Raw genomic sequence first — 57671 nt, 5'->3', positions numbered from 1 at the left:
CTCTGAGCTTTCACGCAGGCCAGTAACCGGTTTGCGGAACAAACGCATGGAGTCTTGCACATAACCCTGGCTCTGCAAGAAGTCCCGCCCTATGCGGTATAAGCTGGTACGTATGTCTTCATGCTGGGCAATTTGTATGCTGCCATGCTTCTTGAAGAGTGAAGTCAATGGGCGTACATACAACGGATAGAGAAAAACCTCCGTCGGTTGGAACTGCACCGCTTTTTGTAGAGAGGCCAGCCAGGTTTCCGGCGTTTGTCCTGGAATACCATAAATCAGATCCAGATTAAAGATCGGGAATTGATAGCTGCTTATTTTCTCCAGCAAAGGTTCCATCATGGTTTCAGGCTGCACACGGCCTACAGAACGTGCCTCGGATTCGATGAAGCTTTGTATACCTATACTGAGTCTTTGCACACCGTGTTGCGACAAGAACGTCAGCTTTTCATCATTGATGGTATCAGGTGAAATCTCGAAAGAACCTGGCGTGTTTTGCAAATCTACGCCCAGCGTATTGGTGTAGACAGAGAATAATTGCTCCAGTTGTTTGATATCCAGGTGGCTGGGTGTACCACCACCGATGGCATAACCGGCAAAGTTGAAATCACCCAGGCTATCCCTTACCACTTCAGCTTCCAGCTGGATTTTTTTAAGGTAGAGATTGACCAGGTCTTCCCTGGGATGCGACACCGTAAACAAATTACAGAATGCGCATTTCATGCGGCAAAAAGGAATATGCGTGTAGAGATACAGCGCATGCTTTTTCTCTGTTGCCCAGAGTTCTTTTAAATTCAGCTTTTCTTCAAAAGCCCTGTACGCAGTTTTGTGCGGATAAGAATATAGATAGCTTTGAAAACGATTGCTCTCTTCCAGATAGCGGTGGAATGCGTGTGCGATCTCTGTCATGCCAGGCTCCCGCGCGTCATATGAAAATCAGCATAGGGAATAGTCCAGACCTTTTCATGTCCCAAACGGTGGCCTGTATAACCGTCTTCGCCATAGGTCGTACCATGATCAGAACTGATAATCACGAAGCTATCACCAACTTGATTGAGAGCCTGAAACAAGGGTGGCAACTGGCTATCTATATAACGCAAGGCCGCAGCATGACTATCCAGGCTATCGCCAGCGATGCCCTCGACACCAGGCAGGTAATGACAATTGGGTTGATGTAGTGCAGATAAATTCATAAATAAAAAAACTTTTTGATCCGGTTTTTCTTGCAACAGCCTGATGGCGAATTCGACCTGATGCCGGGTCGATTCAGGATCGGTCACGCCAAACTCTGGCTGCCAGTAACTTTCCTGGAACAGATTGGGCAAGACACAGGACAGAGGGTTTTGTTTTTTAAAAAACCCGACCCCACCTATGCAGATAGTGCGGTAGCCTATGTCAGAAAAACCACTGACAATATCGGGTGTATCAAAGCAATAGCTGGATGTACCCGTGGTTTCACTGCCCGCGAACTTCAATGAAAATAGACGTTCATGCACACCGGGTCTGGCTGGCGTAGGTAAAAAACCAGCAAAAAAAGCGCAATGCGATGCATAGGTAAAAGAGCCAGGCGCATGACGTTCTTCCCACCCGGCTGGCAATAGACTGGCAAGAAAAGGCGTGCGACCTGCGGCTAGCTCCTGTTGTGCAATATCAAAGCGCAGGGTATCCAGAGTAATGAAGAGTATATTGCTCTTGCCAACGATCTGGTTCATATCATGCATGTCAGAACCTCCTCAAGATCATGGATACTGGATAACTCATGGTCTGGCCTGATAGCGAAGTTTTCATTTTCAGGATTGATGAAAACCGTTGTTAATTTCATGACCATGGCTGGCTGCATATCATTGATGTAGTCGTCACCTATCATGACCACACTGTCATGGTGACTATGGCTTAAGGCATGCGAAAACAAACGATGATCAGGTTTGGCATACCCGACTTCAGCAGAAATAAAGATATGTTCAAAATAATCCCTAAGACCTGCTCGTTGCAATTTTCGACGCTGCATATTTGCCGACCCATTGGAAATAATCATGAGTTGATAATCTGCAGATAAGCGCTCCAGCATCTCATTGAGTGCCTGATCTGGCTTCACGAATTCTGGCAATGACATATGATCTTGCCACAAGCTCTCTGCGGTGTAAGGAAGATCAGGGTAACGTTGCAATAGGTCATGACAAAAGAGCTCGCGATCTTTCCTGCCATGGCAGTCCAGCGCCATTATCTCTTCATGAACCACAGACATGTCTTCACCAGAAAATTCTGCCTGATTCCTGCTGATGAAATTTCTTAAGTAAGCATGGAAAGCAGCATCCCTGTTGACCAGGGTATTGTCTATATCAAAAAGCAGGCTGGCTTTCTTTGCACTATGCATGAGCCAGCCTCTGTCTTTCCAGGACTGCATTGATTTCTGCCAGATAGGTATTCTCGCCATTGTGCAACAAATTAGGCAGCAAATCGCCGAAGGCATTGGCTTCCAATAACACGGGTGCTTTACCATTCCGGGGCAAGAGAATATCCAGCCCGGCATACAGGGAGCGTGGAAAAGCCTGCATGGTTTTTTCTACCAGGATATCGATCTCTTGCCAGGTCGATGAGGATAATTCCAGCTCATCCACAGCACAGCGCTGGTTGCCCAGATGCAGATTGGTCATGGGGCCGCGGCTAAGTCTGGCAATGGCGTGTCTGCGCTGACCAGCGATACCGACCACCCGCAAATCATAAGAGCTGTCTTCATGCCTGGCCTTGGGTATCCAACTTTCTACCATTGCACCCTCGGTGAATAAAAAATCCAGGATATTTCGTATAGCCTCGGGCTGGGTATATTTTTTGATTTTCAATGAATTGTAATAACGCGCACCGTCTATACCATGCACCAGTTCTACCGTAGAGTAAGCCTGTTCTTTGCCATTACTTTTATTGTATTCATAGGCGACGATGCCAGAAGCAGAAGAGCTGGAATTCAGTTTGATGAAGAAACGGCTATAGGCCTGCTTTTCTGCATAGGCAAAAAACTCCTCATAACAAGAAAAATTGGGCAAGCTGGGTAGCGTATACGTCTGTAGTATTTGTTTGCACAAAGGCTTGTTGAACATGCTGACAATCTCCTCAGGGTGATTGAACCAGCTCACATTTCCCGCCTGCTGCATTATGGAGTCTATCAATCTGGAAAACCCCTGGAACCATAGCCGCGGGTGATAAATCCTGCCGCATTCATCTGCTAGTTCTTCAGCATTTTCCAGACCGCCGAAGGCGAGTATTTTCTTTTCTACGGCAAAGTTTTCACCAGGCGACTCTACCCTGAGGATATCGCCATCTCCAATTATTTCACTTAGTACGCACTCCCCATGCAAGATACTCAGGTAGGGGATGACCAGGGCAGCATCCTGCCCTGCTTGCTGTAATGCTTCCTGAAAAAAATGTACGCGCCGATTTTCAGGATTGCCTATCAGTACAAAACGAGATTTCTTTTGCATCTGTCTTTATTCTGTCACCGCCGGATAACGCCAGCCCTCTCCATCTTCATCCTCGTCTTCAGCTTCTTGCTGATCCGTGACGTCGACCAGGATAGAGAGTTTTTTGAATTCCTTGATCATCTCATTCGACAGATAGTGATAATGCAGGTCCAGCTTTTTTAGCCCTGCTATCTTGCTGCTATCGAGTAAGGCACGACCGCCTGCATCGGTGAGGGTACCCAGGGACAAGTCCAGGGTCTCCAGTTGTTCCAGTACGGATGCCTGGGCAATCTCAATTGCGATTTCATTGGCGATTTCACTATCGACCAGACCCAGATATTTTAATTTTGGGAACAGGCCTTTTTGCATGAAAGGGCGCAAATCATCAAGCTTGCCATCAAAACCATAATTATCGACACCAATATACAGTCGCAGATATTCGAGATTAGGTAAATGGGCAGTCGCAATTTTTTCTATGGCTGTTTTAGGCAAGCCACCACATTCTATAGTCAAGGCTTTAAGATGCTCATGCTTGATTGGCAGGGCAGACAAGATCAGGTCTTTGGAACCTTTAATATGCAGACGTTCCAGTGTTGGGAAGGCGGCAAACAGTTGGGTGTAATCGGCCTGGGTGATCCAGGATATCTCGCACTCTTCTGAATCCATATCACCGACAAACAATTCTTTCAATTGTGGCAGTTTGCCTGGATTGGCGATAATCAGGTCAAGAGATTCTTGCGGGCTGTTGTCATATGCTTCTTCCCATGCAGCAAACACCAGTGATTCCACTTCAGTTGCCTGTGTCGTTTCCAGGAAAGCTGTGACTTTTTCCAGCAAGGTCTTGCCTTCTTCTGCTTCGTCGTAACTGACGCCGATACGACGCGCTATTTTTTTCGCGCTGGCATCGGTTTTTTCTACATAGCCTTTCTTGGTTTTTTCGTTAATCAGCTTTTCCATTTCCTTTTGTGCTTTTTCTGGAGTATCAAAGCTGCTGACTTTTTCTTGCCCTGCAGTACCTATCTTGCCGTACTTCACATTCAGCGTATTTGCTTCAATTTCTACTTGCCAAAATTTATAAGACTTGGAATCCTGATATTCAAAATAGTGTTTCATTGCCTGGCACCTTCATGTATGCGGTTAATGTAGGACTGCAAAATATCTTGTCTTTAACACTAAATAATCGGGTTCACCTATCCGCTTGTCAAGCAAGAAAATCAATTGTTACATCGGACAGTTTTACTATTTGTTTTCCTATGAAGATGCAGTAATTCATCAGGCGCAATCATCAGTAAATGCAGTTTTTTTGAAACTCAAAAAGCAAAGCAATTAGATACCAGCCTGACACCCGTATGAATAGCGTCTCAAAATATTTTCAAAAAGAATTAGGCACTTTCAAAGTAAACGTGTATATTCCGTCCGGTACTTGCATCAAGTCCTTAATTTGTTGGTCCCAATTCCGCATAGCTTTATCTCTCTGGCTGTTCTGTCTTTTTTCCACTGGTTTTATCACTTGCTTACAAGTCCATTTTGGGCGATTTTGCCTATGGTTTTATCAAAAGGAAAAAACATGAGTACTCAAACAGGTATAGTTAAATGGTTCAACGATGCCAAGGGCTTCGGCTTTATCGCTCCTGATGCAGGTGGTGCAGATTTGTTCGCCCACTTCCAGGACATACAGTCCAGCGGTTTCAAAAGCCTGAGCGAAAACCAGCGTGTGTCTTTCGAGCGCACAGCCGGTCCTAAAGGCGACAAAGCCAGCAACATCCAGATTCTGTCTTAATAAAGTCTCCTTGCAGGGTAAATTCAATTTACCCAGTCGTAGCGCTCTTTGACTAATTCAGTAATACCGGCCAGTGACACCACGCAGATAGCATGGGTTGCTGGGGATTAGTCGGGCGCATGGCGACACCCCTTCATCTGTCAGTGTTTTCGTCTTGTACAAAATGCTGATGCGCAGAATGATACTTACCGGCCCTTGGTACCACGCAGATAGCATGGATCTGGGGAAGATGGTATTGTCATTAGAACTCATATGATACATAGGAGTTCTCTGGATGCCTAGTGCATCCTGTGAACAAGACCGCAGAGTAAGCTCAGCCTACTCCAAAGCGCCTTCATTCTCACCGGCTGGTTTTGCATGTCCATGCGAACCGGGAAATGGTGTAGTGAAGTGTTGAAGGATCTCATTCGTGGTATACCCTGTCATGGACCGAACTATAGCGGACCAACAGGTGCAGGCAAACACCACCACATTACACCGCGCAGATAGCACGGGTAATGCACCAGTCAGTGCCACCATGCAGATAGCATGGGTTGTTGATAGTTTGCCCGAATGAATGGAATGCCCACCCCTGGTGGGCTTTTTGCGTTTACGTCCAACTGTATTTACATTGAGCATTAACGGCTAAAATTTACAGCCAACAGTTACTTCAAAAATTCTTTCACCGCTGCCACCGTCGCTGCCGGATCTTCTTCGTGCGGCACATGGCCCAGCTTATCAAACATCACCAGCTTGCTTCCTGCAATATCTTCATTAAATCGCCTGGCATTTTCTGGTGGTATCAATCTGTCTTGCCCACCCCAGATGATGAGCGTGGGAATGCGTATGCTTTTGATGCTGGCAGCCTGAGCACCTGGATCGGTTTGCTGGAAGCGCTGACCCAGCGCATGGCGATTGCCGGCACGCAGGGTCATGGCGGTATATCGCTCCACCAGTGCAGGCGTGACTTTTTCAGGATCGCCATAAACATTCCTGACGCTGGCTTCCATCATATGATGTGGCAGGGTATGCTCAGTGATCCAGGACAATTGCTGCATGCGGGCAAGACGAAAACCCAGGGGCATGGAAACAGGCTTGAAGGCATAGCCACCAGCATCCACCAGGATCAGGCGCTCCACTCTTTGTGGGGCAGCTACTGCCACTTGCCAGGCCACTTCGCCACCCAGAGAATTGCCGCCTATGATGAAATGCCCGACTTTCATGGTATCAAGCAAATCAAGCATGAACCTGGCATAGGCTGGGCTATGGTAATCCGCATCCGGCCTGGGGCCAGTCAAGCCAAATGCCGGGATATCCATGCTGATGACGCGGTGCTGTGCTTTCAGTGCTGCTACCCAGGCTTCCCAGGTATGCAGGCTGGCGGAGGTGCCATGTATCAGGACTATGGGCGCAGGATCATCGCGCACGCCTTCATCCCGCACATGCACGGATATGCCATCCACTGTGATGAACTGTGAAGGTGCTGGCGCCCAGCGGGCTGTCAATTCGTCCAGCGGTTTATCAGGTGCCCAGAATACCGCCAGGGCCAGGCCTGCCACACAAAGTATGGCCAGGCAGAGGCCAGCCAATAATAGAAATAGTCGCTTTCCTGGATGCGAACGATTTTGCATGCCTTCCCCTTATGAGCGGGGCCACAAGATATTCAGTCAGGGTATGCAAGCTGGAATATCAGGGCCCACCTACATCGATCAACATCGATCAACATCGATCAACTAAGCACAATATGGATTAGCCCAGTTCTTTTGCCACTACTGCGACCGATCCTGCATCCGGCAAATGTGATATCTGCGCCAGCATGTGATCCTTGATGGCTTCATTGATTTCATCAAAACGTGTGGGCGCTAAATTCAAAGCGGCGGCGATATTGCGCACGGCCTGGGTTTCTGCATCGCTGAATGTGCCATCGGCAAAACCTGTCATGACGCTCAAAGCAAGCACCATTTCACGTTCCTGCTCGGTCGCGAAATCGCTTGCAGACAGTGTATAAGCATCGGCAGCGGCCAGTAACTCATCAAAAGAAGGATGGCTGGCAGCACTGATACTGCCCTCATAAAAGCTTTTAATCAAGGTAACTTCTGCAGGATGTATGCCGTCAGTTTTTGCTACCTGCAACATGGTTTTGCTGGCGGCGATGATGGCATTATCACTCAGGGATTGCGGTGCGAAAAATGGAAACATGATTTTCTCCTGGATATAGATAAAATTTAAATTGCATTGCGCAAGATTTGCAATTGCTGCTGCACTTCTTGCGGTGTCATATTCTTGAAGCGGTCCGGCAACATGGAGCGGCGTGAAGTTTCAAACACGGCCAGCATTTCCATGAAGGCGATCATTTGTGTTTCTTGTGGTGGCATGAAGTCGGCCACGGCCATCTCAAAAATCGCCGACGTAATTTCACCATCGCCACGTTTGGCAAACTCCAGCGCCAGCAAGGCTACTGCTTCCAGATCGGCATTTGAATAACCGCGCAAGACATCAAACACCGGCAAGGTATTGGCCCAGTCTATCGAGCACTTGACGTCATAACGACTGAGTATGGCCTTGACGATGTCGGCGCGTTCAGTGGCAGTATCGGCATAGAAGAAAGGGATTTTCCTGTCCAGGCGACCTGGGCGTTTGATGTCGGTATCAAGCTTATCCGGGCGGTTGGTCATGAGGATGAACAAGACCTTGCCGCGGTTCTCGGTATCGGACATGAATTCTTTGAGACGGGCAATCACACGTGAACTGGTGCCGCCGTCAGAGTCATCGCCCTGTTTGCCAAAGCTGCGGTCACCTTCATCAATGACCACGGCGATAGGGCCCATGGCCTTGACTGCGTTCAAGACACGCTCAAGATTGGCCTCGGTAGAACCCACCCATTTCGAGCGAAAGTTTTTCAGACTCACGCCTGACAAACCCGCCTCTTTCAAGAAAGCCTTGATGACAAAAGTCTTGCCCGCACCCATCGCACCCACTGCCAGCAAACCCATGGGTGATCTTGCCTTATCGCCAGATTTAATGGCCTTGGCAATTTCCATGAGTTCTGTCTTGATGTTTTCATTGCCACCGACCGCACTGAGGTCATGCTTGGGTTCAATGAATTCGATGAGGCCAGCGCATTCTTTTTCTATTAGCTCACGTTTGCGCTTGCGTACTATTTCCATCATCTCGGAGTAAGGATCAATATCCACATCCTTCGACAAAGTCTTGCCCGGGTCTATCAGGTGGGCGATTTCTTCCGGTGTCATACCAGCAGTGATGGCCGATAGTTTTGCTGCCCGCTCTTCCGCATTGGCCTGGCCTTGCAAGAGGCTGGCGATGAGTTTGGTGCGCTCAGCTTCACGCAAGCCTTGTGGGCCTTCTGCCGCAACGATGCTGCTCAGTTGTATCACGCGCAAACCCGCAGTTTGCTTGGCCAGCAATTTGACTTGCTGCTCTTCCATCTTGGGTGCGTAATGTCTGACTGCTATTTCACGCTCAGCTTCTTGTGGAATCGGTACTTCTACTGCTGCCACCTTGGGATTGGACATGATGGCTTGATTGATCTCAGCCAATGACTCACACAGCAGGATGACGACATTGTCTTTTTGCGCCAGTGCATCATCGAGTGACCAGCGATGCAGGGTAGTGAAGGCAATGCGGTCTTCCAGCGACATCATTTGTGGGTCGCCATTCGGGAAGATCGTGCCCGCATAGGGGAAAATCACAGCATTCGACGCATGTTCACGCATGCGGCGCTCTACCGATTCAAAGATGCCCGGCAAGCCCTTGTCAGCCAGATAGCCGTACAAGACTTCTTTTTCTTCTGTCGTTGCGCCTTGCAGGAAACGCACACCGCGGTCAAGGCTGATTTCCATGATGCGGTTCTTGTTTTCCTTCAGCAGGACCTGAGACAAAAACTCAGTCATCCCATGGGCGACACCGTCGACGAGATAACGGTCAAATACATTGCCATACAAGACGAAGACAGAAGCTTCGCCCGCCAGATATTTCTGTCTTAGCTGTTCTGCCCAGACGGGCAGCGTGCGCTTGCTAGTGCCAGGTTCGCTCATGGATGTTTGCTCTGTCTCTTTGCTGTAATTATTCACTGGTGACAAGGGATGTTGACAAGCATTATTAAAGCCAATTACATGGTCTTGCCACCGCTGTTAGCTTCAGCCTGGCCAGCCCGGGCTTTTTTCATGTCTTCCAGTTGTTGCTTGGCTGTCACTGCACCACTGCTCTGGCGTAATTTGGCCAGACGTACGTCGAGATCAGAGCTGCGCAATTCCTGACCCAGGTTGGCTTCAGCCACGGTGTTCTTGATATGGTCACGCACATTGCTGAGCGCCTTGACTTCGGCATCGACAGACAAGCCTTCGAGCTGGTTCTGTATCGACACACGTGCTTGTGCACTGTGCATCTGCGCCAGCATGCGGTCTTTTTCTGCCTTGAGTTTATCGATCTCGCCTTTGACTTGCAGCAGAGAATCCTTGGCATCGTCGGCATCGGTCTGGGCGATTTTCATGTCATCTTGCAGAGCTGCGACACTGGCATCGAGGGCGTTTTTCTTTTGTATCAACACCACTGCCAGATCGTCCTGGTTGGTGGCGATAGCACCTTCGAGGTCAGCGGTGATGGATGCCAGTTCTGCTTGCTCAGCTTTCAGGCGCGCTTCTACGTCCTGCCTGCGGCGTATGATGGCAGCAGTCGCGGCCTTGAGCTTGGTGTACTTGCTTATCATGGAATCGATGGAATTCTGGTAGGCGATTTCCGGGTGGCGTTTTTCCACATCGGTAATCCACAATGAGACGAAGCCTGACCAAAGATTGGATAAGCGGGCGATGAAATTACTGTCAGACATGTTGATCCTCTTTTAGGTAAATAACTAAGCGTGAACTGAGCGTGAATTGATCATGAGTTGATCGTTTTATCGAACTATCGCTTCGAAAAAAGTTTTGTGATGCCTGGCAAAAGTCTGGAAGCCATGATCCAGGCTGGCACGCATGGCTGCATGTTCTTTTTTGGGGCTATAAGTAAAGGCCAGTTCGGCACCTTTGGTGGCCCATGCAAAATGGTCAGCCTCGGCTGCGCCGCCATGGCCACTATGTATCTGCAACCATTGGTAGCATGGATGACTTTGACCAGCGATTTCCTGCTTGGCTTTTTTCAAGAAACGGGTAACTTCTTTTTGCTCCTTGCGCAGGTATTCATCTATCATCGAGAACTCACGGTCAGCCAGGATTTCTGAGCCCAGATGGTAGCCTATCGCTGCCATGATGGTATCCCTGCTGTCTTCACTGCCATTGCCATAACCCTGAGCGACCTTGGCATTCAGGGTCTTTAACCAGGCGGGTTCATTGAGCATTTTATTCAGTTCTGCAGTGGATGCGGTATAGCCCTGCTGACGTGCGTAACGCAATAAACCAGCCAGGGTTGCCTGCGCCAGGCAACGATGGGTATCGCGGTATTCCGTATCACGGTCATCGAATTCATCACGCGCAGCATCAAAGAAAAAACTCGCAATAAAGACACTGCGGTCATTGAGCAAGCGCTCTGCCACGGTCTGGTCAACAAACATAGTACGCGAGCGGCCTATCTTGCCGGACAGTGAAGCCACGCCAGAACCGAAAAAACCATTCCAGCTTGTATAGCGGGCAAAGAAGCGCAGCAAGCCCACAGCGCCCTCTTCACCGGCGAGCTTCAACGCATTTTTTACCCTAGCCTGTGCCAGCTCGAAATCTGCCAGTTCCTGCAAATCTTGCTCGGTGATGATGCTGTATTCCATAATATGCCTTCCGGTATTTACTGCGTATTTTTCTGTGCCTGCGGCTGTACTTTTACTCCGGCTGCAATGCGACTTTGCTTGCGGTTTTCCAGTTCTTGCGAAATGACAGGCATGGTATCGCGCAATGCACCCTCCAATTCCGCTTCCAGGTCTTCTTCCAGTCCCAGCTTGGCGATCGATTCTGCCAGCTTGGAATCAACATCGGATGAAGTCGGTGCAGTCATGATGGTTTGGTAAATCTCATCCATCTGGTCGGGCATGGAAATGATGGCTGCCTCTATCGCCGCCTTGCGGCTCAGCATGCGGCGCTGGCGCGTGATGAGGGAAAGATAATCATTGCGCGCTTTTTGCAATTGCAACTGGTCCATGCCCGGTTTGATATCTTGTAAATCCTGATCGATGCGTTCCAGGCGCGTTTCCACTTCTTTCATGTTGACGGAATTGGCGCGCTCTTCTATCACCGTCAGGGCTAGCCACATGCTCAGGTAATCGAGGGTGGCATCATCAAGTTTTTCCACATCATTCATGGACAGGCTGGTGCGGCTATCACTGGCATACTGGTAAAGCGAGGCAACATGCTGCAGCATGCGCTGGTAGGCATCCATGGAGCCAAATACCTTGAAGGCGATGCCTTCGCGCTTGTGGATTTCATCCAGGAAGTGCTGCCTGGAAGCGGCTCTCTCCTGCTCCCGGTATTTCTTGTCGACCGCAGCGCGGAAATTTTCTGAATACGGGATAAACATGGCGGCGATGGTTTCCCCTGCCACCAGGCCTATCAGAGGAAGCAGTGCGGCATTGAAGCCGTAGGGTATGGATATCAAGACGCTGGCGGCGAGCGTACCCAGCACAGCAAACATATTGCCCTGGCTGTACAGCATTTCCTTCACATATGAAACTTGTTTGATCTGCACGTTTTTATTTCAATTCTTTATTTCAATTCTTTATTTCAAATAGTGACTCTGAGCGTACCGCGTCCGGGACTGAGTTTGTGTAGTTGTGTTAGTACACGTTCCTGCATGTTGACTGCTTCGGTAGAACGCTGCCATACGGCAGAGCGCGGGCGGCTCTCGGTAATTTCAAAGTCGTCCGCAATCTTGGCGGGCTGGGTAGAAAGTACAATGACGCGGTCACCCAGCAGCAAAGCCTCAGTCACATCATGCGTGACGAAAACGATCAGGCAGGGGCTGGTTTTGTGCAGGGTAATCAGCAGTTGCTGCATTTCTTCACGTGTCTGTGCATCCAGCGCGCCGAAAGGTTCATCCATGAGCAGGATGCGTGGACGCAACACCAGCGCCCGTGCCAAAGCAACGCGCTGGTTTTGGCCGCCAGATAATTGCGCAGACGACAGATTTTTTTTATCTGTCAGCCCTACTGCTTCGAGCATATCGTCTACCCGTTTTTTCCACTCAGCTTCGGGGAATTTTTTCTTCCACAAACCCAGGCGAAATGGGAATGCAACATTTTCATAGACGGTCAGGTCAGGCCGGTTGGCATAGCGCTGGAACACCATGACAGCATCATCATGCGGACCATCACAGACTTCACCATTGATGTGTACAGAGCCAGATGTCGGTGACTGTACGCCAAAAGGACGCACGCCACCCATCATGTGCAATAAGGTGCTTTTACCGCAGCCTGATGGGCCTAGCAGCATATTGATGGTGGGCTTGTCGAAAGACAGGCTGATACCATCAATCACGCGGGTGACTGGGCCATCTGCATTGACATATTCCTGCACGATTTCATTGAGCTGCAGGCTAATGTCAGTGGTGGTCGTCATTATGCTTGTCGGGCTGCTGTCTGCCATAGTATCCGTCTTGGTATCCGTCTTGGTATCCATACTCACTGCGAAGTTTCCCATGGATAGAGTTTTCTTTTCAACAGGCGCATCGATTGATAAGTCACCAACGCCAGCGCGATGATGACGATGATGCCAGCAAATACCTGGTCCATGGCGCTGAAGCGGCGCGCATTCTGTATCAACTGGCCCAGGCCTTCGCGGGCATTGACGTATTCAGCCACGGTAATATAAGTCCACATGACCGAGATACTGACGACAACGGCATCTGCAATACGCGGCATGGCCATGGGCAGCACGGCTTTTTGTATGCATTCCCAGGGTGTGGCACCCAGGTCACGGGCACTGATGTAATAGCTTTGCGGCACAGCCTGTATGGCATCGCGCACCATGGGCACCAGATAGACTACCGCACCTATGAACAGGAAGGCAATTTTCATGACCTCACCTATGCCCAGCCACATGACGAGTATGGGCAGCAAGGCAACCACCGGCGCAGAACGGAAAGGATCGATCAGCGGCGACAGCAAAGCATTTAAACGCGGAGCTGCGCCCATCATGACACCCACTGGTATGCCTATGGCAATCACCAGCAGGCCAGCCGCCAATACCCGGCCAGCCGACCACAGGGTAGCATTGAACAACATGCTGTTACCCTCATTCCATGACAGGTAGAGCATGGCCTGCGCCACTGCCCAGGGCGATGGTAGCCTGGTGGGGCTGACCATGCCGGATGCCGCAAGCGCAGCCCACAGCACCAGTACCGTGGCCACAGCTGCGACGCCCAACTGGCGTCGCAAGCCAGACGACATGGGTGAGTAGGGATTCCAGAATGTCGTCATGATGCTTAACGTGCAAATACGCCGATGCGGGTAGTACGGTTCAGGCTACGGCAATCTTCCAGCACCAGGCCATCCGCTGCCGGATTGCCTTCATTACACAATGGTTTATCCGGGCCATTACCAACGATTTTGAAACGTGCTTTAGGGAATTCCCATTGCTCATTCAAATACTTCACCACTGCCGCAGCACGGGCTTGCGACAGACGCAGGTTGGAGTCACGTGCACCAACGCCATCGCTGTTACCGCTGACTTCAAAATAAGCGCTGCCATTGTTTTCTATGAAGGGCACCATCTCGGTATCGACGACGCGCTGGGCTTTCTTGGTCAGCTCAGCGCTGCCGGTAGCAAAACCGACGGTGACTGGCTTGGTGACGCTGGCTGTTTGTTGGGTAGCCACTTTTTGTGCAGTTTCAGTAAATTGATATTGTGGCTTGGCAGCTGCCGTTTCCACAGCCGTATTCCTGGCCAGCATGGCCTTGATGAAGCGGTAGTCAAAACTTTCTTGTGGATTGACGACGGGCGATTTTGGATTCGCCAATGCACCCGCCGCACGGTAAATGCCATCAAAACGACGGTATACACGGTCATAGTGATTGGTACCGCCCACCAGACCGAGGATACGGGCATTATCTTCCAGACCTGTCCATACCAGGTTGCTGAACAGGGATTTAATGAAAGGCTTACCTTCCTGCTTGGCCAGCAGTTTAAAGAATTCTTCAGTATTGACCAGGGCATCGACGGCATTGTCAGGTTTTGCTCTTGCCTGTGTTACGCCTTCCATCCAGCCTTCTACAAATTTCTGGACAACCGGAATGTTTTCTTCTTTTGCCAGTACGCGGCTGTCACAAACCATGATGTCAAAAATCAGGTTGGTGGCGGTCTTGGTCGAATACACGACATGGCCACCTTTGACATTGCGCAGTGCCAGCGACAGATCAGGGTCCCACAGGGCGGCGGCATCGACATTGCCGGATTCCAGCGCAGCGCGCACACCCGCCGTGCCTTCATCAGCATTGATGAAGACAAACTTGACGCTTTCTTTCTTGCGCGCAGTCATCGAAGAATTTTCTATCGCATCAATCAGCATGCCATGCGAAGGGGTGAACTGCAGTACCGCGACCGAATGACCAGCCAGGTCTTCAATAGTGCGTATACCACTGTCTTTGGCGATGACAGCATCGGCACCCTGGGTATTATCAACGACCATCACAGCACGCGCATCCAGACCGGCATTGCGTAGATTAGGTTGTTCCTGCGCCCAGGAGTCAGACGTACGCCATGCGCATTGCGCAGCGCCAGACTCAAACACGGTTGCCAGCGCCGGGATGTCATCCTGGATGACGAATTGCATATTCACGCCCTTGGCTGCATACACAGAATTGGGCTGGGTAGTCAGGCTGTTGCCATTGGCAACCAGCGCAGGCGCATAACCATGGAAGCTGACGATGCTGACTTTCAAGGGGTTGCCGCTAGAACCGAGTGGCCCTGTGCCCGACACTACAGCAGGAGCAGGTTTGCCTGACGGCTTCACACCATTGGCTTTGCTCGTTGCCGATGCACTGGCTGTCACTGTCGCACCGGATTTTGCGTCGGCCCGGTTGGCCCACCAGTCCTTGAGTGCCAGATTCCAGGCCGCAGAGCCTGCGGCTCCGAGGATAATCACTGCAATAAGTCCTTTAGCAAGAGGGCTAGCTGTAGCCATGGTCATTCCTTGATGATGTGTTGTTAATCAGTACGAGTTCAGTGTAAGTTCGGTCTGGATTGTTCAGAATTATTCAGAACTCAGTGTGAAAATTGCGCAGGAATTTCGCGCAATCTTTCTACTTCTGCCTGCAAGCGTTTTACTTCACGTTCACAGTTTTCCTGGGCAGCTTTTTGCCCACCTTCCAGATTGGTGATCTGTTCTGCTGTTTTTTGTATTTCGCGCGCCAGCAGTCTTTCCATTTCAGCGATCTGCTTGCGGATTTCTGTAACGGCTCTTTCTTCTGCCGCTTTCAAATCGGCGACTTCGGCAATCACTTGCTGCTGGTTGGCGGTGAGCTGGGATTCCAGTGCTTTTTGATAGTCTTCCAGTGCAGTGATTTTTCTTTGTGCATCAATGATGGAATCATCGATAGTCCAATTATCGTCAGCCGCATCCATGGCATGCACTGCTGCCTTGCGGGTAGCTTCATCCATGGCGCGCAAGCCGTCAAGCAGCCTGAGCAAGCGTTCAGCAGGGAAAGGGGAATCAGGTATCTGGGCGCTTTTAAAGATATCCTCAAAAGACTTGCCGCTGGCAACATCAGCGGCCGCGTATGTTATGGGTGGAGGTAAGGAAGTATCAGCATCGCTTGCGTCTGGCAGGGGTGGCGGATTGGCGCTTGCAGCTTCGCTCTCCAGGCTGGTTTCGACCAGTTCATCGCCCGGCGCGATACCATGCAATTTCATTTTTTCTTCATCAGACAGGTCAACCAGCTTGGCAGCAGCCAGAAACTTCAGGATACCTTTCACGCGACTTACCTCTTCAGAAAAGACTATGTGTGCGACAAGATACAACAGGCTGGCATAAATTGCCACTTTGATTGCATGCGTACATTGCTGGAAAACCCGGTTTTTGTCTCTGGGAGAACACAGTCTTGTCGGCCCAGGGCTCGTGTCACCCCGCATGTGTGGGAGTATCCAGAAAAATCAATAGCCATTTAATAATATACTTTTCCTGTGAATCACCTCATTTCCTCCTGGCAAGTACCTTAAACCAGTTGCTTGCGCATGCGACATAATGGTGTAAACACGCCATCTGGCAAATCCAGATCAAAACGCTCAAATACCGCAAACCCACAGGCCAGATACAGTGGCTCGCCTGGCATGGTGGCGGCCAGTTCCAGTACCGTAAATCCTGCTGCCCGCGCCTGGTTAATGCAATGTTCGAGCAAAAGACGCCCCAGGCCACGGCGCGCTGCCGCTGGCTCGACAAAAAATACCCGTATGCGGGCTGCATCGGTCGCCGGATCAAGCAAATTATCCACGCCCTGCTTGGCCTGGTCACCACCAAACAGAGTCTTGCGCTTGCTCCAGCCACCGCAGGCCAGCAAGCTGCCCTGCTCTTCGATGACAAAATAAGTCTGGTCATGAATAAGCTGGGTATCGACACCAAACACATGCACGAGCAAGGCCTGGGCCTGCTCAGGCGTATAAAAGCCTGCGCTGAGCTGCATTGCCGAACGGGCGATCAGGGCTTGCATGGATGCGATATCCGCTTCCGTGGCGCAGCGTATCCTCAGATTTTTGTTCATCCTCCATCCCTTCCGGCTCAAGTCCGCAAGATTTGTCAAATTCCTTCATGTTAAGGTGAGCACATTGACGACTAGTGCCCCTCTTTATCATGGAAAAACTGGACTTGAAGAAGCAATTTAAATCAGTCTATCAGGCGTCCGCCACTGCGGTGAGGGAAGTGGATGTGCCTGCGTTTCATTTTCTCATGATAGATGGCCAGGGTGATCCAAATTCATCCAGTCATTATGCCGCAGCCGTGGAAGCCTTGTTCACAGTAGCTTACACCCTGAAGTTCATGTTCAAGAAGAGCAGCGCGGCAATTGATTATGCCGTCATGCCCCTGGAAGGTCTGTGGTGGGCTGAGGACATGGCAGCTTTTACCGCAGACCGCAAAAACGAATGGCGTTGGACCATGATGATCATGCAGCCTGACTTTATCACGGCAGACATGGTGGCAACTGCCATCGCTGCAGCAGGCAAGAAAAAAACTCTGTCGGCATTGCAGGAATTACGTTTTGAAATTTTCAATGAAGGACATTGCGCACAAATATTGCACAAAGGCCCTTTCAGCGAAGAAGGACCGACCATAGATCGTCTGCATCAGTTCATCAATGCTCATGGTGCACTGACAGGCAGGCATCATGAGATTTATCTGAGTGATATACGCAAGGCAGCACCAGCAAACTGGAAGACCATCATACGTCAACCCATGCAGAAGTAAAACCCATCATTATTTTCTAGAACAGGATAAAAACCATGCAGACAAAATTCGTAAACATCAGTAATTTCCAGATCAGTGGCTTGCAAGTACGCACCCGCAATGCCGATGAAGCCAATGATACCAAGGGCAAGATAGGTCCTCTATGGGGACAATTCTTTACCAAAAATTTGCCTGAGACCTTGCCTGCCAAAACCGGCGATGGAAAAATCTATGGCGTATATTCCAATTATGAAAGCGACGCCAGCGGTTTGTTTGATGTAACTGCGGGTGTCGCTGTCACAGCAGACTCAGCAGAATTCGCCAACATCACTATCGCTGCGGGTCGCTACATGGTGTTTAACTGCGAAGGTGAAATGCCTGCCGCCATCATCAAAGGCTGGGGTGAGGTCTGGTCTTATTTTGCCAATGCTGGCGAACATGAACGTCGCTACCTGACTGATTTTGAAGAATATCAGGGACCACAACAAGCCGCCATCTACATAGGTATAAAATAAGCGGCAACTACATTTTTTTACAAGGCCAGCATGTCCGCATTGTCTACCAATCCAGCCCTGCAAGTCAGTTATGAACGCCGCCTCTCCCGCGTTACCAACTATCTGCATGCCCATCTTGATGAAGATCTGGATTTGAACAAGCTGGCTGATATCGCCTGCATGTCGCCCTATCACTGGCACCGCATCTATCGCGCCATTCATGGCGAGAGCGTGGTGGCTACAGTCAAGCGCCTGCGCCTGCAAAGAGCAGCTACCCTGCTGTCACGCAGTGACATGACGATAGATAAAATCGCAGAATTTTCTGGCTATCCCAACCTGCAATCGTTCACCCGCATTTTTGCGTCTGTCTATGGACAACCACCTGCACGCTTTCGCAAGGAGGGTAGCCACCAGCAATTCCCGCAACCCGATGAACTCAGTGCTGACCTGCATTTCCCGGTCAGCATCACCAGCATAGACCCTGTGCAATTATTGAGCATAGACAATACCGGCAGTTATATGGGCATCAGCAAGACTTTTGATATTCTGGTTGGCTGTGCCGCCTCGCGGCAATTATTCAGGGAAGATACCCGCTGGCTCGGGATTTACTACGACGATGCAATGACGGTGGATGAAGACAAGCTGCGTTCAAAAGCCTGCATCAGCGCGCCACAACCTTTGCCGGAGCAGGCATTGCAAGAACCTCTGTCTTTAACGGAGCTACGCGGCGGCAAGTATGCGGTGCTAACCTACAAAGGCCCTTACTCGGACATGCAGCCAGTGTATCGCTGGTTTTTTGGTGTATGGCTACCGGCATCCGGGCAAGAAATAGATGATGCACCGCCGTTTGAAGAATATTTGAACAACCCGCGCGATACTGCACCTGCAGACTTATTAAGCAATATCTACATGCCCTTGCGCTAGTTTTTATGTGGCGTGATAGCCGTCAGCAATGAAGATTTGAAGAAATGAAAATGCGCTGATAGCGCGGGCAAACACTGGTACCACACATGTTTGCCCTATGCGACGATGTTGTTGCAAGCCTAGCCTGGCATATCACCCTTGCGTGTCACCTTGCCAGATCCACCTATGGACTTGCTGATTTTTGGGTCACCGTAGTAGCTGACATCGCCGGAGCCACCTATGCTGACATCCAGTTTGTCCTTGGCCCAGACTTGTGCTGTGCCAGAACCACCTATCTTGATTTTGACATTACTGGCTTCCAGTTTGCCAACCTGGATATCACCCGAGCCACCGATAGTGCCACCAAATTCGGTTGCAGTACCAGCTGCCATGAAATTGCCGCTTCCGCCTATGACCACACTCAGGCTATCGGCCTGCAGAGCCTTGATTTGTATATCGCCCGAACCACCTATCTTGGCTTGCAATTCTTTTGTTGCCAGCTTGTCTGTCCAGATTTTGCCAGAACCGCTGACAGCTATCTTGTCGAGATTTTTGCAATAGACAATGATGTTCAGAGTCCTGGTCTTGGGATAAGTATTTTTTTCCGCATTGCGGATTTTCAAATGACCACTCTCGACCACGGTCTCGACCAGTGCCTGCAAATTATCGTCAGTCTCTACTTGCACACCTTCCTTGTCGCCCTGGCGCAGTTCCAGTTTCACAGGCAAAGCCAGGTCAACGCTTGAATATCCTGTGACATTGCGGTCTTGTTTCTGGACATTGCCAGAACCTTCGATACCCTTGCCCTTGAACCAGCCCCAGCCTCCACTCCAGTCGGCAGCAGCAGGTAAACTTGCCAGTGCCAGCAAGCTGGCCAGAACATAGCGGCGGGAATAATGATTTTTCAACATAGTCTCCTGAAGTATTGTGTATCTTCAGACTATAGTGAATAAGGCAAGTTCCCGCAAAGAGAATTTATCGTTAAGGCAATATCGCGCCTGTCATTTATTTGGTCTTGCCGTCAGTATTATTTGGCACACCAGATTTCAGAGGCTTGACCTTCACCACTGTGCTCTTGCCTTTGCATGGCTTGTCCGACCAGGTAACGCGGCCATCAACTTCACATCGAAAGACGGGCGTTTGCGCCTCTGCCAGCAAAGGCAATAACAAGGACACCGTCACAGGCAGCAATAACAGGGATGATTTTTTCATGATATCAATTCAAAAAATGCGTTCACACATCATGCTGCAGGCCAGCAACTGAGTTAGTGTGTGCATGAATGGGAGCCTAGTCTGAGGCTTTACGCTATCCCACGCAAGCATACCAAGGTCGGTAGCACAGTTTTATTTCACTTAAAGGCTTGCACAAAGCTGCAATAGGTGGCCTGTACATCGCCTCTATCCAATAAACCATCATGCTCGCCGCCCGCACTGACAAATAAGCGCTTATTGCCTTGCGGAATCGCAGCATAGACCTTTTGACCCAGCTCCAGCGGCGTTACCTTGTCTTTATCGCCCATCACCAGCAGGCTATTGCCAGTATAGGCAGAGAGGGCTGCGGCATTGTCAATATTCTTTAAAACCGGGCTTAATTCTATGCTGACAAAAGGACGGGCATACCAGGGCATATTTGCGCTAGCCCAGTCGTAGGCATTATTTGCCGTCGATTCCATGACCAGTCCATCAGGCTGGCGTTGCTGGGCGACATAGGCAGCCATGAAGCTGCCCAGCGATTGTCCATGGACGATGAGCTTACCCTGGCTATGCTGGCGCACGTAATCGTAAATCTGCAAGGCATCGCTCTGCATATTGGCTACCCCGGGCTCGCCCGTGCTACGGCCATAACCACGATAATCAAACATAAATAGATTGAGCTTGCATTGACCCAGGGCCGCGGCGATGTGGCCGGCATGGCGGTCAAGATGGAACATATTCCCACCAAAGTACAATACTGTCGCTCCTGCCCCGGCTTGCAGCATGCTGACACCACGCAAAGTCTGGCTATCTGTGGTGGCAATGCGGTGTTCTTGCAGAGTGGCATTGCTTGCCACGCGCTGCAAGGCTGCCTGGTCAAATTGCTCTTGTTGCTTATAGCCTGACTTGCTATCTGGATGTATAAAATTTCTTTCACCGATTTGCATAGTCATGCAGGCACTCAGGTTGAGCACGAGGCAAGCTGGCAAGACCAGGGTCAATATAATTTTTAATACCGGTTTCAATACCTTGTGCATCATCTAACTCCTTTTGGTGATTCGCTCGAACTTCTATTACAATTAAACTATAACAGAAATAAATTATCGCAAAACAGTAATTTATAATTATAGGACAATCATTAATGAAATTAAAAAATCAACCCCGCCTGGTCCGCAGCCTTCTTTTTATTTGCGCACTGGTGCAAGTGCTGTACTTTGTGCTGGCCTGGACTGGCCTGACACCTCATCTGGGCACATGGCATATGCAAGTCAGTGCCAGAGGTATGGGCTGGGAAGAAGCACAGCAATTGTCTGCTGCCCAATGGAGTGCAGGAATAGCCTTGGGCTTGCCAGCATTGCTGTGCATTTTGTTTGGATTGATGAAGCTGAATCGCTTATTGCAAGCCTTGCAATTGCCTGATGCGCAAAAAACCATGTTTTCACTCGGCAATATTGCCTGCCTGCATAGCTTTGCCGGTGCACTGGCGCTATCCACCCTGTTTGGCATTATTGAAGTACCCGTGCGCCACCTGATATTCACGCTATTGCCGGGCGTCTATACGCACCGTTTGTCAGTCTCGGTGAATGCGGAAGAGTTGATGCTCTTGCTGGTCTGCCTGGTGTTTTATCTGGTGACTGGCATGCTGCATGAGGGACGCAGGCTGGCAGAAGAAAATGAGGGCTTTATCTGATGTCCATCGTGATCAATCTCGACGTCATGCTGGCCAGACGCAAAGTCAAATCCAAGGAACTGGCACAGTTTGTTGGCATCACGGAACAAAATCTTTCCCTGCTCAAGTCAGGCAAGGTCAAGGGTATACGTTTTTCCACCCTGGAAAAAATCTGCGAGCGCCTGGACTGTCAGCCCGGCGACATCATGGAATGGGTGAATGATGGCAAAAGCAGCGATGACACGGGGGATGACTGAGTAGCTCAAAAAGATTTATGATGCGCTGCACGATCAAAGCTTGCCATCTGCGTGGAACGTTTATAAGTTCCCGCAGTCATATGTTTTTTCCTTAGGAGAGTCTGCATGAAACAATTTCTGCTCGCCGTAAGCCTGCTCACAGGTATAGGTGCCAGTCAGGTCGCCATGGCTGATGATGCCTTGAAGGCCGCTATTGCAGGGCAACAACGCACGCCTGCCAATGCAGTACGTGATAGCGCCCGTCATCCCTATGAAACCCTGAGTTTTTTTGGTATCAAGCCGAATATGACGGTCGTTGAACTGTCACCCGGCGGTGGCTGGTATACCGAAATCCTGGCACCGTATCTGCGCGACAATGGCAAAATGATAGCAGCCCTGGGAGACCCGGCAACCAGCAAGGGTGCAGCCAGCTTCAAGCAAAAACTGGATGCCACGCCTGCCGTCTATGGTAAGGTACAGATGGGTGTCTTTGCACCACCCGCCAAGCTTGATTACGCAGCCAAGGGCAGCGCCGACATGGTGTTGACGTTCAGGAATATCCATAACTGGATAGGCAATGGCGAACCCGCCATGAAAGCCTTGTTCCAAAGCGCCTATGACACCTTAAAACCAGGTGGTGTGTTTGGCGTGGTAGAGCATCGCCTGCCAGCCAGCAAAGCCCAGGACGACAAAGCCAGCACAGGCTATGTACATGAAAGCTATGTCATCAAACTGGCTGAAAGCGTAGGTTTCAAACTGGCAGGCAAATCTGAAGTCAATGCCAACCCCAAAGACATGAGCGATCATGAAAACGGTGTATGGGCCCTGCCACCTACCTTTGCCAACAAGGATAAAGATAAAGCCAGGTACGAAGCCATAGGTGAAAGTGACAGGATGACGCTGAAGTTCGTCAAACAATAAAAGACGAGTCTCTGGCAAGTCAGGCAGTAACAGCTTATGATGGCTGTTACTGCTTTTTTTATTTTGGAACGGCCATGTTGAAAAAATGCCTGCTGCTGTTATTGTCTGGCGCTTGCCTGACGGCAGCCGCTGCAGATAAATATCTGGTCGACCAGGAGCATACTTTCAGCAGCTTTGAATACAGACACTGGGGTCTGTCACTGCAGCGCGGCCGTTTTGACAAGAATAGCGGCAGCATAGAACTGGACCTGGAAAACAACACTGGCAGTCTGCAAATTAATATCGATGCCGACTCCATCAATACCGGTTCTGACAAGTTCAACCAGGTCTTGCGTTCTGAGAGTTTTTTCTATGCAGAGAAGTATCCAAAAATCTCTTTCCTGTCAAACAAGATGATCTTCAATGAAGACAAGCTGGTACAGGTCGAAGGCGATTTAACCATTAAGAATGTGACGCGCAAAGTGACAGTCGACATCACGCAATTTGAATGCCGCTTCATGATCCTCTACCTCAAGCGCGCCTGCGGTGCCAACGGCAATACCAAAATTCTGCGCAGCGACTATGGCGTAGGCCGCTATGTGCCCTTTGTCAGCGATGAAGTGACTTTGTCTTTCAGTGTAGAAGCGATCAAGGAATAATCTCAGGTATAGCGAATAACAATCGCACCAGCCACCGCCAGCAAAATGGCCGCCAGGCGTCTGGCAGAAATTTTTTCATGCAAGACCCAGGCCGCAATCGCTGTGGCAAACAGGATAGAGGTTTCACGCAGGGCGGCAATGGCCGCCACTGGTGCCAGGGTCATGGCCCATAATGCCAGGCCATACGAGGCAACAGAACCAGTACCACCGGCGATACCCAGCAGATATTTACCTTTGATATAAGCAAAAAATTCCTGCCTGCTCCTGAACATAAGCACCGTCAATAAGACCAGTGCCGTCAGCAAGAATATCCACATGGTATAGGCAGCAGGTGCGCCTGATTTGCGTACACCTATGCCATCCACTACGGTATAAGCAGCAATGAAGCAGGCATTCAGCAGGGCAAAGCCACGGCTGGAGCGACTCGATAAGGCCTGCTTGGTGTCCTCAGTTTTGGTTTGCCCGAACAGGCTTAAACCCAGTATTCCGGCAACCAACATGGCCAAACCCAGCCAGCGCAAGGCGGGTACAGCTTCACCGATAACACTGCCACTGACCAGCGCCACCAACAAAGGGGCCGTGCCACGCATGATGGGATAAGCTTCGCTCATGTCACCATGCCGGTAAGCGGCAGCCAGCAAATAAAAATACACTACCTGCAGAGCGACTGAAGCCAGCATGAACAGCCAGCTATCGACAGCTGGCTGGCGCACAAAAGGCAGGACGATGGCGCAAACCAGACCGGCGCCAGAAGTCACCAGCACTGTATTGAAGTATTTATTAGTACCAACCTTGATCGCTGCATTCCAGGCAGCATGGAGAAAAGCAGCAAACAAGACGATGGCGACAACCAGACCAGACATAGACTAGTCCCGGATTAAATCAGTGAGACGATGCTGATCTTACCGCCATCGGGATTGGTGCTGGCTTTTTCATGACCGGTAAAACTCAACTGACGTGTGCGGACATCCCATTTCATGGCTGCACCATCATAAGGACTACGGAAAACTGCTGCAGCATTATCGACATACGCAGGGATATCGGTTACAGGTATTTTTTTACTCAGGATATCGAACTGTAAAGCGACCAGGCGCAGATAAGCATCCGCGTCTATGCTTCTTTCAAGGAAACTGGAAAATTGATCAGGTATCACTGTTGATGCCAGCATTTTTCCTGCCGGGTTATAGACATAATGGTGGGCAGATAAAATGCCTGTCCCCAAATTTTTTTCCTGCAATTCGATCAATTGCTTTTTCATAGTTACAGTATCCGGCAATTTCTGGCTGGCAGTATTGAGTATGATATCCCAATGCCGGGCAAAGAGATTGGATGTGGCATTGACATGAAAACTATACTTACCTGCCAGCATCTTATACTGCCAGCTGCTCATTTCAGGATCAGACGAGTTTTGTGCTGCCTTGGCATTTTCTGGTAAATCCTGCACGAATCGCATGTTGACCATAACCTCATAAGAAATCGCCGCTACCAGACTACGCTCTACATCTGACATAGGCTTTACCAGCAGATTCAGACGTTCTGCATACTGCACCATCAAAACTGGATAGAGCACGGCCAACTCACTCACTACCCGTACTTGCTTGCATAAGGCCGTCAACAAAACCATTTTAGAAATCAGGCTGCTACTTTTCCCCAGCATCAGCCTGGTATAATGATTATTGCTTTCCAGCTCTTGCAAGCCTGTTTCGAATTTACCGTCGGCCATTTCAAACACAGCCTTTGTGGTCTGCATATCCATGGCACGCATTAACTGGCTGTAAGCCGGAACGCTGGCCATATAAGTCGGCAAGAGCAATTCTTCGTAATTTCCCATCTTTTGCATCATTTGATAACGCTGCAGCAAGAGCTGGTTATCTTTCATCAGTCCTGACAAATTCGTCCGATGTGCCAGTATGTCCTGCACGCAATTAGGCATCTGCTGACATTGTTTTTGATCCCAGGTGAATGTGACTGTCGCTGGCTTTTCTGGGTCTTTCACTGAAGCAGTATAGATGCCGCGGTTTTTCAGAAATTCTGCACGTTCTGCATGCTCTTTATCGACTGCCGTTTTAAAAACATCGGTATCCGCTGGCGCATCCATAGCCTTCAAAATATAGTAAGCATTCTGGGCATCAGCTACCTGCCTGGGCGGTTCGCGCAGTAATAATTTTGCGCGCTCAGACAGTGCTTCATCACTCCAGTTGATAACCACGAACAAACCCAGCAGCACAGTCACTATCACAAACATGGTCAACAGGACTTTGATACTCCGGCGTTTCCAGGTTTTCAGCTTATTGTTATCAAGGGGATCAACAGACTCAGTATTCGCGGCAAGCGTGTTTGACATAAGTGATTTTCATTAGGTTAATGTAGCGTCGCTTCCTACATGATTGGTCGAGCGCATGTAAGTGAAGCAGCAAAGCATTGCAGGGCGAATTATCGATATCACAATGAACTCCGTCTACGGTTAAATTGTAAAATAAATACCGTACACTGATGCATCAAGAATTTGAAACCCACTGATAACTCATGGAACTTTGATAAAAATGCCACCCAATTTACGCCCTGCAAATACTGCAGATTACCCTGTCATCGCCAGCTGGATACCGGATGCCCTGGCCTGTGCCCGCTGGGCAGGCCCGCAATTAGCCTATCCTTTTGCCAGTGCCGACTTGCCTGCCTTGCTGGCTAAACCGCATGCACAAGCCCTGGTCATGGTGAATGCCTATCAGGAAGTCGTGGCATTTGCCCAGTTCTGGCGACGCGATGAGCAACGCGTGCATCTGGGTCGTATCATCGTCTCGCCAGCGGCACGTGGCCTGGGCTATGGCAGGCTGCTATGCGAGCAATTGATACAGCGAGCTATTGCCAGGACTGGCTTGTCTGTCGTCAGCCTGCGTGTCTATAGAGATAATCCCGCAGCACTGCATCTGTATCACCAACTGGGCTTTGTAGAAGTAGAAAGTGATTCCAATGCAGAAGTAGTGGCGATGGAATACTGCCACGACTGAGCCAGCTCATCATGCTGCGGGCCGCTTGTTCGTTAGCAGCACACCAGCCACGACAAAGACAGCGCCCAGCAATTGACAGCTCTCCAGTTGCTGCCCCAGGGCGACGCCGACCAGGCTGGCGAATACCGGCACCAGGTTCATGTAAACACCGGCTTTGGCTGGACCGATCTCTTGCACACTGCGGTTCCACCACAGATAGGGCAGGACAGTGCCAAACAGACCCAGGAATAACATGGCCAGCAGGGTAGGCATAGGCGGCATGACAAAGATATCCGGTGCTTCAGCAAAGGCCAGCAGCATCAGCATGACGGCGGCCATGCTGACAGTCATGCTGCTCAGCAGGGCGCTGGGTACCTGGCTGGCATAACGCCTGGGCAGTACGCAATACACAGACCAGCACAGGCTGGCCAGGGTCACCAGCATATCTCCCTGAGAAATATGCAGATTCAGCAGAGCTTGCAGGGAGCCATGAGCCACCACGATCAGCACACCCAGCAAACCCAATCCCAAACCCAGGGTCTGCAAGCCGCGTATTTTTTCCCGGTTCAGCAAGGCATTCAGTAAAACAATCAGCGCCGGGTTGAAAGCCATAATCAGCGCGGCATTCACCGAACTGGTAGAGCGCAAGCCATAAAACATGAACAGGCTGAAACCCAGCACACCAAACATCGCCAGTATCAACAAAATACCCAGATGAGCACGAATAGCCAGCCAGTGCGTGCGCAAGGCTGGCAGGGTCAGGCCGGTCAGCACCAGACCGGCTATGGCATTGCGCCAGCTGACGACTGCCAGGGGAGAAAACTGCTGCATGGCGAATTTGCCGACATGGAATACTGTTGCCCATAAAAAAGTCGCGCCAAACAGGCGGGCAGTCATCATATTCATTATTTACTTTCTGGCAGAGTTGACTGCATTAGGATTACGTCAGGATTACGCTAGGATTGCGTTACTATAGTCATCCAATTTTGAAAAACATATAGCAAAAAATGGCAAACCATTTTCCAGAAATAGAAAGTCGGGACTTTGACTGGAATGACCTTAAATATGCCCTGGCCGTCGCCAGGCATGGCGGGCTGAGCCAGGCTGCCAAGATATTGGGCAGCAGTGCCTCTACCGTTGCCAGGCATATACAGCAATTGGAAGCAGCACTGGGCCATACGCTTTTCTTGCGCCAGCAAAGCGGTTATCTGCTGACCGACGAAGGCAAGGAAGTTTTGGATCTCATCCTCAATGTCGAAGATGCCTTGCTGGCCCTGGAGCGGCGCGATGCCAGCTCAGGCACTTGCCGTCAGGCCAGTGGCTATGTGCGCCTGGCTTGCGCCGAGATGATGGCCGTGCATTTGATCACACCCAACCTGTCCAAGTTGTATGCACTGCACCCCAACTTGCAAGTGGAACTGGCGGTAGATATCAAGCTGGTTGATCTTAACCGGCGTGAAGCAGATGTTGCTTTACGCCTGACCAATCCTGGTGAAAAACCGGGCGAGCAAGACTACATCGCCCACACCATAGGCACGGTGCAATTTTCTGCCTATCGCAGCAGGCATCATGAGGATAACGGTCAGTATGTGAGCTGGGGCAAGGACTGGGAGCATTTACCCATGGCACAATGGCTGAAACAATATTTCAAAACCCAGCAAGCCAGGCTGCTCAGCAACAACGCCAATGTGCAGTTGCAGGCAGCCAGGGCTGGAGTCGGCCTGGCCGTGCTACCGCGCTTTATTGGAGATGCTGATCCTGACTTGATCGAAGTCAGCATCAGCAAGTCAGAATTGTCACGCAAGCTCTGGCTGGTCTACCACCGGGATTTAAAAGCCAGTACCAGGGTGCTGGCGATCAAGGATTTTTTGAGCAACTGCATACAAGATCATTTGGGAAAGTGATCTTGTTGCCCCTGGCCGACAACTGAATTTTATCCAGCGTAAGTGAAGGCATCCACGCTGGTTGTATAGCTGGAACTGGTGATGGTGCTGACATATACATACTCACCCTTGGCCATTGTGGGCGTGACGGTGATCAGCATATAACCGCGACGGGACGTGTCTATATAGTTGATGTCATCCACCAGTGCCTTGATGGTACCTGCCAGAGTTGCAGGTGGCACCAGGGCGGGCGGGAAGACACTTTCAAAACCCGAAGAAGTCACCGACATACCCGCAAATTCTGCACCGACTTGCGTGCCATCCGGCAGCGTCAGTTTATTGAACCAGGCATTGTGGCTATCACCTGACAAGACCAGGAACTTCTTGCCTGCCGTTTTCAATTTCGCAGCCGAATTGAAAACAGTATCGCGGGCATTTGGATAACCTTCCCAGTTATCGAAGTTATAGGAGATTTTTGGATTCTTGAGTGGATCCAACAAATCTTTTTGTGTCTGCGTTTGTACTGCTGCTGGCGTAGCCTTGGCAGTCAGATAGGCAGTCACGGAATCTGCACTCAGATTGGCTTTCAGCACGGATGCTGGCAATTGCACGCGCCCCATGACAGTCTGGTTGCCCAATACCTGCCAGGTCGCCTTGGAGGAACTCATTTGCGTATCCAGCCAGGCTTGCTGGGTAACACCCAGTAATTGCTTGTTCTTGTTGAAAGCATACGGCAAGAATGCCGGATCAGCCACATCGCGGCCTTGTGCATCAAGCATGCGGTCAGGCGCTTGTTCACGACCTATCATGCGGGTATCGAGCATGTGCAGTGACAACAGGTTACCGAAATCAAAAGAGCGGTAAATCTTCAGCAAATTGCTGGTATCTGGTGAACGTATCGGCATCCACTCATGATAAACCTGGCTGGCCGCTGCCTTGCGCGCGGCCCATGGACCTTGCGTCGCAGGATTATGATTTTCTGCCGCATCCATCCAGGCATTATTGGCAAATTCATGATCGTCCCAGATGGTGATCATGGGCATGCGGGCATGCAGGGCTTTCAGGTAAGGGTCAGCCTTGTGCAGGGCATGGCGGGCGCGGTAATCAGCCACCGTGACGATCTCGTTGGCTGGCGCGGAAACGCGGCCAGCAACTTGCGATGCAACAGGCGGATAAACACCGTCCTTGTACTCATAAATATAATCACCCAGGTGCAGAGCAAATTGTGCACCGGAAGAGATTGCGCTGTCATAGGCATTGAAATAGCCGGCAGGATAATCACTGCATGAGAACACCGCCAGCTTGACCTGATCCACATTGCCGACAGGCAGGGTGCGAGTACGACCGACCGGAGAGATACTATTATTCGGTGCTATAAAGCGATAGTAATATTCAGTGTTGGCAGTCAGACCTGTGGCATCGACCTTGGCAGTAAAACCTGTGGCCGCGCTGGTCGTCACTTTGCCTGAGAACAGTACGCTGGCAAAACTCGCATCCGCCGCCATTTGCCAGGTCAGGTCCACACTGGCATCGGTCGATATCTTGGCATGGGTCCACAAAATAATGCGATCAGCCAAAGGATCACCGCTGGCGACACCATAATTGAAAGCTGCCATCTCACCATTCAAGACTGGGGCTGAGACTGTGGATGAACCACCGCAAGCAGTCAGCACACCACCTGATGCCATGACGGCAGCAACGGAGGACATCTTGATGAAAAAGCCGCGACGGCCAATATTGGCCGACTGCACTTGTTTGTCTTGTTGGTCTTTTTTCTGATCGTTTTGCATCTGGCTACTCCACTGGAAATCACAGATAGTAGGGCCGCCTTGTGTCAGGAATGTGACGCCAATGGCAATTCCGACAGGAAACTCTAGAGGCTTAACTCTAGTGCCGCAACACAGCAAGCCGCACACTCATCAAAAACTGGGCATAATGAGTTTTTGCGATTTTCTAATTCCCCCACACCGCGAGGCTGCCATGATAGAACTCCACCACTTAAAAGAATCACGCTCACGCCGTATCACCTGGTTGCTTGAAGAGCTGGGCCTGGATTACACCGTCATTTCTTATGACCGTGATCCTCAGACCCGCCTGGCGCCGCCCGAGCTGCAAAAGATACACCCGCTGGGCAAGGCCCCTGTGCTGCGTGATAAAGACCAGACGCTGATCGAATCCGGTGCCATCATCGATTACCTGATACGCACTTATGGCAATGGTCGTCTGGCCCCTGCCGTGGGCACTTCCGACTACAACCGCTATGTACAATTCCTGCACTATGCAGAGGGCTCTGCCATGTTGCCACTGCTGCTGAAGTTGTATGTAGGGCGTCTGGGTGAAGCTGGTACACCTTTGCACCCGCGTATCAACGGCGAGGTGGCAAACCATTTTGGTTACCTGAATAGCGAACTCGAGGGCCGTGATTATTTCGTCGGTGACAGCCTGACGGGGGCAGACATACAATTGTCGTTTGCCGTACAGTCCGCCGTGCGTGGCGCTGGCCGCGAGGCATTCCCCAACCTGACCCGCTTTGTTGACATGGTGGAGGCACGTCCTGCCTATCAACAAGCCGTCGCCAAATATAGTGAATAGAACAGGGAAATTACCTACTTGAGATTGACAGCCAGACTTGCATAGCCTATCTTCGCAAGGCGGCGTATCCTGCAAGCTGGCGTTCAAACGCAAGTCCATAACGCCTCTGCGGGGTTACCCCGTGGGATAAATTGACCTGGTATTTCATCGCGTGAGCCGCCCTGCATTCCATGCAGACAGGCTCACACTACACGAGACTGGTTGCAGGCTCTGCGCCGCCCCGCTGTCCCCCAAATATACCTCGATACCTCACAGCCTTATATTCATGGATACACCCAAGCAGGTCGCCTTAGCTATCGCCGATGCCTTACTGGCAGGTGAATGCAGTCATATCGCCCTGATGAAAAACATGAGCTGGGTACTGGGCAGGAAATGGCCATGGATACCAGCGCTATGTCAAAAAATTCATCGCCATGCTGGCCCGCATTTTTATCACTATACACGCCATGAAATCGCTGCATTGATACTGGATGACCACGGCTACTACGATGCCTGGCGCGACGGGGAAAAACCACAAATCAAACAGTATTGTCTGCAGCCTACCATCGCCCCGGAAAAACCGGCATGGCTGCAGGCGCTGGCCCTGCCTGACTTCAGCAACTCGGCTGATCTGGCCAGACACCTGAACCTGACTGTCAATGAACTGGCCTGGTTCGCCGATCAATGGCGGCAGGATGCGCAGGTAGCGCCCCAACTCGGACACTACCATTACCGCTGGCTGGAAAAAGCAACTGGCGGCTGGCGTTTGCTGGAAATACCCAAGTCACGTCTGCGCAATATACAAAGAAAAATTCTGCAACAGATATTGAACCGGGTGCCACCACATGCAGCGGCGCAGGCTTTCCAACAGGGTCGCTCCAGCCTCAGCCATGCGGCACAGCATACGGGCAAGCGCGTTGTAGTCAGGCTGGACTTAAAAGATTTTTTTTGCAGCATCCCTGGTTCACGCCTGCATGCACTATTTAGCAAACTGGCTTATCCGGAAAAAGTAGCCGGTACACTGGCAAGACTATGCAGCAATCGCACGCCTGGCGCTATCTTCAGGAATAAAACTGACAAGCCGCAGGCCTCTATCAGCGCTGCACATCTCTTACGTAGCCCGCATCTGCCACAAGGTGCGCCGACCTCCCCCGCTCTCGCTAATCTATGTGCGTACCGCCTCGATATGCGCCTGCAAGCTTTGGTGGACAGCATGCAAGCCAATTATAGCCGTTATGCAGATGACCTGACGTTTTCTGGTGATGAGCAATTTGAGCAAAGCCTGCAAAGATTTATCCCGCAGGTGGCTGCCATCGTGCTGGAAGAAGGTTTTGTATTGAATTATAAGAAGACCCGCATCATGCGCGCTGCAACCAGACAGCAAGTCACAGGTATCGTCGTCAACAGCCATTGCAATATCAAGCGCGCTGAGTACGATACTTTGAAAGCGATACTGACTAATTGCCTGCGCCACAATCCCGCTTCACAAAACCGCGCAGGACATGCAGATTTTCGCGCCCATCTGGCAGGCAAGCTCGCCTATATGCGTATGATCAACCCGGTACGCACGGCAAAACTGCAAGCTCTGTTTGAGCAGATCAACTGGTCAGGATCGCCAATCACAGCATAGAACCTGTTTACGATCTGTAGCGAGCGAGCGTCAGCGGTGTCAGAGTAACTAAGGGCAGCGCATGAGCATCGATCACGCTCGCGCAGTAAGATCGTAAGCAGGTTCTTAACGGCGGATTGCCGCCCACGTCAGCATCGCCCAGCCGGCCAGGAAGACCACGCCACCTATGGGCGTAATCGCCCCCAATATGCGCACACCAGTGAGTGCCAGTGCATACAGGCTGCCACTGAAAATGATCACCCCTATCAACATCGCCCAGGCCGCCTTGCGCAACAAGGCATTATCCTGTTGCTGCAACATGATGCCCAGCGCCAGCATGCCCAGGCCATGCACCATCTGGTAAGTTACCGCCGTTTGCCAGATCGTCAGCATGTCGGCACTCAATATTTGCTTCAAGCCATGCGCACCAAAGGCACCGGCAGTGACGCCTATGAACATGAGGATGGCGGCTGTAGCGATGAAAGAACGTGCTTGCATGATGGATTCCAGACTAAAAGAGAAACGCTATTTTAAAGCCTTGTGGCTTTATTGCTTAAGCCGATAGTCAGGCATAAAAAAACCGCCATGCAAAACATGGCGGTTTCAGTAGGAGCAATCGATCTGATTATGCAGCTTTTTGCGCAGACTGTGCCGTATTGAATTCAGCAATCAGTGTTGCTTCCTTGGCCTTGGCGGCTTTGAAATGCCTTTCCTTGACATGACCATAACCGCGTATGTCTTCAGGGATGCTGGCAATGGCGACTGCCTTGGACAAATTATCGGCATTCAGCAAAGGCAGCAGTTTGTTCAAAGTTTGCTTGTACTCGACTGGCAAGGCGCGTTCCATTTTGCGTTCTTCGGTATAGCCAAAGATATCAAAGGTGCCGCCGCGCAGGGACTTGAACTTGGCCAGCAAACCAAATGCCTTCATCATCCATGGGCCAAACTGTTGCTTGATCAAATGGCCTTTGTCATCACGCTTGGCCAACAGTGGCGGTGCGAGGTGGAAGTTGATCGCGTAGTCACCTTCAAACATGTCGGCAATTTTCTTTTGGAATTTGCCGTCGGTGTACAGGCGTGCGACTTCATATTCGTCTTTGTACGCCATCAGTTTGAACAGGTATTTGGCTACCGCTTCTGTCAGGCGCAAAGGCTTGTTACCATCGACGAGTTTACTTTCTGCGGCTTTGACTTGCGCCACAAAGTCGCTGTACTGGCTGGCATAAGCCGCATCCTGATAATCCGTCAGGAAAGTCACGCGCTTGTTGATGGTGTCATCCAGTGTCGGTGCGCGTTTCAGTTCTATGACTTGTGCCGGTGTCACCAGGCGTTGCACAGCTGCCAGATCATGCGCAGCCAGACGACCCCAGTTAAATGCCTGCTTGTTGAAGTCGATAGATACGCCATTGAGTTCAATCGCACGCATCAGGGCAACTTCTTCGAGTGGCACCCAGCCCTTTTGCCAGGAATAGCCAAGGATGAACATATTCGTCGCAATATTGTCACCCATCAAGGCCGTGGCTATCGAGGCTGCATCGATCAGATCGACACGGTCGGCACCGCAAGCTTTACGGATATCGCCCTCAGCTGATTCAGCCGGGAATTGCCAGTTAGGATTCTTGATGAAGGTAGAAGTTGGCGAACCATTGGCATTGATGGCGGCATGGGTACGGCCTTCGCCCATACGTGACAGCGCATCCTTGCCTGCCGTCACGATCAGGTCACAGCCTATGACCAGATCAGCCATGCCTGTACCTACACGTGTCGATTGTATGTCATCAGCTTTGTCAGCCAGGCGTACGTGTGACATCACCGCACCGCCTTTTTGCGCCAGGCCTGTCATGTCCAGCACGGAACAGGCTTTGCCTTGCAAATGCGCCGCCATCGCCATGATCTGACCGATGGTGATGACGCCAGTACCACCGACACCGGTCACCAGTACACCGAAAGGTGTCTTGGTATCAGGCAGGGCTGGATAAGGCAGTGCATTCACGTCGAGTGCATTACCTGGTTCAATTTTCGTTTTTGCCGGTTTCTTGAGCTTGCCGCCTTCAACGGTGACAAAGCTGGGGCAAAAACCTGTGACACAGGAAAAATCCTTATTACAGGAAGACTGGTTGATCTGGCGCTTGCGACCGAATTCGGTTTCCAGCGGCTCGACTGACAGGCAGTTGGATTGCACTGAGCAATCGCCACAGCCTTCACACACAGCTTCATTGATGACTGCACGTTTGGCAGGGTCAGGGAAGCCAGGTTTGCCATCCTTGTCGATTTTTTTCCTGCGGCGGCGTTTTTCCGAAGCACAGGTCTGGTCATAGATCATCGCCGAGACGCCCTTGGCCACGCGCAATTCGCGTTGCACGGCATCGAGTTCGCTACGGTGGCGCACGGTGACACCGGCAGCCCAGGGATAGCCTGCACCATATTTTTCTGGCTCGTCAGTAACGACGATGATAGGACCTACGCCTTCAGCGGCGATCTGGCGCGAGATCATGCCAGGGTCCAGCGGGCCATCGAATTCCTGGCCACCGGTCATGGCAACGGCATCATTGAACAGGATTTTGTAGGTGATATTGACTTCACCCGACACCGCAGCACGTATCGCCAGCAAACCCGAGTGATAGTAAGTACCATCACCCAGATTACAGAAGACATGGTTCTCGGTCGTGAACGGTGCCTGGCCTACCCAGGTCACACCTTCAGCACCCATGTGGGTGAAGGTGGAGGTTTCACGGTCCATCCAGGTCACCATGTAATGGCAACCGATACCGGCCAGGGCACGGCTGCCTTCCGGTACTTTGGTGGAAGTGTTGTGCGGGCAGCCGGAACAGAAATGTGGTACACGGTCTTTATTAGGATCAGGCTTGGAGATCACATTCAGCATGGCTTCCTTGGCTTCCAGATAGGCCACGCGCTCTTTCACGCGTTGCTCTACCGGGTGACCAGCGAAGTAGCGGCTGATGCGGGAAGCAATCGCGCGGGCGATCTGTGCCGGGCTCAGCTCATACGTCGCAGGCAGCAGCCATTCACCATGGCCAGAACCATGCAGGTTGCTCCACTCACCACTATCATCAAACTTGCCAACCACGCGTGGGCGGACTTTGTCTTCCCAGTTGTACAGTTCTTCTTTTAAAGCGTATTCAAGGATCTGGCGTTTTTCTTCAACCACCAGGATTTCTTCCAGTCCGGTAGCGAATTCGCGCACGCCTTCAGATTCCAGCGGCCAGGTCAGGCCTATCTTGTACAGACGTATGCCTATGTCCTTGGCGACTTGCTCATCTATGCCCAGGTCGGCCAGTGCCTGACGGGTATCGAGATAAGATTTACCGGCGGTAATGATACCTATCTTGGCAACCGGGCTGTCCCAGATGATTTTATTGAGTTTGTTGGCACGCGCATAGGCCAGCGCCGCATACCATTTGTAGTTATTCATGCGGATTTCTTGCGCCAGCACCGGGTCTGGTGTGCGGATGTTCACGCCATCGGCAGGCAAGACAAAATCTTCAGGAATCACTGGTTTGACGCGATCTGGGTCGATATCAACGACAGCACCGGATTCCACGATGTCCGTTACGCATTTCATCGATACCCACAGGCCGGTATAACGCGACATGGCGATGCCATGCAGACCATAGTCCAGATACTCTTGCACGGTAGATGGGTACAAAACCGGAATACCGCAGGCTTTGAGGATATGTTCACTCTGATGCGCTGCTGTAGAAGACTTGGCAGCATGGTCATCACCAGCCACGACCAGTACACCGCCATGTTTTGATGTACCCGCCAGATTGGCATGTTTGAACACGTCACCGCAACGATCTACACCCGGGCCTTTGCCGTACCACATGGCAAACACACCATCATATTTCGCACCAGGGAACATATTCACCTGTTGCGTACCCCAGACTGTCGTGGCCGCCAAGTCTTCATTGACGCCAGGGTGAAATTTAACATGGTGTTTGGACAGATGTTTTTTCGCCTTGGCAGCAGTCAGATCAACGTTACCCAGAGGTGAACCGCGATAGCCGCTGATATAACCGCCGGTATTCAAGCCCGCTTTTTCATCGGCCTGGCGCTGCAGCATCATCAGGCGTATCAGGGCCTGGGTGCCGGTCATGAAAGCGCGGCCGCGCTCCAGCGTAAATTTATCGTCCAGGGAAATATTGTTGTCGATCAGCGCCTGCTGCTCGGCTTTGAGGGGTGCGTTCATGGGGTCTCCGTGCTTTTTTATCGTGTGGCAATGGTGTGCGCAACAAAACAGAATCACCTTTTGAGTGAATCATATACTTTTTAAGCTAGCTTGAATTGTGAAAGGCGAACTACTTCAATCTACTATTTATGGATCGCACATTAACATGCTGTATTGCCCACCCCAATGGACAGTGCCTCACAAAAAGACCAGTACAGTATGACTGACACTTAACTAAAGTGTACTGGTCGCACTTACTTTATGCTTACTTTATGGATGGAAAATTTGTTTTTTATGCATGTAATTTCTATCGTATCAATAACAATAATCTGGGAGAATAGCTGATATCCAAGAGCAGGCTCCTTATAGGCGGTGATGCATTAAAGCGAGGATTTGTATGTCCGGGAATAAAGTCAGTCTGACCGATAAGATCATGCACCCCTGTACAGTGCTGATGAGCAAACTGAGTTTGCGCAGCAAATTACTGGGTATCTTTATTCTTTTGCTACTGCCTCTGTTGTTTTTTGCCAGCCTGGCGCTCAAGCAGATCCATGCTGAAGCCATAAAAGTGCACGCGGGCTTATTGGGGGTGGAGGCAAATGGCCTGATCATGAAAGTCGTGATACAGACGCAAAAGCACCGCGGTCAGGTCAATCTCAAGCTGTCGGGTCAAAACTTGGATGAAGACTTGCTCAAGACCAGGGCTGAGTTAAAAAGCAGCCTGGATCAATTTGATCTGTTCCTCAATAACAACACCGCCCTGGCTTTGCATGCATCATGGAAAGCCAGCGCCGATGAACTCAGGCAACTTGTGGCAGGCCAGATTGCTGCCAACGTTAAAGACAATGTCGCCCAGCATAGTCGCCTGATCAGGCAAGGTCTGCAGTTTTCTGCCTTGCTCAGTGAAAAGACAGGTTTGCTGACGAATAGTGACAGTGCGAATTTTCTTTTACTGGATATATCCATACGCAAACTACCGGTCTGGATAGAGCATCTGGCCCTACTGCGCGGGCTGGGAGCCAGCTATATCAAAACCGGAGCTATGGAATTTCCGGAAAAAGCAGGCATAGTCTCGCGTCTCGATGCCTTGCAGACAGCCATGAATAGCGTCGCTGATCTGGATGATGCCATGCAGCGCGCTGGTTTGAACCTGGCCGCAGCAGAACAGACAGCCTTTGAGGCATCGCAGGCATTTGCTGCGCTGGCCAGAAAAAACCTGCTGGCAGATAGTATCAACGGCGATGCCAGCGCCTATTTTTCGCAAGGCACGCAAGCCATAGAAAAAGCCCTGGCACTGCAAACCCAGATGCAAGGCAAGCTGAGCGGGATGCTGACAGACAGCAGCAAGCAAATGGATTTGTATCAAAACCTGCTGGGCCTGGGTATAGCGCTTATTGTCATCCTCAGTTGCTATCTGGCGCTGGGCTTTTATCGCGACTTCATTTCCGCCTTGAACCTGGTCGCGCGGGCAGCCCGTGCAGTTGCCGCTGGTGACTTGACCAATCATATACGCATTATAGGTAAGGACGAACTGGCAAAAACCGGCAATTTGCTGGAAGTCATGAATGGCAATTTGTCACGACTGGTCGCCAATGTGCGCAGCAATGCCAGTATGGTGGCGCAACTGGGCGAGGGGCTGGCAAGTAATATCAGCGACCTGACTGTCAGGACCGAACAACAGGCATCCAGCCTGGAGCAGACATCGGCCAGCGTAGACGACCTGGCCGATACTGTCAAAAAGAATGCAGACAGTGCCAGGGCGGTAGACAACCTGGCAGCAAACCTGCGCCTGATTACTGAATCGACAGGTGACGACATGCGCGCCGCCGTCGATTCCATGAATGGCATACATCAGAGTGCACGCAAGGTGCAGGAAATCGTCGGACTCATCGATGGCATTTCTTTCCAGACCGATATTCTGGCCCTGAATGCGGCTGTTGAGGCATCCCGTGCCGGTGAGCACGGGCGTGGTTTTGCCGTCGTTGCCAGTGAAGTGCGCAGTCTGGCACACAGAAGTGCCGATTTGGCGCGCCAGATCAGGCGCTTGATTGATGATTCCGTGCACAGAGTGGATCAGGGTGTACACCAGATCAGCAATGTCAACCAGACCCTGACTGATATCGTCGGCGGCATCCGCGACCTGGCAAATAATATCAATGCCATCTCGGTCGCTTCCAGCGAACAAAGCAATGGTTTGTCGCAAATATCCGAAGCTTTGCGTCATCTCGACGGCATCACGCAAAGCAATGCGCAGATGGCAGAGCAGGCCAAACATGCTTCCATCAGCCTGGAAGACAAGGCCCTGGCCTTGACCAGGGCTGTATCAGCCTTCAAATTACTACAAGGCACTGCGGACGAAGCCTATGCCCTGGTCAAGAAAGCCGTGACTGTTTATCAATCCAAAGGCAGGCCCGCCCTGCATATCATCACCACCAATGCCGACAAACTGTTTGCCGACCGCGACATGTATGTATTTGCCTTTGACCGCAATGGCCAATACCTGGCGTTTGCAGGCAATGCCGCCAAACTCAAGGTCAATCTCTTCCATGTCGATGGCCTGGATGGCCGCAAACTGGTCAGGGAAGCCTTTGAATTGCCAGCAAGCGGCGGTTGGGTCAATTACACGATAGTCAATCCAGTCTCAAAAAAGACCGAGGCGAAAACTTCTTATATAGAAACAGTCGATGACAATCTGGTATTGGGTTGCGGTGTCTATCAGCTCGAGTGATATCAAAACGCCAGAAGCACATGAGCTATGCCGACTGAGGATATAATCACAGCATGAAACTCAAATTCACCAAAATGCATGGTGCAGGCAATGATTTTGTCGTTATCGATGCCATCAACCAGCACATCAATTTCACTCCTGCGCAGTGGAGGCTGATTGCCGACCGCCGTTTTGGCATAGGTGCAGACCAGATCCTGGTGGTAGAACGCCCGGAAAGCCAGGATGTTGACTTCCGCTATCGCATCTATAACGCTGACGGTGGCGAAGTCGAGCAATGCGGCAATGGCTCGCGCGCCTTTGTGCAGTTTGTCATCGAAAAAGGCTTGACCAGCAAATCCAGCATACGGGTAGAAACCATGTCCGGCATCATAGAGCCGCGCATGGGAGATGATGGCAATATCACTGTCAATATGGGCGCGCCTATACTGGCAGCGGCTCAGGTGCCATTCAATGCCGAAGGTCTGGAGTCCAGGGCCGAGGGAAATGATAGCTTGTGGCCGCTGGACATCAATGGCAAGCAGGTCTGGATTTCTGCCGTATCTATGGGTAATCCACATGCGGTGCAGGTCGTGGCTGATGTTGATGACTTCCCGGTTGCCCTTGATGGCCCGCTGATAGAACATCACCCGCGTTTCCCGCGCCGGGTGAACGCCGGTTTCATGGAAATAGTGACACGCCAGCATATACGCCTGCGCGTGTTTGAACGCGGTGCCGGTGAAACCCTGGCTTGCGGCACTGGTGCCTGTGCAGCAGCTGTGGCTGGCATACGCCGTGGCTTGCTCGATAGCCCGGTACGTGTCAGCATGCGTGGCGGTGAACTCTCTATCGCCTGGGCAGGCGAAGGCCAGCCAGTTTTCCTCAGCGGACCCGCTGTCACCGTCTTTGAAGGCGAAATTAATTTAACAGAAACACCATGAATTCTAACGATATCGCCACCTACCTGATACAGCATCCGCATTTTTTTGAAGAACATGCAGAATTGCTGGGTTCCATCAAACTCACCAGCCCGGTCATGGGACGTGCTATCTCGCTACAGGAAAGGCAGATGGAAGTCGTGCGCGAAAAATATCGCGGCCTGGAATTGCGTATGGCAGACTTGCTGCGTATTGCTGAAGAAAACCACGATATCAGCCAAAAATTCCAGCAATGGACCCGCGCTCTTTTGCTGGCGCGCAATGATGTTGATTTGCCGTATGCCCTGACCCAGGGTTTGCAGGATATTTTTGAGCTGCCGCATGCCACCTTGCGCTTATGGAATGTCGCTGAAGACTTTACCCATACCTGGTTTGCCAGTCCCACCAGTGACGATGCGCAATTGTTTGCCAAGGGTTTGAGCACGCCCTACTGTGGCAAGAACCATGATTTTGAAGCAGCAGCCTGGCTGGAAACTGATCAGGTGATTGAATCCCTGGCAATGCTGCCTTTGCGCCTGTCGGCCACAGGTGGGACCTTTGGCTTGCTGGTATTGGGCTCCCCTGATCCAAATCGCTATACCAAAGAGATGGCCACTGATTTCCTCAGCAAGATCGCCGATACCAGCAGTGCGGCACTGAGCTGCATGGTGGATATGTAGTTGCTTCGCCCCTGGAAAGTCTGGCATGAACACGCAAGATCAGTATCTGGCTAATTATCTGGAAGTCTTGCGCAGTCAAAGGCAATTGTCCCGGCACACGCTGGACAGCTACCTGCTGGATTTGCATGAGCTGATCAGGCTTGCCGGGAACACCGAGCTGATTAGCCTGACTACCCATCATATACGGCGCTTCGCGGCCCAAATGCATGCAAGCGGCCAAAATGCCCGTAGCATAGCCCGCAAACTGTCGAGCTGGCGTGGCTTTTACCGCTGGTTGCTGGAAGAGCATGATCTGGCCACCAACCCGGTAGAAGGCGTGCGCGCTCCCAAGAAAGGCAAGCCCCTGCCGAAAGCCCTGGGGGCTGATGATGCAGTGCGCCTGGTCGCCCACAAAGGCGCCGACCAGCCCACGGCACGCGCCAACCGTGCCATGTTTGAACTTCTGTATTCCAGTGGTTTGCGGGTATCTGAACTGGCCAGCCTGGATGTGACGGCGGTCAATGAATCGGGCTATAGCTCGGCAGGCTGGGTTGATACGCAGGAAGGTGAAGTCCATGTCACAGGCAAAGGCGGCAAGCAACGCATAGTGCCTGTAGGCAAACCTGCACTGGCAGCATTGCAAGACTGGCTGGCGATACGGCCTACCCTGGTGAAAGCTGACCCGCACCCACTGTTTTTAAGCGAGCGCGGCACCCGCATTTCTATTCGCCTGATACAGCTGCGCCTGAAGGCGCATGCGCAAACTCTGGACATACCGGCCAATGTGCATCCGCATATGTTGCGCCACTCTTTCGCCTCGCATGTTTTGCAATCTTCCGGCGACTTGCGCGCCGTGCAGGAAATGCTGGGCCACAGCTCTATTGCGGCGACCCAGGTCTATACTTCTCTGGATTTCCAGCATCTGGCCAAGGTATATGACCAGACGCATCCACGTGCAAAAAAGTAAGTCGCTACTGGTTTAGAACCTGTTTACGATCTGTAGCGAGCGTCAGCGGGGTCAGGGTAACAAAAACGCAGCGCAAAAAGCGGAATGTACTTAATTACATGAGCATTTTGAGCAGCATATGAGCCCCGCATGGACTCACGTTGCGCTCGCGCTTAAGATCGTAAGCAGGTTCTCAGCGCAAGACCATTTCCACACGCCTGTTCTTGGAGCGCCCCGCCTCGGCAGCATTGGAAGCGCGCGGTGCCAGTGGACCTACACCCTTGGCGATAAAACGGGCATCGGCAATCCCATAGCCTTTAAGCGCATCGACCACGGCCTGGGCGCGCTTGCCTGACAAAGTCATATTGTAGTCAAGCACGCCCTGGGTATCGGTGTGGCCGACGATATAAACAGCTGCGCTATTGGCTTTCAGGTATTTCGCCATCTCATCAAGCTGTGGCTTGGATTCTGGTTTGATGATGGCTTTATCGGTATCAAAATACAGGCCATAAAAGCTGACAGTACCGTTTGCTGCCAGTTCCTTGCTGATGGCATCGGCATCGACGGTGACGATATTCTGCTCCATGGCTTTTGGTTCCAGCACTTCTACCAGTACCGCAACGTGGTCGCTGAGGCTGTCAGTGATATCGCCCATGGTGCCGCCAGAATTCAAGGCTGCGTACACACCTACATAGGTCGCAGCAGCACCAGCCCCTTTTTGCAGCAAAGCATAACGTATCTCCTTGGCACCATCAAACACGGCGGAAACAAAGCGATTGCGATTGTTATCGTAACCTTCTCCTTGAACATGGGTACGTTTTTCATTCCAGTTGTATTTTAGGCTTTTGAAGGAAGGGCCACAACTATCGTTATCACACTGAAATGCCGGCTTGAAGCCTTTGCTGGACAGGCTGTCAGTGAAATTGCGGAAGACTTCCAGTGAAGAGCGGCCTTTGGGGGCGACATAAACTGTACGCGTCAACGTTCCCTCGGCATGCTGCACTTTGGAAAACTTCTTGTTGCTGCTGTAGTCTGGCTCGGTGGCCGGACCAGTCGGGAAGTTGATCTCGTCAAAGGCTTTTTGTGTCTGTAACAGAATACTGGAACCCTGGTAACGTCCGGTCAGGGGATGATCCTTGGCATTCGGTGCATCCGAGCTCAAGACTTTTTCATAGGCGGGATTACTGGCAGCATGAACAAACTGACTGGCAGCAAGCACCAATCCCAAAAAAAGTGGTTTCAGCATTTTTTGCATGATTTCAGAGACTCCCGGTAAAAGTAAAAATATGTAGATTTTTACAACGACTACTAATGTAGCACAAGCCTAAGCCCCTCTTGCTGATTTTCAGACTTGCCTTCCTTTGCCAATAACGCTGCAATCGCCTTTCGGCGGACTGCCGTCTGTCATTATCGCCCTTGCTTTGGATAGATGGCGTATCCGAACTGGTATGCATTAAAGCAGGGCATCACTGAAGGCGTCATCCTTATGTAACAAAATATAGCTATATTCCTTGCTTTTAATCAAGCAGGATAGCCAACAATGAAACGCCATTATTTCTCCGTTGCTGCGATCAGCGCAGCAATCACCTTGTTAGTTGCAGGATGCAGCAACAATTCAACTACCCCGCTTGATGCACCTCCCGTTGTGGAAGCACCTAAAAATGTTATTTTCTTTTTAGGCGATGGCATGGGCATGACCACCATGACCGCTGCACGCATTTATTCTGTCGGTGAAGATGGTGAGCTGACTATGGATACTTTGCCAGAAACAGCATTCGTCAAAACATTTTCCAATGACGCCCAGGTCACCGATAGTGCCCCCTCCATGTCTGCGTACATGACAGGCGTGAAGATGAATAACGAAGTCATCGCCATGTCATCCGATACCTTGGCAATAGACCCGGTAGCCGACGCCAATGGCAACAAACTGAGCAATAATTGCGGCACAAAAAATGGCACACCAGCGACAACGCTGCTGGAACTGGCCAAAGCCAAAGGATTATCTGCAGGTGTAGTGACGACTACGCGTGTCACTCACGCCACCCCGGCTGCAACGTATTCACATATTTGCCATCGCGATCTGGAAAATGATATTGCCGCCGCAGCAGTACCTGGAGGCGCAGGTTATAACAACGCATTGGGGACGACAGGTCTGGATGTCTTGATGGGTGGTGGCAAGCAATTTTTCGTCCCTGTCAAAGATGGCGGCAAGCGTTCCGATGGACGCGACCTGATCGCCGAGATGAAAGCAAAAAATTATGCTTTCGCAAGCAATAGTAAAGAATTCAATGCTATTGATGGGACCAAAACGGACCGCCTGTTTGGTATCTTCACATCCAGTCACATGAGCTATGACCTTGATCGCGACCCTGCACTGGAACCTAGCCTGGCAGAAATGACGACCAAGGCGATGGATGTATTGTCAAAAAATAGCAAGGGTTATTTCCTCATGGTTGAGGGCGGTCGCATCGATCATGCCCTGCATGAAACCACCGCTAAAAAAGCCTTACAGGATACAGTTGCTTTTGACAATGCTATCAAGGCCGCCATTGCGAAAGCCAAGCTCTCCGATCCTGATTTGAAAAATACCCTGATCGTCGTAACTGCTGATCATGACCACACTCTGGTATTGAATGGTTACGCCAAACGTACTGGCAAAACAGCTGCCGGTAATCCAGGCGTGCTGGGTGTAGTCAAAAATTACGTGACTGGCACGATAGAAAAAGATCTGGACGGCGCACCGTATTCCATTATCGGTTTTGGTAATGGTGAAAATCGTACACAAGGCAATCGCTCCAGCATGATCAGCCTGGATGAAAATACGACGAGTGCCAATACTTATCATCAGGAATCGGTAGTGCGTGTCGCCGCTGGCAGTGAGACCCATGGTGGTACTGATGTATTTCTGGGAGCAATCGGTAAAGGTGCTGACACCTTCCTGGGCACGATAGACAACACAAAAGTATTCAGCCTGGTTAAGACCGCTGCTGGCCTGTGATTATTTGACCTTGTTGAGAACGGATAAACGACTATGAAACAAACATTTTTAGCTGCAGCACTGGCACTGAGTTTTGCAAATTCTGCCTACGCTGCAGGCGAAGCAAAAAACATCATTTTTTTCCTTGGCGATGGCATGGGCCCATCCACAGTGACTGCATCCCGTATTTTTAAATACGGTGAGGATGGCAGCCTGAACATGGATAAGCTGGAGCGCACTGCACGTATCAAGACGTATTCCAATGATGCCCAGACTACTGATAGTGCGCCGTCGATGGCCGCCTACATGACGGGCGTCAAGATGAATAATGAAGTCATTTCCATGAGCCCGGAAACTGTCGCGACACCACCAGGTAAAGATGCCAATGGCAATCTTGGTATCAATAATTGCGCAGCAACAGGCAATGGTGCATCTGTAGCGACCATACTGGAACTCGCGAAAGCCAAAGGAAAAGCCATTGGTTCCATCACCACGACAGAATTAACACACGCAACGCCTGCCGCTACTTTTTCTCACATCTGCAACAGAAATGCTCAGTATGCAATTGCTGCACAACTGGTGCCAGGTGGTGCAGGCTATAACAGCGCCTTGCTGGATGGCGTGGATGTATTGATGGGCGGCGGCCGCAATCATTTCCTGCCTTATGATGCCAGCTCCAGCACAGGTAAACTGGGGCGTGCGGATGGCCGCAACTTATTGACTGAACTTGGCGCCAAAGGCTATACCGTCTCGGCAAACAAAGCAGACATGATCGCGGCACCGACCAACAAGAAATTTATCGGCCTGTACAGCAGTAAAAGCCATCTGGAATATGAATTGGATCGTACCGCAACACCACCAGTAGGTGAAGGTGCCACCCAGCCTAGCCTCGCTGAAATGACAACCAAGGCGATGGATATTCTTTCACAAAATGCCAACGGCTATTTCCTGATGGTAGAAGGCGGTCGTATTGATCATGCTTTGCACGGCACCAATGCCAAACGCGCACTGATAGATACAATTGCGTTTGATGATGCCATCAAGGCAGCACTGGACAAGGCAAAATTGACTGATCCTACTTTGGCCAACACCTTGATCGTCGTCACTGCAGACCACGATCATACATTGGCCTTCAATGGTTATGGCAAGCGTGGCAATCCTATCCTCGATATCAACCGTGACTACAAAACGGGTCAGGCGACTAAAGATGCCGACGGTAACACTTACACCACCTTGGTTTTCGGAAATGGACCGAACCGTCCTGACCTGCGTACCAACCTCGATAGCGCAACCGTTCTGGCTGATAATTATTTGCAGGAAACCGGTGTACGTCTTGCCAGTGAAACGCATGGCGGTGGCGACGTAAAATTGTTTGCAACTGGCGCTGGCGCCAAATCTTTCAAAGGCACACTGGACAACACCAAAGTATTCGGTTTGTTGAAATCAGCATTTGGCTTTTGATTGAACCTGCTTATTTAGTATAGGCACACCAGAGCGTGATGACACGCTCTGGTTTTTTGTATTTCTGCTCAGCATTTCTGCCCTTGCCCCATATCGTCATGAAAAATCTTTCACTTTTATTCGCCGCCTGTACCCTCATCGCTGCTACAACAGGCACTGTCAGTGCTGGAACAATATCTAGCGCAGTGCCTGACCTGAATCTGCGCATACAGTATTTCAGCAAAGTGCTGACACCAGAAGGAGTCACTCGCGAAGCACGTTATGAAGAAGCGATGTTACGTCGCCCCGGGCATGTGTGGGTCACCCGTAGCTTGCCTGAAAATATTGGTGCATTACAGGATGATCATCAGGACCAGGGGAAAGACAAAAAGAAAGTATCCTTAAACGCGAAAGAAGAACAGCATAAGCATTTCAATCATGTGCTCATACCCCGCCATATTTTCATGGATGGCAACAAGCCACGTATAGAATTCATTAACGCACCAGAAAAAGAAGTCATTGCAATTCCCCCTTCAGAATATGCCAACGTCAATTTTGACGGTTCCTGGGAAAATGCTTTTTACCTGCTTGACCCTGTGCTGGTCAAGGCCATACCGGTCTCAAACAGAGCATCCACCATCAGCGGCGCACGCTGGAGGGAGCGTGAAAAAAATGGCGTGTTCCAGCGCGTACTGTGGGATGAACAAAAGCAAATCCCCTGGGTTATTGAGAGCGGCGACAATGCGGGTACGTTTTATCGTCGTGTCGATGTAAAACTGCAAGCTGCTACCAGCCGTGAATTGCCATGGCAAAACATCAAGGGCTATGCGCATAAAGAATACGCTGATTTTCTTGATTGACACCATGGGCGCGGGTTAACAAATCAAATTAAAGATCAAATTAAAGATCAAATTAAAGATCAAAAGCACAGCAAGCTGCACATCAGCTACCCTGAACGATCATATGCGTTCAGGGCGATGTGCCCGCAAGGTGTTGTTGCTCGATACCAAGCACGAAAATACGATAGCTTTCATCATAGACAAGACTTGCGTAAAACCAGTCCAGCTGCGTAACAGCCTTGGGCTTGCGTTCCTGCCGTCGCTGACAATGCAATAGGGATTTCCGACTATATATTGTCTGCCGACACTCATCCTCGCAAGATGGGGGGGATTAAAGGCTTAGCCTTGCGAGGACGATGTGGCCTAAGGGCTGATAAAATTCAGTTTTGCAACTGAATTGCAATTTCAGGCATAATGTAGTTTGAAAACCTGAGATTTGTTATGAAATCCTCCCCTCCTTTACAGACACCAAGCATGGTATCGAGCTTATTGCGAGACGCGGGCATACGTGCCACGGATGCCCGCCGCAGTGTGCTGTCTGAGCTGCTGACGAGTCGGCGCGCCTTATCGCATCTGGAGTTGCAAGATGCCTTTCCGACAATGGACAGGGTGACACTCTATCGCGCACTCGATTGCCTGACCGAAGCCGATCTGGTGCACAAAATACCAGGCGATGATCGTGTATTTCGCTACAGCACGGGCAATGACCACGATACTGCCAGTAAACCTACCAAAGGCCATCATCATGGCCATTTTAAATGCACACGCTGCACCCGAGTGTTCTGCCTGGATGAAACGCAGGAACCGGGCTCCCTGAAAGAACAATTACAAATGAGCTTGGAAGCATCGCTGGGCCGTGGCTTTCAAAGTCACGACATAGAATTGACTATCAAGGGCTGGTGCGCTGACTGCTCCAAATAACTTGTCTAACCTGTTTCAGAGAAAATCATGGCATTAATCCCTACCACTATACTCACCGGCTTTTTGGGCGCGGGCAAGACCACACTGCTGAACCGCATTTTGCAAGAAGATCATGGCCACAAGATTGCCGTCATAGAAAATGAATTCGGCCAGGAAAACATAGACAATGAAATCCTGGTGCAAGACAGTAATGAACAAATCGTGGAAATGAATAATGGCTGTGTCTGTTGCACGGTGCGCGGCGATCTGATCGTCGCACTGAGCAAACTGGTACAGCAAAAAAATGAAGGCAAGCTGCATTTTGACCGTGTCATCATAGAAACCACGGGCCTGGCCAACCCCGGCCCGGTGGCACAGACTTTCTTTGTCGATGAAGAAGTCGGCACTTATTACATGCTCGATGCCGTGGTCACCGTAGTGGATGCCCGCCACGGCATGCAACAGCTTGATGAACATGAAGAAGCGCAGCGCCAGGTTGGCTTTGCCGACAAGATCCTGTTATCGAAAACTGATCTGGTCGATGGAGAGACAGTCGCTACCCTGCGCACCCGCCTGGCGCGCATGAATCCACGGGCGCCCATCAGCGCAGTCGACTTTGGCAAGATTGCCATCAGCGAAGTGCTGGACCTGAAAGGCTTCAACCTGAACGCCAAGCTGGACCTGGACCCCGACTTCCTGCGCGCGGAGGAGGCCGAACACGACCATAAGCACGAAGATGAAGCCTGCGATGCAGATTGCACCCATGAACACCACCATCATAAAGGACATGGCGAGCATGGTGACCATGGCCCGCATGCACACAACCATCACCATGCCCACCATTCTGATGATATTGCCGCCTTTGTCTTTAAAAGCACGCGCCCCTTCAATACCGGGCAACTGGATGAATTCCTGGGTGGCCTGGTGCAAGTCTTTGGTCCGCGCATGTTGCGTTATAAAGGTGTCTTGTTGATGGATGGGGCAGACCGCAAAGTCATCTTCCAGGGCGTGCATCAAATCATGGGAACGGACGTGGGTGCCAAGTGGGGTGAAAACGAGTTGCGCGAAAGCAAGATGGTGTTTATTGGCAAAAATCTACCTAAAGACATATTTATTCAAGGTTTGGAGCATTGTTTGGTATAAACTAGCGGGCTATTGAAGACAGGCGTTGTCTGTCGTGCAAGTGGCTTTCATGCAAATGTCATTTACTTTATCAATAAGGGGAGGATAATTGTCTGGGGCAAACTTGTTTCAGATTTGTTCTATGTATTAACCCGTCGTATCGAAAGTAAGCGAAGTGGCAACTAAATCACCTAAATCGACTGCTACAGTCAGCGCACCCGAAGCTCTGCTCACAGAGGAAGAAATCCTCAAGATGGGCGAGAAGGACTATATGAACGCTGCACAACTGGCATTTTTCAAGGCCCGTTTGCAGCAGCTTGAGAAGGATTTATTGAAGAACGCCGACGAAACCACCGAGCATCTTCGTGAAACCGTATTAGTACCAGACCCGGCAGACCGTGCCACGATAGAGGAAGAACATGCGCTGGAATTGCGCACCCGCGATCGTGAACGCAAATTGCTGAAGAAAGTACAGCAATCCATCAATAGTATTGATGAAGGCGATTACGGCTGGTGCGAAGAAACCGGTGAACCCATTGGTGTTCCACGCCTGCTGGCGCGTCCTACAGCGACCCTGTCACTGGAAGCACAGCAAAGACGTGAAATGAAGCAAAAGTTGTACGGCGACTGAGCTAGGTCCTGTTTTTCTGACGCTTCTGGTTCACAAAAGCGTGCGGTGGCAACTGCGCGCTTTTTTATTTCAAAGAAATGCAACCATGTTGCAATCGATGGAACTTTTGCGCGATAATTTACTCTTATCTCATGCTACATAGGCTGGCGGCGGAATATTTGCCTGTCACGCTTGCATGAAATGTCGGTTTTTTACTACATATTTGCTAGTATTTTTACGGCTCTTTTTAGAGTCTGGCCATTTTTGCAAGCCGATTTATTGGTTTTTTTGACTTCTGCTGTTGAAGCATCATTTTGAGCAGCAGTTTGCATAATATTTGTTTTACGGTTTTCTCCTACAAAATCAGAAATTCAGCCTGAAAATGTCACGCGCCTTCAAGATCAATAAGCAAAACAGCAAACGATGGTTGCTGTGCCTGCTATTGCCTGCGCTGTTATTTACCCAGTGGCTGGGGCTGGCGCATAAGATTTCACATGCGGGCTGGGCTGGCAATTCAGCGAATGCCGGTGTCGTCGTAGCGCAAGCTGCATCGCAAACTGCACAGGCAGGCTCTTTCCTGTTTGGCAGCCAGGATGAGAATGCCCTGCATTCTTGCGCCCTGTACGACGCCGTCAGTGCCGCCGACTTTTTGCACCAGGTGCAGGATGTACAGCAACTCCAGGCCGGCAAGGCCCTGGTCACTCCCAGCACTGCCATACTGAGCTGGCTGGCAGCACTGCAAGTCCCTTTTTCTTCCCGCGCCCCTCCTTCCCTGTTTGCCTGATAAGCGCCGCGGCATCATTACAGATGCCTGGCAATTTGATTTTCAGACGCTTATCGCGTCTGAAGCTGCTCCATTTCGCAAACAGGAAACATCATGGTTTTTCAACGTACTTTGATCACCAGCGCCGTGCTGGCTTTTTTGGCTACTATCACCCAGGCCCATGCCGAAAACGGCACCATCAATACCGTCATAGTGACATCCAATCCCATCAGCAATGATGAGAATATGCAAGTACTCACCCCCGCTAAAATCCTTTCCGGGCCAGAACTCAAGGCCAAAGTTGGCACTTCCCTGGGCGATACCCTGGGGAGTGAACTGGGGGTCTCGGCATCCGGTTTTGGTGCCGGGGCTTCGCGTCCCATCATCCGCGGCCTGGAAGGCCCTAGGGTCAAGATTTTGCAAAATGGCATGGGTGTGGCGGATGTATCTAGTCTGTCAAATGATCATGCGGTGGCCAGTGAAAGTGCCACCGCCCAGCAAATCGAAGTCTTGCGTGGCCCGGCTGCCTTGCTATACGGCAGTGGCGCCATCGGTGGCCTGGTGAACGTCATCGACAATCGCATTCCCAATGTCTTGAACAGGAAATTGACGGGGGAAGCCGAGGTGCGCCTGGGTTCTGTCAATCAGGAAAAGAGTTTGTCTTTCGCTCTGGATGGCTCCAGTGGCGTGATCGGTTTGCATGTGGATGGCAGTAGCCGGGATACCGGCAACTACAAAATCCCGGGCAGCATAACAGTGAATAATCCGGCTTCAGGCAGCGGCCGCATGCCATCCAGCTTTACCCGTGAATCGACGCTGGCAGTTGGTGCCTCTGTCATACAATCCTGGGGTTATATAGGGGCAGCGCTACAAACCCTGGATGACCATTACGGCATCCCGACGGCGGAACGCTCTTTCATAGACTTGAAACAAAATCGCCTGGACATCGATGGCCTCTTGAATGCGCCATTGAATGGTTTTGACAGCCTGAAGTACAAATTCAGTGCCACCGACTATAGCCATACCGAGAAATCAGAAAACGGCACGCCGATTACCAACTTCAAAAACCAGATGCTGGAAAGCCGCGTACAACTCTCCCATCCTTCCTGGGCTGGCTGGCAAGGTAGCTGGGGCATACAAACTGAACAGGTGAAATTTTCTGCCCTGTCGGCCACCACTGGTCGTGCCGATACCGTGCCCAGCACCAAATCCAATTCTCTTGCCGCTTTCTTTGTAGAACAAAAGCAAATAGCCGATGTCATGGCCAGCGCCGGCATGCGCTTTGAAAATGTGAAGCGTACGCCAGATGCCAGCACGGGCCTGGCCGCACGTGAATTCAATCTGTTCTCGGCTTCGCTGGGTGGTCTGTGGCAATTCGATAAGTCTTACGGTGCCGGACTCAGCCTGTCCTGGGCACAGCGCGCACCGGCGACAGAAGAATTGTACTCAGCTGGCCCGCATGAGTCGACAGCCACTTTTGACATAGGCAATATCAATATGAAAAAAGAGGCTTCGCGCAATCTGGAACTCAGCCTGCAAAAAACCCATGGCTTGCTACGCTGGAAAATCAATGCCTTCCTGAACAAGGTCAATAACTATATTTATGGCCACACCGATGGCAGCAAGGTCAATGAAGCTGGCAACCCTGATCCGGGTGCAGAATTCACGTTACGCAACTGGTCACAGGCAGCCGCCACCATACGCGGCGGTGAAGCAGAAATCAGTTACAACTTGCTGGGTGAAGGCTGGTCTGGCCGTGCCTTTGCCGATCATTCACGTGGCAGCCTCGACAATCAAGGCAGCCTGCCACTGCAACCAGCCACCCGCACTGGCTTTGACATAGGCTACAAAATAGATGGCTGGCGTGGTGGTGTGAATGTCTTGCATGCCCTGCGCCAGGAAAGGCTGGCCAGCTTTGAAAACTTTGTCACCCCTGCGTATACCAAGGTGGATGCCAGCCTGACCTATACCCATCCTTATCAAAACATGCAACTGACCTGGTTCCTGATGGCGAAGAATTTGCTGAACCAGGATATACGCCTGTCCACTTCTGTCTTAAAGGAAACCCTACCTCAACCAGGCCGAAATCTCATGGCAGGCTTGAGGGCCAGCTTTTGATGTTAAAAAATCAGCTAAGAATTGCAAGAAAAATGTAAGCAGATGTAATTGACGTTTAGGTTATTAATTCATAAGCTGTTGGTACAGGAGGCGGTATCCGCCTCCATTTTCTGCAAAAAAGCTGCTTTTTTGCAAGGTTTTCGACGAGCATGAGCTGGAATTAAAAGAACATTTGATGAAAAACTCTTTTCAGTAGTTGAGCCCAGTCAACCATTCAAGTGGAATTCAGAATATACTAAGCACTCGTCAAATTCGCTACCGGGTGGTCAGCGCTTCTATTCTTATTCGGGAACAAAGTGGGGATTTTTTCTCTTTTCGGTAAAAAAGGTGTCAAGCAGGAAGATCGCTCCACCGAGAAATCTTCTTCGAGAAAGACGCGCTCCAAGAATGGTAATACCGTCATTGGCGGTTTCCAGGATAGTGAGATCTTTAGCAATTCAATTATTGCTCAGCGCCATATCGCCCGTGCTACCGAAAGAAAAATCGACGCCATAGAATTTGAAATGTCGCGTGACATTGTCAAGACCCGTCCGCCTACCATCACCAAGACCGATCTGGGTGCGCCCACCGAGCCGATGGAAAGAAAAGCGCCGCCGGTAGAATTCCAGACCACCTTGCCGATGATGATGCCCACCGATTACCTGCTGGGGCAGAATTCGGAAATGTCGGCATCTGCGCTTGCCTATAGCGAATCAGTCCCCGTACTCGAAGAAGCCGCCATCCTGTTTGCCAGTGGCCAGAATGAGGTCGCCGAGCAAATGCTGGTAGCTGCCGTGCAACACCAGGAACTCGGTGGAGCGACCGAGATAGGCTGGCAAATGCTGTTTGACCTGTACCGTATCAGTAATGACCAGCACAAGTTTGAAAGCCTGTCGCTGGATTACGCCAATAAGTTTGAAACCTCGCCGCCTTTGTGGCCAGAAAATCAAGCTGGTAACGACAATGATGCAGAACCTCAGGGCGACACGACGGTCGCTAATGTCAGTTTCCCAGCAAAACTGGATAGCGGCACCATCAAGGTTTTAGAAAAATTGCAAGTTTCTGCGTCCAAGAGCAAGAGCCTGCGCCTGGACTTTGCACGCGTCAAGGAAGTTGACCCCATAGGTTGCGGCCTGTTATTGCGCGCTCTCAAGGGTTTGAAAAAATCCGGCCATGATCTTTTGCTGGTTGGGGCCAAGGATCTGGCAGATAAAATCCGTGCCATCCTGCTGGTTGGCCGCCGAGATGAAACCGAAGCTCCCTGGTTATTATTGCTGGAAATCCTGCAATTATTGCATTTCGAGCAAGCCTTTGAAGAAGTCAGTATGGATTACTGTATTACTTTCGAAGTATCGCCACCGTCTTTCGAAGCACCAAAGAACAATATCACCAGCGCCATGCCCGAAGTCCAGGAGCAGGAAGAAGCGACTGACCGCTACATGATGCCAAAAGTGGTTGAAGGCAAGACAGAATTCCTGATCTCCAATATCGCCTTGCAGGCAGAACAGCATAATCCGCTGATTCTTGATTGTACGCGCCTGGAGCGTGTGGAATTTGGTGCCTCAGCACAATTGCTGAATGGACTGGCACCCATTGCCAGCAAAGCTGGCATGAATATACGCTTTGAAGGCGTCAATTATCTGGTCATGATGCTGTTCAATGCCATGGGCTTGAAAAACATCGCCAGCATCGTCCCGCGCAAGCACTAAACTGTAGCCAAGGTGGGCTTTTGCCATCACTTTGACGGTATCTAGACCGTATCTATATACCCGGTTTGTTCACGCTTGCAATTCAGAAAAAACACCCCATTTTCTAGCAATCAGGCAATTTGGCCTGCTTATACTGCCCGCCATGGCCTTTGGTCGCGTGCAGGAATGGCACTATTTTTTGAGGTTCATTATGGAACAATTTCACGGCACCACCATTTTGACGGTGCGACGCGGCAACCTGGTTGCCCTCGGTGGCGACGGCCAGGTCACACTGGGCAATATCGTCATGAAGGGCACGGCCCGCAAGGTACGCAAGCTGTATCACAACAAGGTGCTGGCCGGTTTTGCTGGCGGCACTGCCGACGCCTTCACCCTGATAGAGCGTTTTGAATCCAAGCTGGAAAAACACCAGGGCCACTTGATGCGCGCTTCGGTAGAACTAGCTAAGGACTGGCGCACAGACCGCATGTTGCGCCGCCTGGAAGCCATGTTGCTGGTGGCGGACAAGGATACTACCCTGGTAATTACCGGCAATGGCGATGTACTGGAACCCAACCAGGGTATAGGCGCAATCGGTTCGGGCGGCACCTTTGCCCAGTCTGCCGCGATTGCCCTGTTTGAAAATACTGATCTGTCGCCTGTCGACATCGTCAAAAAATCCCTGACTATCGCTGGTGAGTTGTGCATTTATACCAACTTGTCGCACACCATAGAAACACTGGAATAGATTGGAATCAGCAATGAACATGACCCCGCAAGAGATCGTCTCTGAACTCGATAAACATGTCGTCGGCCAGTCCAAGGCCAAGCGTGCCGTTGCCATCGCCCTGCGTAACCGCTGGCGTCGTCAACAGGTGCAAGAACCGCTGCGCCATGAAATCACACCTAAAAATATCCTGATGATAGGGCCTACCGGTGTCGGTAAAACCGAGATCGCCCGTCGCCTGGCCAAGCTGGCTGATGCGCCCTTCATCAAGATAGAAGCCACCAAATTCACTGAAGTGGGCTATGTGGGCCGGGATGTCGACACCATCATCCGTGATCTGGTTGATATAGGGATCAAGCAAACCCGCGAAGCTGCCACTCGCAAAGTGCGTGCCCGTGCCGAAGATGCGGCAGAAGACCGGGTACTCGATATCCTGTTGCCACCTGCCCGCGACTTTGGTTTTCAGCCGCATGAAAATGAAGCAGCAACACCTGACAATACCACCCGCCAGACTTTCCGCAAGCGTCTGCGCGAAGGTGCGCTGGATGACAAGGAAATTGAAATCGAGGTTTCCGAAGGCGTAGCCCATATGGAAATCATGGCGCCGCCGGGCATGGAAGAAATGACCGAGCAAATCAAGACCATGTTTTCTGGCATGGGCAATAACCGCAAGAAGTCCCGCAAGCTGAAAATCAAGGAAGCCATGAAGTTCCTGATCGAAGAAGAAGCGGGCAAGCTGGTTAATGAAGAAGAATTGAAGCAAGAAGCGATACGCAATGTAGAGCAAAACGGCATCGTCTTCCTCGATGAAATCGACAAGATCGCCTCACGTTCAGAAACCGGTGGAGCAGAAGTCTCACGCGCTGGCGTGCAGCGTGATTTGCTGCCTCTGGTAGAAGGCACGACTGTCAATACCAAGTACGGCATGATCAAGACTGACCATATCCTGTTCATTGCGTCTGGCGCTTTCCATTTGGCCAAACCATCTGACCTGATCCCTGAATTGCAGGGCCGTTTCCCTATCCGGGTGGAACTGGAATCCTTGTCGATTGCGGATTTTGAACGTATTTTGACTGGCACCGATGCCTGCCTGACACGTCAATACCAGGCCTTGCTGGCAACCGAGGATGTACAGATAGACTTTACTCCTGAGGGTGTGGAAAGACTGGCTGGTATCGCTTATTCAGTCAATGAAACGACAGAAAACATAGGTGCTCGCAGACTGTACACCGTCATGGAAAAGCTGCTGGAAGAAATTTCTTTCAATGCCCACCAGAATAGCGGCAAGACGGTCACCATCGATGCCGCCTACGTCAATGAGCGTCTGGAAGCCTTGTCGGTGAATGAAGATCTGTCACGCTACGTGCTGTAACTGGTCAATCCGGGGCTCTATATGGCGAACAAGGCACTGGCAACACGACAACGCATGCAGTTTCGCGTTGAGCCTTCACAAGCCCCGGCCAAAGGCAGGGGTAGTCAGGCCAAGAAAGCCTTACCTGATTACCTGACTGCGAAAAGAAATACCAAGCCTTTACCTCTTCCTGCTACTGTCAAAAAAAACCCAGACAGTCTGGAAGAAACTTAAACCCTACAGGACCCCACCATGTTCAGCACTCCGGCTGCCAGCGACAAACCCGATTACTCCATGCTGGCGCGCCAGTTGGCCAGCGTGCTGGAAGGTGAACGCAATCTGATTACCAATGCTGCCCAGTTTTCTGCCTTCATCTATAGCAGCATCACCGATTTGAACTGGGCAGGTTTTTACCTGTGCGCGCCAGCCAGCAAACCAGATGCAGAATTCCCGCATGATTTGCTGCTCGGCCCCTTCCAGGGCAAGGTTGCCTGCACTCGTATCCCTTTCAAACGCGGTGTGTGCGGTACGGCGGCGGCAGAAAGACGTACCGTGCTGGTAGAAGACGTACATGCCTTCCCTGGTCATATCGCCTGTGACTCAGCCTCGAATTCTGAAATCGTCATCCCGCTCATCAAGGATGGTGAAATTTATGGTGTATTTGATATAGACAGCCCGCGCCTGCAACGCTTCAGCGCAGAAGACCAGTCCGGCCTGGAAAACCTGCTCGCCATCTTTATTGCGGCGACGGATTTGCACAAGTAATAATACCAGTCCCTGCTGAGCTGCCAGAATGTGGCAAGCAGCAAACAAAGACCATGGCTCTCATGGTCTTTTTTGTTAAGCTATGTCAAAACTGGCTAAACTCGCGCTTTGTCGCTCTACACTGGTTTGCAAGACTCAGCAAAATCAGGAGATGGCATCATGGCAGGTTGCAGACGCCGGAAAATGCTACACATGTATAAGCAGCCTTTGCGCAGGCGCGATGTGCTGACGCGCTTCATGGTCGACCTGGGCATTCACTATCTTGAAGTCATGGGCCTGGTCAAGGCCATGCACT

Annotated in this window: 57 protein-coding genes (2 of these 57 running past the window's edge); 31 read left to right on the top strand and 26 right to left on the bottom strand. The window is 50.9% G+C overall.

All coding sequences use genetic code 11. The annotated features are described in order from the left end of the window. The 5 genes in view from ACO0LC_RS16475 to ACO0LC_RS16455 are tightly spaced (at most 6 nt apart) and all read right to left on the bottom strand, a layout consistent with a single transcriptional unit that may run on beyond the window. On the bottom strand, positions 1-906 hold the 5' portion of the coding sequence (locus ACO0LC_RS16475) for an STM4012 family radical SAM protein (RefSeq protein WP_423004976.1). 444 nt of this gene lie to the left of the window's left edge; 906 of the gene's 1350 nt are visible here — the first part of the coding sequence; the start codon lies at positions 904-906; its stop codon lies off the left edge, out of view. Beyond that, positions 903-1718: an STM4013/SEN3800 family hydrolase gene (locus ACO0LC_RS16470; RefSeq protein WP_423004974.1), complete on the bottom strand. Its 816-nt coding sequence runs from the start codon at positions 1716-1718 to the stop codon at positions 903-905. The genes ACO0LC_RS16475 and ACO0LC_RS16470 overlap by 4 nt, the downstream gene beginning before the upstream one ends. Beyond that, positions 1706-2371 carry an HAD family hydrolase gene (locus ACO0LC_RS16465; RefSeq protein WP_423004972.1) on the bottom strand — a complete coding sequence of 222 codons (666 nt, stop codon included), beginning with the start codon at positions 2369-2371 and terminating at the stop codon, positions 1706-1708. Before ACO0LC_RS16465 ends, ACO0LC_RS16470 begins: the two co-directional genes overlap by 13 nt. Beyond that, complete coding sequence (locus ACO0LC_RS16460; protein ID WP_423004970.1) at positions 2364-3473, bottom strand: STM4014 family protein; 1110 nt, start codon at positions 3471-3473, stop codon at positions 2364-2366. The genes ACO0LC_RS16465 and ACO0LC_RS16460 overlap by 8 nt, the downstream gene beginning before the upstream one ends. 6 nt (positions 3474-3479) lie before the next feature. Next, positions 3480-4565, bottom strand: a complete 1086-nt coding sequence (locus ACO0LC_RS16455; protein ID WP_423004968.1) for an STM4015 family protein — start codon at positions 4563-4565, stop codon at positions 3480-3482. A 454-nt stretch (positions 4566-5019) separates the two neighbouring features. On the opposite strand from ACO0LC_RS16455, the gene ACO0LC_RS16450 reads away from it, so the two are divergent. Beyond that, the gene (locus ACO0LC_RS16450) at positions 5020-5232 is read left to right on the top strand and encodes a cold-shock protein (protein WP_110256361.1); all 213 of its coding nucleotides are present in this window, start codon (positions 5020-5022) and stop codon (positions 5230-5232) included. Between the two features lie 424 nt (positions 5233-5656). Continuing rightward, positions 5657-5788 carry a hypothetical protein gene (locus ACO0LC_RS16445; protein WP_423004966.1) on the top strand — a complete coding sequence of 44 codons (132 nt, stop codon included), beginning with the start codon at positions 5657-5659 and terminating at the stop codon, positions 5786-5788. A gap of 88 nt (positions 5789-5876) precedes the next feature. Here ACO0LC_RS16445 and ACO0LC_RS16440 read toward each other — a convergent pair whose 3' ends face one another. From ACO0LC_RS16440 to ACO0LC_RS16390, 11 genes are all read right to left on the bottom strand, one after another. After that, positions 5877-6842, bottom strand: coding sequence for an alpha/beta fold hydrolase (locus ACO0LC_RS16440; RefSeq protein ID WP_423004964.1), 966 nt, complete (start codon positions 6840-6842; stop codon positions 5877-5879). Between the two features lie 118 nt (positions 6843-6960). Beyond that, positions 6961-7410, bottom strand: coding sequence for a TerB family tellurite resistance protein (locus tag ACO0LC_RS16435; RefSeq protein WP_423004962.1), 450 nt, complete (start codon positions 7408-7410; stop codon positions 6961-6963). A gap of 26 nt (positions 7411-7436) precedes the next feature. Next, on the bottom strand, positions 7437-9266 hold the full coding sequence (locus tag ACO0LC_RS16430) for an ATP-binding protein (protein WP_423004960.1): 1830 nt from the start codon (positions 9264-9266) through the stop codon (positions 7437-7439). A gap of 74 nt (positions 9267-9340) precedes the next feature. Beyond that, complete coding sequence (locus tag ACO0LC_RS16425) at positions 9341-10057, bottom strand: PspA/IM30 family protein (protein ID WP_162061092.1); 717 nt, start codon at positions 10055-10057, stop codon at positions 9341-9343. 66 nt (positions 10058-10123) lie between these two features. Further along, positions 10124-10981: a hypothetical protein gene (locus ACO0LC_RS16420; RefSeq protein WP_423004958.1), complete on the bottom strand. Its 858-nt coding sequence runs from the start codon at positions 10979-10981 to the stop codon at positions 10124-10126. Positions 10982-10998: 17 nt separating this feature from the next. After that, on the bottom strand, positions 10999-11892 hold the full coding sequence (locus ACO0LC_RS16415; protein WP_423004956.1) for a hypothetical protein: 894 nt from the start codon (positions 11890-11892) through the stop codon (positions 10999-11001). A gap of 35 nt (positions 11893-11927) precedes the next feature. After that, positions 11928-12821 carry an ABC transporter ATP-binding protein gene (locus tag ACO0LC_RS16410; protein WP_423004954.1) on the bottom strand — a complete coding sequence of 298 codons (894 nt, stop codon included), beginning with the start codon at positions 12819-12821 and terminating at the stop codon, positions 11928-11930. Between the two features lie 2 nt (positions 12822-12823). Continuing rightward, positions 12824-13621, bottom strand: coding sequence for an ABC transporter permease (locus tag ACO0LC_RS16405; RefSeq protein ID WP_423004952.1), 798 nt, complete (start codon positions 13619-13621; stop codon positions 12824-12826). A 5-nt stretch (positions 13622-13626) separates the two neighbouring features. Then, entirely contained in the window at positions 13627-15324 is a 1698-nt protein-coding gene (locus ACO0LC_RS16400) for a phosphate ABC transporter substrate-binding/OmpA family protein (protein ID WP_423004950.1), read from the bottom strand. Between the two features lie 80 nt (positions 15325-15404). Next, positions 15405-16115: a hypothetical protein gene (locus ACO0LC_RS16395; protein ID WP_423004948.1), complete on the bottom strand. Its 711-nt coding sequence runs from the start codon at positions 16113-16115 to the stop codon at positions 15405-15407. Positions 16116-16354: 239 nt separating this feature from the next. Further along, on the bottom strand, positions 16355-16897 hold the full coding sequence (locus ACO0LC_RS16390; RefSeq protein WP_423004946.1) for a GNAT family N-acetyltransferase: 543 nt from the start codon (positions 16895-16897) through the stop codon (positions 16355-16357). A gap of 89 nt (positions 16898-16986) precedes the next feature. On the opposite strand from ACO0LC_RS16390, the gene ACO0LC_RS16385 reads away from it, so the two are divergent. Genes ACO0LC_RS16385 through ACO0LC_RS16375 form a run of 3 tightly spaced genes read left to right on the top strand, consistent with a single transcriptional unit; the run spans position 16987 to position 18995 of the window. Next, the gene (locus ACO0LC_RS16385) at positions 16987-17598 is read left to right on the top strand and encodes a GyrI-like domain-containing protein (protein WP_423004944.1); all 612 of its coding nucleotides are present in this window, start codon (positions 16987-16989) and stop codon (positions 17596-17598) included. A gap of 35 nt (positions 17599-17633) precedes the next feature. Then, positions 17634-18092, top strand: a complete 459-nt coding sequence (locus tag ACO0LC_RS16380; protein ID WP_423004942.1) for a GyrI-like domain-containing protein — start codon at positions 17634-17636, stop codon at positions 18090-18092. 30 nt (positions 18093-18122) lie between these two features. Beyond that, complete coding sequence (locus ACO0LC_RS16375; RefSeq protein ID WP_423004940.1) at positions 18123-18995, top strand: AraC family transcriptional regulator; 873 nt, start codon at positions 18123-18125, stop codon at positions 18993-18995. Positions 18996-19114: 119 nt separating this feature from the next. Here ACO0LC_RS16375 and ACO0LC_RS16370 read toward each other — a convergent pair whose 3' ends face one another. From ACO0LC_RS16370 to ACO0LC_RS16360, 3 genes are all read right to left on the bottom strand, one after another. Next, positions 19115-19885, bottom strand: a complete 771-nt coding sequence (locus ACO0LC_RS16370; protein ID WP_423004938.1) for a head GIN domain-containing protein — start codon at positions 19883-19885, stop codon at positions 19115-19117. Positions 19886-19979: 94 nt separating this feature from the next. Beyond that, positions 19980-20186 carry a hypothetical protein gene (locus ACO0LC_RS16365; protein ID WP_423004936.1) on the bottom strand — a complete coding sequence of 69 codons (207 nt, stop codon included), beginning with the start codon at positions 20184-20186 and terminating at the stop codon, positions 19980-19982. A gap of 137 nt (positions 20187-20323) precedes the next feature. Continuing rightward, entirely contained in the window at positions 20324-21205 is an 882-nt protein-coding gene (locus tag ACO0LC_RS16360) for an alpha/beta hydrolase (protein WP_423004934.1), read from the bottom strand. Positions 21206-21309: 104 nt separating this feature from the next. On the opposite strand from ACO0LC_RS16360, the gene ACO0LC_RS16355 reads away from it, so the two are divergent. From ACO0LC_RS16355 to ACO0LC_RS16340, 4 genes are all read left to right on the top strand, one after another. Then, positions 21310-21858 (top strand): DUF2975 domain-containing protein, encoded by a 549-nt coding sequence (locus tag ACO0LC_RS16355; RefSeq protein ID WP_423004932.1) that lies wholly within the window; start codon positions 21310-21312, stop codon positions 21856-21858. Beyond that, complete coding sequence (locus ACO0LC_RS16350) at positions 21858-22094, top strand: helix-turn-helix domain-containing protein (protein ID WP_423004930.1); 237 nt, start codon at positions 21858-21860, stop codon at positions 22092-22094. Before ACO0LC_RS16355 ends, ACO0LC_RS16350 begins: the two co-directional genes overlap by 1 nt. A 105-nt stretch (positions 22095-22199) precedes the next feature. Continuing rightward, complete coding sequence (locus ACO0LC_RS16345) at positions 22200-22994, top strand: class I SAM-dependent methyltransferase (RefSeq protein ID WP_423004928.1); 795 nt, start codon at positions 22200-22202, stop codon at positions 22992-22994. Positions 22995-23068: 74 nt separating this feature from the next. Next, positions 23069-23632 carry a YceI family protein gene (locus ACO0LC_RS16340; protein ID WP_423004926.1) on the top strand — a complete coding sequence of 188 codons (564 nt, stop codon included), beginning with the start codon at positions 23069-23071 and terminating at the stop codon, positions 23630-23632. A 2-nt stretch (positions 23633-23634) separates the two neighbouring features. Here ACO0LC_RS16340 and ACO0LC_RS16335 read toward each other — a convergent pair whose 3' ends face one another. Further along, positions 23635-24495 carry an EamA family transporter gene (locus tag ACO0LC_RS16335; protein WP_423004924.1) on the bottom strand — a complete coding sequence of 287 codons (861 nt, stop codon included), beginning with the start codon at positions 24493-24495 and terminating at the stop codon, positions 23635-23637. 14 nt (positions 24496-24509) lie between these two features. Further along, complete coding sequence (locus ACO0LC_RS16330; protein WP_423004922.1) at positions 24510-25976, bottom strand: hypothetical protein; 1467 nt, start codon at positions 25974-25976, stop codon at positions 24510-24512. A 199-nt stretch (positions 25977-26175) separates the two neighbouring features. Between ACO0LC_RS16330 and ACO0LC_RS16325 the strand changes: the two genes are divergently transcribed. Continuing rightward, positions 26176-26640 carry a GNAT family N-acetyltransferase gene (locus tag ACO0LC_RS16325; protein WP_423004920.1) on the top strand — a complete coding sequence of 155 codons (465 nt, stop codon included), beginning with the start codon at positions 26176-26178 and terminating at the stop codon, positions 26638-26640. Between the two features lie 9 nt (positions 26641-26649). Here the strand turns inward: ACO0LC_RS16325 and ACO0LC_RS16320 are convergent, their stop codons facing one another. After that, positions 26650-27525, bottom strand: a complete 876-nt coding sequence (locus ACO0LC_RS16320) for a DMT family transporter (protein WP_423004918.1) — start codon at positions 27523-27525, stop codon at positions 26650-26652. Positions 27526-27626: 101 nt separating this feature from the next. Between ACO0LC_RS16320 and ACO0LC_RS16315 the strand changes: the two genes are divergently transcribed. Continuing rightward, a complete protein-coding gene (locus ACO0LC_RS16315) occupies positions 27627-28523 on the top strand; it encodes a LysR family transcriptional regulator (protein WP_423004916.1) in 897 nt (298 codons plus the stop codon). A gap of 29 nt (positions 28524-28552) precedes the next feature. On the opposite strand, the gene ACO0LC_RS16310 is transcribed toward ACO0LC_RS16315, so the two are convergent. Next, positions 28553-30292, bottom strand: coding sequence for an alkaline phosphatase D family protein (locus ACO0LC_RS16310; protein WP_423004914.1), 1740 nt, complete (start codon positions 30290-30292; stop codon positions 28553-28555). A 190-nt stretch (positions 30293-30482) separates the two neighbouring features. On the opposite strand from ACO0LC_RS16310, the gene ACO0LC_RS16305 reads away from it, so the two are divergent. Both ACO0LC_RS16305 and ACO0LC_RS16300 read left to right on the top strand, forming a co-directional pair. Continuing rightward, on the top strand, positions 30483-31094 hold the full coding sequence (locus tag ACO0LC_RS16305; protein ID WP_423004912.1) for a glutathione S-transferase family protein: 612 nt from the start codon (positions 30483-30485) through the stop codon (positions 31092-31094). Positions 31095-31359: 265 nt separating this feature from the next. After that, positions 31360-32703, top strand: coding sequence for a reverse transcriptase family protein (locus ACO0LC_RS16300; protein WP_423004910.1), 1344 nt, complete (start codon positions 31360-31362; stop codon positions 32701-32703). Between the two features lie 105 nt (positions 32704-32808). Here the strand turns inward: ACO0LC_RS16300 and ACO0LC_RS16295 are convergent, their stop codons facing one another. Beyond that, positions 32809-33180: a DUF423 domain-containing protein gene (locus tag ACO0LC_RS16295; protein WP_423004908.1), complete on the bottom strand. Its 372-nt coding sequence runs from the start codon at positions 33178-33180 to the stop codon at positions 32809-32811. Positions 33181-33307: 127 nt separating this feature from the next. Continuing rightward, positions 33308-36892 carry an indolepyruvate ferredoxin oxidoreductase family protein gene (locus ACO0LC_RS16290; protein ID WP_423004906.1) on the bottom strand — a complete coding sequence of 1195 codons (3585 nt, stop codon included), beginning with the start codon at positions 36890-36892 and terminating at the stop codon, positions 33308-33310. Between the two features lie 376 nt (positions 36893-37268). Here ACO0LC_RS16290 and ACO0LC_RS16285 point away from each other — a divergent pair, with 376 nt between their 5' ends. Genes ACO0LC_RS16285 through xerC form a run of 4 tightly spaced genes read left to right on the top strand, consistent with a single transcriptional unit; the run spans position 37269 to position 42118 of the window. Further along, entirely contained in the window at positions 37269-39599 is a 2331-nt protein-coding gene (locus ACO0LC_RS16285; protein WP_423004904.1) for a methyl-accepting chemotaxis protein, read from the top strand. A gap of 53 nt (positions 39600-39652) precedes the next feature. Further along, positions 39653-40516: a diaminopimelate epimerase gene (dapF, locus tag ACO0LC_RS16280; protein WP_423004902.1), complete on the top strand. Its 864-nt coding sequence runs from the start codon at positions 39653-39655 to the stop codon at positions 40514-40516. Then, positions 40513-41172 carry a DUF484 family protein gene (locus tag ACO0LC_RS16275; RefSeq protein WP_423004900.1) on the top strand — a complete coding sequence of 220 codons (660 nt, stop codon included), beginning with the start codon at positions 40513-40515 and terminating at the stop codon, positions 41170-41172. Before dapF ends, ACO0LC_RS16275 begins: the two co-directional genes overlap by 4 nt. 25 nt (positions 41173-41197) lie before the next feature. Beyond that, a complete protein-coding gene (xerC, locus tag ACO0LC_RS16270; protein WP_423004898.1) occupies positions 41198-42118 on the top strand; it encodes a tyrosine recombinase XerC in 921 nt (306 codons plus the stop codon). 172 nt (positions 42119-42290) lie between these two features. Here xerC and ACO0LC_RS16265 read toward each other — a convergent pair whose 3' ends face one another. Further along, a complete protein-coding gene (locus ACO0LC_RS16265; protein ID WP_423004896.1) occupies positions 42291-43343 on the bottom strand; it encodes an OmpA family protein in 1053 nt (350 codons plus the stop codon). Between the two features lie 294 nt (positions 43344-43637). On the opposite strand from ACO0LC_RS16265, the gene ACO0LC_RS16260 reads away from it, so the two are divergent. From ACO0LC_RS16260 to ACO0LC_RS16195, 14 genes are all read left to right on the top strand, one after another. Beyond that, complete coding sequence (locus ACO0LC_RS16260; protein WP_423004894.1) at positions 43638-45095, top strand: alkaline phosphatase; 1458 nt, start codon at positions 43638-43640, stop codon at positions 45093-45095. A gap of 33 nt (positions 45096-45128) precedes the next feature. Next, entirely contained in the window at positions 45129-46535 is a 1407-nt protein-coding gene (locus ACO0LC_RS16255) for an alkaline phosphatase (protein WP_423004892.1), read from the top strand. A 98-nt stretch (positions 46536-46633) separates the two neighbouring features. After that, complete coding sequence (locus ACO0LC_RS16250) at positions 46634-47374, top strand: hypothetical protein (protein WP_423004890.1); 741 nt, start codon at positions 46634-46636, stop codon at positions 47372-47374. Positions 47375-47794: 420 nt separating this feature from the next. Continuing rightward, entirely contained in the window at positions 47795-48274 is a 480-nt protein-coding gene (locus tag ACO0LC_RS16245) for a Fur family transcriptional regulator (RefSeq protein WP_423004888.1), read from the top strand. A gap of 27 nt (positions 48275-48301) precedes the next feature. Next, entirely contained in the window at positions 48302-49396 is a 1095-nt protein-coding gene (locus ACO0LC_RS16240) for a CobW family GTP-binding protein (RefSeq protein WP_423004886.1), read from the top strand. 205 nt (positions 49397-49601) lie between these two features. Continuing rightward, the gene (dksA, locus tag ACO0LC_RS16235) at positions 49602-50006 is read left to right on the top strand and encodes an RNA polymerase-binding protein DksA (protein ID WP_110256573.1); all 405 of its coding nucleotides are present in this window, start codon (positions 49602-49604) and stop codon (positions 50004-50006) included. A gap of 361 nt (positions 50007-50367) precedes the next feature. Continuing rightward, positions 50368-50769: a hypothetical protein gene (locus ACO0LC_RS16230; RefSeq protein ID WP_423004884.1), complete on the top strand. Its 402-nt coding sequence runs from the start codon at positions 50368-50370 to the stop codon at positions 50767-50769. Between the two features lie 93 nt (positions 50770-50862). Then, on the top strand, positions 50863-52866 hold the full coding sequence (locus ACO0LC_RS16225) for a TonB-dependent receptor (RefSeq protein ID WP_423004882.1): 2004 nt from the start codon (positions 50863-50865) through the stop codon (positions 52864-52866). Between the two features lie 296 nt (positions 52867-53162). Beyond that, the gene (locus ACO0LC_RS16220) at positions 53163-54554 is read left to right on the top strand and encodes a hypothetical protein (protein ID WP_423004880.1); all 1392 of its coding nucleotides are present in this window, start codon (positions 53163-53165) and stop codon (positions 54552-54554) included. A 190-nt stretch (positions 54555-54744) separates the two neighbouring features. Beyond that, the gene (gene hslV, locus ACO0LC_RS16215; RefSeq protein ID WP_162043733.1) at positions 54745-55281 is read left to right on the top strand and encodes an ATP-dependent protease subunit HslV; all 537 of its coding nucleotides are present in this window, start codon (positions 54745-54747) and stop codon (positions 55279-55281) included. Positions 55282-55294: 13 nt separating this feature from the next. Continuing rightward, on the top strand, positions 55295-56632 hold the full coding sequence (gene hslU, locus ACO0LC_RS16210) for an ATP-dependent protease ATPase subunit HslU (RefSeq protein WP_423004878.1): 1338 nt from the start codon (positions 55295-55297) through the stop codon (positions 56630-56632). 21 nt (positions 56633-56653) lie between these two features. Further along, positions 56654-56845: a hypothetical protein gene (locus ACO0LC_RS16205; RefSeq protein ID WP_423004876.1), complete on the top strand. Its 192-nt coding sequence runs from the start codon at positions 56654-56656 to the stop codon at positions 56843-56845. Positions 56846-56863: 18 nt separating this feature from the next. Next, positions 56864-57376 carry a GAF domain-containing protein gene (locus ACO0LC_RS16200; RefSeq protein ID WP_423004874.1) on the top strand — a complete coding sequence of 171 codons (513 nt, stop codon included), beginning with the start codon at positions 56864-56866 and terminating at the stop codon, positions 57374-57376. A 192-nt stretch (positions 57377-57568) separates the two neighbouring features. After that, a protein-coding gene (locus ACO0LC_RS16195) for a hypothetical protein (RefSeq protein WP_423004872.1) crosses the window boundary here: on the top strand, positions 57569-57671 show its 5' portion. It continues 77 nt past the right edge of the window; only the first 103 of its 180 coding nucleotides appear in the window; the start codon lies at positions 57569-57571; the stop codon falls past the right edge of the window.

The sequence above is a fragment of the Undibacterium sp. JH2W genome (assembly GCF_049340425.1).
GTDB lineage: Bacteria > Pseudomonadota > Gammaproteobacteria > Burkholderiales > Burkholderiaceae_D > Undibacterium.
Note: the sequence above shows the minus strand (reverse complement) of the source record. Positions and strands in the feature narration are given on the sequence as shown.

What these genes read in the sequence shown, in the direction of transcription:
- ACO0LC_RS16425 (WP_162061092.1), bottom strand. Translation starts at nt 10,057, where the DNA reads ATGTCTGACAGTAATTTCATCGCCCGCTTATCCAATCTTTGGTCAGGC.
- ACO0LC_RS16385 (WP_423004944.1), top strand. Translation starts at nt 16,987, where the DNA reads ATGGAAAAACTGGACTTGAAGAAGCAATTTAAATCAGTCTATCAGGCG.
- hslU (WP_423004878.1), top strand. Translation starts at nt 55,295, where the DNA reads ATGAACATGACCCCGCAAGAGATCGTCTCTGAACTCGATAAACATGTC.
- ACO0LC_RS16375 (WP_423004940.1), top strand. Translation starts at nt 18,123, where the DNA reads ATGTCCGCATTGTCTACCAATCCAGCCCTGCAAGTCAGTTATGAACGC.
- ACO0LC_RS16440 (WP_423004964.1), bottom strand. Translation starts at nt 6,842, where the DNA reads ATGCAAAATCGTTCGCATCCAGGAAAGCGACTATTTCTATTATTGGCT.
- ACO0LC_RS16290 (WP_423004906.1), bottom strand. Translation starts at nt 36,892, where the DNA reads ATGAACGCACCCCTCAAAGCCGAGCAGCAGGCGCTGATCGACAACAAT.
- ACO0LC_RS16245 (WP_423004888.1), top strand. Translation starts at nt 47,795, where the DNA reads ATGAAATCCTCCCCTCCTTTACAGACACCAAGCATGGTATCGAGCTTA.
- ACO0LC_RS16405 (WP_423004952.1), bottom strand. Translation starts at nt 13,621, where the DNA reads ATGACGACATTCTGGAATCCCTACTCACCCATGTCGTCTGGCTTGCGA.
- ACO0LC_RS16410 (WP_423004954.1), bottom strand. Translation starts at nt 12,821, where the DNA reads ATGGATACCAAGACGGATACCAAGACGGATACTATGGCAGACAGCAGC.
- ACO0LC_RS16255 (WP_423004892.1), top strand. Translation starts at nt 45,129, where the DNA reads ATGAAACAAACATTTTTAGCTGCAGCACTGGCACTGAGTTTTGCAAAT.
- ACO0LC_RS16200 (WP_423004874.1), top strand. Translation starts at nt 56,864, where the DNA reads ATGTTCAGCACTCCGGCTGCCAGCGACAAACCCGATTACTCCATGCTG.
- ACO0LC_RS16315 (WP_423004916.1), top strand. Translation starts at nt 27,627, where the DNA reads ATGGCAAACCATTTTCCAGAAATAGAAAGTCGGGACTTTGACTGGAAT.
- ACO0LC_RS16300 (WP_423004910.1), top strand. Translation starts at nt 31,360, where the DNA reads ATGGATACACCCAAGCAGGTCGCCTTAGCTATCGCCGATGCCTTACTG.
- ACO0LC_RS16230 (WP_423004884.1), top strand. Translation starts at nt 50,368, where the DNA reads ATGTCACGCGCCTTCAAGATCAATAAGCAAAACAGCAAACGATGGTTG.
- ACO0LC_RS16205 (WP_423004876.1), top strand. Translation starts at nt 56,654, where the DNA reads ATGGCGAACAAGGCACTGGCAACACGACAACGCATGCAGTTTCGCGTT.
- ACO0LC_RS16320 (WP_423004918.1), bottom strand. Translation starts at nt 27,525, where the DNA reads ATGAATATGATGACTGCCCGCCTGTTTGGCGCGACTTTTTTATGGGCA.
- dapF (WP_423004902.1), top strand. Translation starts at nt 39,653, where the DNA reads ATGAAACTCAAATTCACCAAAATGCATGGTGCAGGCAATGATTTTGTC.
- ACO0LC_RS16345 (WP_423004928.1), top strand. Translation starts at nt 22,200, where the DNA reads ATGAAACAATTTCTGCTCGCCGTAAGCCTGCTCACAGGTATAGGTGCC.
- ACO0LC_RS16305 (WP_423004912.1), top strand. Translation starts at nt 30,483, where the DNA reads ATGATAGAACTCCACCACTTAAAAGAATCACGCTCACGCCGTATCACC.
- ACO0LC_RS16350 (WP_423004930.1), top strand. Translation starts at nt 21,858, where the DNA reads ATGTCCATCGTGATCAATCTCGACGTCATGCTGGCCAGACGCAAAGTC.
- ACO0LC_RS16330 (WP_423004922.1), bottom strand. Translation starts at nt 25,976, where the DNA reads ATGTCAAACACGCTTGCCGCGAATACTGAGTCTGTTGATCCCCTTGAT.
- ACO0LC_RS16275 (WP_423004900.1), top strand. Translation starts at nt 40,513, where the DNA reads ATGAATTCTAACGATATCGCCACCTACCTGATACAGCATCCGCATTTT.
- ACO0LC_RS16450 (WP_110256361.1), top strand. Translation starts at nt 5,020, where the DNA reads ATGAGTACTCAAACAGGTATAGTTAAATGGTTCAACGATGCCAAGGGC.
- ACO0LC_RS16460 (WP_423004970.1), bottom strand. Translation starts at nt 3,473, where the DNA reads ATGCAAAAGAAATCTCGTTTTGTACTGATAGGCAATCCTGAAAATCGG.
- ACO0LC_RS16465 (WP_423004972.1), bottom strand. Translation starts at nt 2,371, where the DNA reads ATGCATAGTGCAAAGAAAGCCAGCCTGCTTTTTGATATAGACAATACC.
- ACO0LC_RS16470 (WP_423004974.1), bottom strand. Translation starts at nt 1,718, where the DNA reads ATGCATGATATGAACCAGATCGTTGGCAAGAGCAATATACTCTTCATT.
- ACO0LC_RS16380 (WP_423004942.1), top strand. Translation starts at nt 17,634, where the DNA reads ATGCAGACAAAATTCGTAAACATCAGTAATTTCCAGATCAGTGGCTTG.
- ACO0LC_RS16285 (WP_423004904.1), top strand. Translation starts at nt 37,269, where the DNA reads ATGTCCGGGAATAAAGTCAGTCTGACCGATAAGATCATGCACCCCTGT.
- xerC (WP_423004898.1), top strand. Translation starts at nt 41,198, where the DNA reads ATGAACACGCAAGATCAGTATCTGGCTAATTATCTGGAAGTCTTGCGC.
- ACO0LC_RS16445 (WP_423004966.1), top strand. Translation starts at nt 5,657, where the DNA reads ATGGACCGAACTATAGCGGACCAACAGGTGCAGGCAAACACCACCACA.
- ACO0LC_RS16225 (WP_423004882.1), top strand. Translation starts at nt 50,863, where the DNA reads ATGGTTTTTCAACGTACTTTGATCACCAGCGCCGTGCTGGCTTTTTTG.
- hslV (WP_162043733.1), top strand. Translation starts at nt 54,745, where the DNA reads ATGGAACAATTTCACGGCACCACCATTTTGACGGTGCGACGCGGCAAC.
- ACO0LC_RS16335 (WP_423004924.1), bottom strand. Translation starts at nt 24,495, where the DNA reads ATGTCTGGTCTGGTTGTCGCCATCGTCTTGTTTGCTGCTTTTCTCCAT.
- ACO0LC_RS16420 (WP_423004958.1), bottom strand. Translation starts at nt 10,981, where the DNA reads ATGGAATACAGCATCATCACCGAGCAAGATTTGCAGGAACTGGCAGAT.
- ACO0LC_RS16265 (WP_423004896.1), bottom strand. Translation starts at nt 43,343, where the DNA reads ATGCTGAAACCACTTTTTTTGGGATTGGTGCTTGCTGCCAGTCAGTTT.
- ACO0LC_RS16355 (WP_423004932.1), top strand. Translation starts at nt 21,310, where the DNA reads ATGAAATTAAAAAATCAACCCCGCCTGGTCCGCAGCCTTCTTTTTATT.
- ACO0LC_RS16455 (WP_423004968.1), bottom strand. Translation starts at nt 4,565, where the DNA reads ATGAAACACTATTTTGAATATCAGGATTCCAAGTCTTATAAATTTTGG.
- ACO0LC_RS16400 (WP_423004950.1), bottom strand. Translation starts at nt 15,324, where the DNA reads ATGGCTACAGCTAGCCCTCTTGCTAAAGGACTTATTGCAGTGATTATC.
- ACO0LC_RS16295 (WP_423004908.1), bottom strand. Translation starts at nt 33,180, where the DNA reads ATGCAAGCACGTTCTTTCATCGCTACAGCCGCCATCCTCATGTTCATA.
- ACO0LC_RS16430 (WP_423004960.1), bottom strand. Translation starts at nt 9,266, where the DNA reads ATGAGCGAACCTGGCACTAGCAAGCGCACGCTGCCCGTCTGGGCAGAA.
- ACO0LC_RS16370 (WP_423004938.1), bottom strand. Translation starts at nt 19,885, where the DNA reads ATGTTGAAAAATCATTATTCCCGCCGCTATGTTCTGGCCAGCTTGCTG.
- ACO0LC_RS16310 (WP_423004914.1), bottom strand. Translation starts at nt 30,292, where the DNA reads ATGCAAAACGATCAGAAAAAAGACCAACAAGACAAACAAGTGCAGTCG.
- ACO0LC_RS16365 (WP_423004936.1), bottom strand. Translation starts at nt 20,186, where the DNA reads ATGAAAAAATCATCCCTGTTATTGCTGCCTGTGACGGTGTCCTTGTTA.
- ACO0LC_RS16325 (WP_423004920.1), top strand. Translation starts at nt 26,176, where the DNA reads ATGCCACCCAATTTACGCCCTGCAAATACTGCAGATTACCCTGTCATC.
- ACO0LC_RS16250 (WP_423004890.1), top strand. Translation starts at nt 46,634, where the DNA reads ATGAAAAATCTTTCACTTTTATTCGCCGCCTGTACCCTCATCGCTGCT.
- ACO0LC_RS16390 (WP_423004946.1), bottom strand. Translation starts at nt 16,897, where the DNA reads ATGAACAAAAATCTGAGGATACGCTGCGCCACGGAAGCGGATATCGCA.
- ACO0LC_RS16435 (WP_423004962.1), bottom strand. Translation starts at nt 7,410, where the DNA reads ATGTTTCCATTTTTCGCACCGCAATCCCTGAGTGATAATGCCATCATC.
- ACO0LC_RS16360 (WP_423004934.1), bottom strand. Translation starts at nt 21,205, where the DNA reads ATGCACAAGGTATTGAAACCGGTATTAAAAATTATATTGACCCTGGTC.
- ACO0LC_RS16340 (WP_423004926.1), top strand. Translation starts at nt 23,069, where the DNA reads ATGTTGAAAAAATGCCTGCTGCTGTTATTGTCTGGCGCTTGCCTGACG.
- ACO0LC_RS16240 (WP_423004886.1), top strand. Translation starts at nt 48,302, where the DNA reads ATGGCATTAATCCCTACCACTATACTCACCGGCTTTTTGGGCGCGGGC.
- ACO0LC_RS16260 (WP_423004894.1), top strand. Translation starts at nt 43,638, where the DNA reads ATGAAACGCCATTATTTCTCCGTTGCTGCGATCAGCGCAGCAATCACC.